Origin of the sequence: Chimaeribacter arupi (genome assembly GCF_002858805.1) — a bacterium.
Lineage (GTDB): Bacteria > Pseudomonadota > Gammaproteobacteria > Enterobacterales > Enterobacteriaceae > Chimaeribacter > Chimaeribacter arupi.
On sequence record NZ_PJZI01000020.1, the window covers coordinates 1 to 56775 of the forward strand.

The 56775-nt window shown below is 60.2% G+C and carries 54 protein-coding genes and 1 riboswitch (1 of these 55 only partly in view); of the genes, 37 read left to right on the forward strand and 17 right to left on the reverse strand.

Annotated features, from left to right (window positions below):
* Together CYR52_RS12670 and acpS are read left to right on the forward strand one after the other, a co-directional pair.
* The coding region (locus tag CYR52_RS12670) for a pyridoxine 5'-phosphate synthase (RefSeq protein ID WP_175578994.1) at nt 1-403 on the forward strand (403 nt) is incomplete at its 5' end.
* Complete coding sequence (gene acpS / locus CYR52_RS12675; RefSeq protein ID WP_072930197.1) at nt 403-783, forward strand: holo-ACP synthase; 381 nt, start codon at nt 403-405, stop codon at nt 781-783. The genes CYR52_RS12670 and acpS, both read left to right, overlap by 1 nt.
* 34 nt (nt 784-817) lie before the next feature.
* Here the strand turns inward: acpS and CYR52_RS12680 are convergent, their stop codons facing one another.
* Both CYR52_RS12680 and CYR52_RS12685 read right to left on the reverse strand, forming a co-directional pair.
* Nucleotides 818-1072, reverse strand: coding sequence for a YfhL family 4Fe-4S dicluster ferredoxin (locus tag CYR52_RS12680; RefSeq protein ID WP_072930199.1), 255 nt, complete (start codon nt 1070-1072; stop codon nt 818-820).
* Between the two features lie 84 nt (nt 1073-1156).
* Nucleotides 1157-2005, reverse strand: a complete 849-nt coding sequence (locus CYR52_RS12685) for a MurR/RpiR family transcriptional regulator (protein WP_072930200.1) — start codon at nt 2003-2005, stop codon at nt 1157-1159.
* 161 nt (nt 2006-2166) lie between these two features.
* On the opposite strand from CYR52_RS12685, the gene murQ reads away from it, so the two are divergent.
* From murQ to tadA, 4 genes are all read left to right on the forward strand, one after another.
* Nucleotides 2167-3060 carry an N-acetylmuramic acid 6-phosphate etherase gene (murQ, locus tag CYR52_RS12690; RefSeq protein WP_072930202.1) on the forward strand — a complete coding sequence of 298 codons (894 nt, stop codon included), beginning with the start codon at nt 2167-2169 and terminating at the stop codon, nt 3058-3060.
* 19 nt (nt 3061-3079) lie between these two features.
* Entirely contained in the window at nt 3080-4441 is a 1362-nt protein-coding gene (locus tag CYR52_RS12695; protein ID WP_101828700.1) for a PTS transporter subunit EIIC, read from the forward strand.
* A gap of 3 nt (nt 4442-4444) precedes the next feature.
* The gene (yfhb, locus tag CYR52_RS12700) at nt 4445-5083 is read left to right on the forward strand and encodes a phosphatidylglycerophosphatase C (RefSeq protein ID WP_072930206.1); all 639 of its coding nucleotides are present in this window, start codon (nt 4445-4447) and stop codon (nt 5081-5083) included.
* A gap of 163 nt (nt 5084-5246) precedes the next feature.
* Nucleotides 5247-5753, forward strand: a complete 507-nt coding sequence (gene tadA, locus CYR52_RS12705; protein WP_276327361.1) for a tRNA adenosine(34) deaminase TadA — start codon at nt 5247-5249, stop codon at nt 5751-5753.
* Nucleotides 5754-5765: 12 nt separating this feature from the next.
* On the opposite strand, the gene mltF is transcribed toward tadA, so the two are convergent.
* Nucleotides 5766-7226: a membrane-bound lytic murein transglycosylase MltF gene (mltF, locus tag CYR52_RS12710; protein WP_072930208.1), complete on the reverse strand. Its 1461-nt coding sequence runs from the start codon at nt 7224-7226 to the stop codon at nt 5766-5768.
* 275 nt (nt 7227-7501) lie between these two features.
* Here mltF and purL point away from each other — a divergent pair, with 275 nt between their 5' ends.
* The 5 genes from purL (at nt 7502) to glnB (ending at nt 16459) form a co-directional block, all read left to right on the forward strand.
* On the forward strand, nt 7502-11395 hold the full coding sequence (gene purL / locus CYR52_RS12715; RefSeq protein ID WP_165699089.1) for a phosphoribosylformylglycinamidine synthase: 3894 nt from the start codon (nt 7502-7504) through the stop codon (nt 11393-11395).
* 815 nt (nt 11396-12210) lie between these two features.
* Entirely contained in the window at nt 12211-13680 is a 1470-nt protein-coding gene (locus tag CYR52_RS12720; RefSeq protein WP_072930211.1) for a sensor histidine kinase, read from the forward strand.
* A 2-nt stretch (nt 13681-13682) separates the two neighbouring features.
* Nucleotides 13683-14477, forward strand: coding sequence for a two-component system QseEF-associated lipoprotein QseG (gene qseG / locus CYR52_RS12725; protein WP_072930213.1), 795 nt, complete (start codon nt 13683-13685; stop codon nt 14475-14477).
* Nucleotides 14478-14491: 14 nt separating this feature from the next.
* The gene (glrR, locus tag CYR52_RS12730; protein WP_072930215.1) at nt 14492-15832 is read left to right on the forward strand and encodes a two-component system response regulator GlrR; all 1341 of its coding nucleotides are present in this window, start codon (nt 14492-14494) and stop codon (nt 15830-15832) included.
* A gap of 288 nt (nt 15833-16120) precedes the next feature.
* A complete protein-coding gene (gene glnB / locus CYR52_RS12735; protein ID WP_072930217.1) occupies nt 16121-16459 on the forward strand; it encodes a nitrogen regulatory protein P-II in 339 nt (112 codons plus the stop codon).
* Between the two features lie 42 nt (nt 16460-16501).
* Here glnB and hmpA read toward each other — a convergent pair whose 3' ends face one another.
* Nucleotides 16502-17695 (reverse strand): NO-inducible flavohemoprotein, encoded by a 1194-nt coding sequence (gene hmpA, locus CYR52_RS12740; protein WP_101828701.1) that lies wholly within the window; start codon nt 17693-17695, stop codon nt 16502-16504.
* A 333-nt stretch (nt 17696-18028) separates the two neighbouring features.
* Here hmpA and glyA point away from each other — a divergent pair, with 333 nt between their 5' ends.
* On the forward strand, nt 18029-19282 hold the full coding sequence (gene glyA / locus CYR52_RS12745) for a serine hydroxymethyltransferase (RefSeq protein ID WP_072930222.1): 1254 nt from the start codon (nt 18029-18031) through the stop codon (nt 19280-19282).
* Nucleotides 19283-19552: 270 nt separating this feature from the next.
* The gene (locus CYR52_RS12750) at nt 19553-20698 is read left to right on the forward strand and encodes a 3-phenylpropionate MFS transporter (RefSeq protein ID WP_101828702.1); all 1146 of its coding nucleotides are present in this window, start codon (nt 19553-19555) and stop codon (nt 20696-20698) included.
* Nucleotides 20699-20704: 6 nt separating this feature from the next.
* On the opposite strand, the gene csiE is transcribed toward CYR52_RS12750, so the two are convergent.
* Together csiE and suhB are read right to left on the reverse strand one after the other, a co-directional pair.
* Nucleotides 20705-21985, reverse strand: a complete 1281-nt coding sequence (gene csiE / locus CYR52_RS12755; RefSeq protein ID WP_101828703.1) for a stationary phase inducible protein CsiE — start codon at nt 21983-21985, stop codon at nt 20705-20707.
* Between the two features lie 188 nt (nt 21986-22173).
* On the reverse strand, nt 22174-22977 hold the full coding sequence (gene suhB / locus CYR52_RS12760) for an inositol-1-monophosphatase (RefSeq protein ID WP_072930226.1): 804 nt from the start codon (nt 22975-22977) through the stop codon (nt 22174-22176).
* Between the two features lie 119 nt (nt 22978-23096).
* Between suhB and trmJ the strand changes: the two genes are divergently transcribed.
* The 15 genes from trmJ (at nt 23097) to CYR52_RS12835 (ending at nt 39092) form a co-directional block, all read left to right on the forward strand.
* Nucleotides 23097-23816, forward strand: a complete 720-nt coding sequence (trmJ, locus tag CYR52_RS12765; protein ID WP_072930228.1) for a tRNA (cytosine(32)/uridine(32)-2'-O)-methyltransferase TrmJ — start codon at nt 23097-23099, stop codon at nt 23814-23816.
* Between the two features lie 180 nt (nt 23817-23996).
* The gene (iscR, locus tag CYR52_RS12770) at nt 23997-24494 is read left to right on the forward strand and encodes a Fe-S cluster assembly transcriptional regulator IscR (RefSeq protein ID WP_072930229.1); all 498 of its coding nucleotides are present in this window, start codon (nt 23997-23999) and stop codon (nt 24492-24494) included.
* A gap of 50 nt (nt 24495-24544) precedes the next feature.
* Nucleotides 24545-25708, forward strand: a complete 1164-nt coding sequence (locus CYR52_RS12775) for an IscS subfamily cysteine desulfurase (RefSeq protein WP_072930231.1) — start codon at nt 24545-24547, stop codon at nt 25706-25708.
* Between the two features lie 208 nt (nt 25709-25916).
* Nucleotides 25917-27203 carry an aminopeptidase PepB gene (gene pepB / locus CYR52_RS12780; protein ID WP_072930408.1) on the forward strand — a complete coding sequence of 429 codons (1287 nt, stop codon included), beginning with the start codon at nt 25917-25919 and terminating at the stop codon, nt 27201-27203.
* A gap of 128 nt (nt 27204-27331) precedes the next feature.
* Complete coding sequence (gene sseB, locus CYR52_RS12785) at nt 27332-28162, forward strand: enhanced serine sensitivity protein SseB (protein WP_072930232.1); 831 nt, start codon at nt 27332-27334, stop codon at nt 28160-28162.
* Nucleotides 28163-28363: 201 nt separating this feature from the next.
* Nucleotides 28364-28795, forward strand: a complete 432-nt coding sequence (gene ndk / locus CYR52_RS12790) for a nucleoside-diphosphate kinase (RefSeq protein WP_072930234.1) — start codon at nt 28364-28366, stop codon at nt 28793-28795.
* Nucleotides 28796-29004: 209 nt separating this feature from the next.
* Nucleotides 29005-30201 (forward strand): dual-specificity RNA methyltransferase RlmN, encoded by a 1197-nt coding sequence (gene rlmN, locus CYR52_RS12795; RefSeq protein WP_072930235.1) that lies wholly within the window; start codon nt 29005-29007, stop codon nt 30199-30201.
* A gap of 119 nt (nt 30202-30320) precedes the next feature.
* Nucleotides 30321-31082, forward strand: coding sequence for a type IV pilus biogenesis/stability protein PilW (gene pilW / locus CYR52_RS12800; RefSeq protein WP_101828722.1), 762 nt, complete (start codon nt 30321-30323; stop codon nt 31080-31082).
* On the forward strand, nt 31072-32037 hold the full coding sequence (gene rodZ, locus CYR52_RS12805) for a cytoskeleton protein RodZ (protein ID WP_072930237.1): 966 nt from the start codon (nt 31072-31074) through the stop codon (nt 32035-32037). The genes pilW and rodZ overlap by 11 nt, the downstream gene beginning before the upstream one ends.
* Nucleotides 32038-32081: 44 nt before the next feature.
* On the forward strand, nt 32082-33203 hold the full coding sequence (ispG, locus tag CYR52_RS12810; RefSeq protein ID WP_072930238.1) for a flavodoxin-dependent (E)-4-hydroxy-3-methylbut-2-enyl-diphosphate synthase: 1122 nt from the start codon (nt 32082-32084) through the stop codon (nt 33201-33203).
* Nucleotides 33204-33340: 137 nt separating this feature from the next.
* Nucleotides 33341-34615 (forward strand): histidine--tRNA ligase, encoded by a 1275-nt coding sequence (hisS, locus tag CYR52_RS12815; protein ID WP_072930240.1) that lies wholly within the window; start codon nt 33341-33343, stop codon nt 34613-34615.
* Between the two features lie 13 nt (nt 34616-34628).
* On the forward strand, nt 34629-35249 hold the full coding sequence (locus CYR52_RS12820; RefSeq protein WP_072930242.1) for a YfgM family protein: 621 nt from the start codon (nt 34629-34631) through the stop codon (nt 35247-35249).
* A 10-nt stretch (nt 35250-35259) separates the two neighbouring features.
* Nucleotides 35260-36441, forward strand: a complete 1182-nt coding sequence (gene bamB, locus CYR52_RS12825) for an outer membrane protein assembly factor BamB (protein ID WP_072930243.1) — start codon at nt 35260-35262, stop codon at nt 36439-36441.
* Between the two features lie 143 nt (nt 36442-36584).
* Complete coding sequence (der, locus tag CYR52_RS12830) at nt 36585-38072, forward strand: ribosome biogenesis GTPase Der (protein ID WP_072930245.1); 1488 nt, start codon at nt 36585-36587, stop codon at nt 38070-38072.
* Between the two features lie 60 nt (nt 38073-38132).
* Nucleotides 38133-39092 carry an AEC family transporter gene (locus tag CYR52_RS12835; RefSeq protein WP_072930246.1) on the forward strand — a complete coding sequence of 320 codons (960 nt, stop codon included), beginning with the start codon at nt 38133-38135 and terminating at the stop codon, nt 39090-39092.
* Between the two features lie 4 nt (nt 39093-39096).
* On the opposite strand, the gene CYR52_RS12840 is transcribed toward CYR52_RS12835, so the two are convergent.
* Nucleotides 39097-39924, reverse strand: a complete 828-nt coding sequence (locus CYR52_RS12840; protein ID WP_072930248.1) for an MBL fold metallo-hydrolase — start codon at nt 39922-39924, stop codon at nt 39097-39099.
* A gap of 140 nt (nt 39925-40064) precedes the next feature.
* Between CYR52_RS12840 and CYR52_RS12845 the strand changes: the two genes are divergently transcribed.
* Complete coding sequence (locus tag CYR52_RS12845) at nt 40065-40286, forward strand: zinc ribbon domain-containing protein (RefSeq protein ID WP_072930249.1); 222 nt, start codon at nt 40065-40067, stop codon at nt 40284-40286.
* Nucleotides 40287-40295: 9 nt separating this feature from the next.
* Here the strand turns inward: CYR52_RS12845 and CYR52_RS12850 are convergent, their stop codons facing one another.
* The 3 genes from CYR52_RS12850 to xseA all read right to left on the reverse strand — a co-directional run bounded on the left by CYR52_RS12850 (nt 40296) and on the right by xseA (nt 43220).
* Nucleotides 40296-40658, reverse strand: coding sequence for a protealysin inhibitor emfourin (locus tag CYR52_RS12850; protein WP_101828704.1), 363 nt, complete (start codon nt 40656-40658; stop codon nt 40296-40298).
* Nucleotides 40658-41704, reverse strand: coding sequence for a M4 family metallopeptidase (locus tag CYR52_RS12855; protein WP_072930253.1), 1047 nt, complete (start codon nt 41702-41704; stop codon nt 40658-40660). Before CYR52_RS12855 ends, CYR52_RS12850 begins: the two co-directional genes overlap by 1 nt.
* Nucleotides 41705-41843: 139 nt before the next feature.
* Nucleotides 41844-43220: an exodeoxyribonuclease VII large subunit gene (gene xseA, locus CYR52_RS12860; RefSeq protein ID WP_394854002.1), complete on the reverse strand. Its 1377-nt coding sequence runs from the start codon at nt 43218-43220 to the stop codon at nt 41844-41846.
* Nucleotides 43221-43390: 170 nt separating this feature from the next.
* Here xseA and guaB point away from each other — a divergent pair, with 170 nt between their 5' ends.
* The 5 genes from guaB (at nt 43391) to iraP (ending at nt 47916) form a co-directional block, all read left to right on the forward strand.
* On the forward strand, nt 43391-44854 hold the full coding sequence (gene guaB, locus CYR52_RS12865) for an IMP dehydrogenase (RefSeq protein ID WP_146001342.1): 1464 nt from the start codon (nt 43391-43393) through the stop codon (nt 44852-44854).
* A gap of 74 nt (nt 44855-44928) precedes the next feature.
* The gene (guaA, locus tag CYR52_RS12870; protein ID WP_072930257.1) at nt 44929-46506 is read left to right on the forward strand and encodes a glutamine-hydrolyzing GMP synthase; all 1578 of its coding nucleotides are present in this window, start codon (nt 44929-44931) and stop codon (nt 46504-46506) included.
* 187 nt (nt 46507-46693) lie between these two features.
* Nucleotides 46694-46924: a type II toxin-antitoxin system VapB family antitoxin gene (gene vapB, locus CYR52_RS12875; RefSeq protein WP_072930260.1), complete on the forward strand. Its 231-nt coding sequence runs from the start codon at nt 46694-46696 to the stop codon at nt 46922-46924.
* Nucleotides 46924-47328: a type II toxin-antitoxin system tRNA(fMet)-specific endonuclease VapC gene (gene vapC / locus CYR52_RS12880; RefSeq protein ID WP_101828706.1), complete on the forward strand. Its 405-nt coding sequence runs from the start codon at nt 46924-46926 to the stop codon at nt 47326-47328. The genes vapB and vapC overlap by 1 nt, the downstream gene beginning before the upstream one ends.
* Nucleotides 47329-47634: 306 nt before the next feature.
* Nucleotides 47635-47916 (forward strand): anti-adapter protein IraP, encoded by a 282-nt coding sequence (gene iraP, locus CYR52_RS12885; protein WP_072930264.1) that lies wholly within the window; start codon nt 47635-47637, stop codon nt 47914-47916.
* Between the two features lie 643 nt (nt 47917-48559).
* Here iraP and CYR52_RS12890 read toward each other — a convergent pair.
* Nucleotides 48560-49000, reverse strand: a complete 441-nt coding sequence (locus tag CYR52_RS12890; protein ID WP_072930266.1) for a GNAT family N-acetyltransferase — start codon at nt 48998-49000, stop codon at nt 48560-48562.
* Between the two features lie 212 nt (nt 49001-49212).
* Between CYR52_RS12890 and CYR52_RS23015 the strand changes: the two genes are divergently transcribed.
* The gene (locus tag CYR52_RS23015) at nt 49213-49347 is read left to right on the forward strand and encodes a hypothetical protein (protein ID WP_276327362.1); all 135 of its coding nucleotides are present in this window, start codon (nt 49213-49215) and stop codon (nt 49345-49347) included.
* Between the two features lie 41 nt (nt 49348-49388).
* Here the strand turns inward: CYR52_RS23015 and CYR52_RS12895 are convergent, their stop codons facing one another.
* Entirely contained in the window at nt 49389-49820 is a 432-nt protein-coding gene (locus CYR52_RS12895) for a hypothetical protein (protein ID WP_101828707.1), read from the reverse strand.
* A 164-nt stretch (nt 49821-49984) separates the two neighbouring features.
* A riboswitch (TPP riboswitch) is annotated at nt 49985-50076 on the forward strand.
* Between the two features lie 37 nt (nt 50077-50113).
* Between CYR52_RS12895 and thiM the strand changes: the two genes are divergently transcribed.
* Entirely contained in the window at nt 50114-50920 is an 807-nt protein-coding gene (gene thiM / locus CYR52_RS12900) for a hydroxyethylthiazole kinase (RefSeq protein ID WP_072930269.1), read from the forward strand.
* Nucleotides 50917-51717: a bifunctional hydroxymethylpyrimidine kinase/phosphomethylpyrimidine kinase gene (gene thiD / locus CYR52_RS12905; RefSeq protein ID WP_101828708.1), complete on the forward strand. Its 801-nt coding sequence runs from the start codon at nt 50917-50919 to the stop codon at nt 51715-51717. The genes thiM and thiD overlap by 4 nt, the downstream gene beginning before the upstream one ends.
* A 25-nt stretch (nt 51718-51742) precedes the next feature.
* On the opposite strand, the gene gutQ is transcribed toward thiD, so the two are convergent.
* The 5 genes from gutQ to CYR52_RS12930 form a co-directional block, all read right to left on the reverse strand.
* Entirely contained in the window at nt 51743-52714 is a 972-nt protein-coding gene (gene gutQ, locus CYR52_RS12910; RefSeq protein WP_101828709.1) for an arabinose-5-phosphate isomerase GutQ, read from the reverse strand.
* A 65-nt stretch (nt 52715-52779) separates the two neighbouring features.
* On the reverse strand, nt 52780-53460 hold the full coding sequence (locus CYR52_RS12915; RefSeq protein WP_101828710.1) for a GntR family transcriptional regulator: 681 nt from the start codon (nt 53458-53460) through the stop codon (nt 52780-52782).
* Between the two features lie 75 nt (nt 53461-53535).
* Entirely contained in the window at nt 53536-54435 is a 900-nt protein-coding gene (gene yegS / locus CYR52_RS12920) for a lipid kinase YegS (protein ID WP_072930278.1), read from the reverse strand.
* Nucleotides 54436-54923: 488 nt separating this feature from the next.
* Complete coding sequence (gene trhP / locus CYR52_RS12925) at nt 54924-56282, reverse strand: prephenate-dependent tRNA uridine(34) hydroxylase TrhP (RefSeq protein ID WP_101828711.1); 1359 nt, start codon at nt 56280-56282, stop codon at nt 54924-54926.
* A 170-nt stretch (nt 56283-56452) separates the two neighbouring features.
* Nucleotides 56453-56775: the 3' portion of a YegP family protein gene (locus CYR52_RS12930; RefSeq protein ID WP_072930283.1), read on the reverse strand. Its footprint extends 16 nt past the window's final position; 323 of the gene's 339 nt are visible here — the last part of the coding sequence; its start codon lies off the right edge, out of view — the gene reads right to left on this strand; its stop codon occupies nt 56453-56455.

Below are 56775 nucleotides of genomic sequence, written 5' to 3' on the forward strand. Positions count from 1 at the left end.
CGGGCAAATTGACAAAATGGGCGTTGCCGTTGAGCGCCTGAATCAGGCAGGCATTCTGGTTTCGCTGTTTATTGATGCCGATCTGCGCCAGATTGACGCTGCCGTGGCCGTGGGCGCGCCGTATATCGAAATCCATACCGGGGCTTATGCCGAAGCGGCGTCACCGCAGGCGCAACTGGCCGAGCTGGAGCGCATCAAACGTGCTGCTGCTTATGCCGCGGGCAAAGGGCTTTACGTGAATGCCGGCCACGGCCTGACTTACCACAACGTACAGCCGGTTGCCGCCATTGCTGAGATGCACGAGCTGAATATCGGCCATGCCATTATTGGCCGGGCGGTAATAAGCGGTCTGGCAGACGCAGTGCGGGATATGAAAACCCTGATGCTGGATGCCCGCCGCTGATGGCTATTCTGGGGCTGGGTACCGATATCGTAGAAATATCACGCATTGAAGCCGTGGTGGAACGCAATGGTGACCGGCTGGCCAGGCGCATCCTCTGTGACAATGAGTGGGCGCTCTACCAGCAACACCAGCAACCGGTGCGGTTTCTGGCCAAACGCTTTGCAGTGAAAGAGGCGGCCGCCAAGGCGCTTGGCACCGGCATCCGTCAGGGGCTGGCGTTTGAGCAGTTTGAAGTGGTCAATAATGTGCTCGGCAAGCCGGGGCTGGTACTGCATGCACGTGCGGCCGAGATTGCTGCCGAAATGGGCGTCACGTCAATTCATGTCACCCTGGCGGATGAACGCCGCTACGCCTGTGCCACCGTGATTGTGGAAGGGTAACACCGGCCTTTGGCACAACACTGCATCGGGTGGGTCAGCTTACCAGATGCAGTTCAACATATTTGTCCCACAACTGCTCGCGGGTTTCGGTGTGCTGCGGATCGATCAGGATAGTTTTGTCGATCGGGCAGACCTGTTGGCAGGTGGGGGCGTCATAATGGCCGACGCACTCGGTGCAGCGCGCCGGGTCAATCTCGTAGATAGCCTTTCCCATTGAAATGGCCTGATTCGGGCATTCCGGCTCGCACATGTCGCAGTTGATGCATTTTTTGGTGATCAGCAGGGCCATGGTGGTCTCTTCATTAAAACGGGAGGCGGAGTATACCAGAATGCCTGAATCTTGCTGAGCTAAGCCACGCCGGCCTGATCCCGGTCAAATCAGCTTTTTCATTAGCGCTTCGCTGTGGCGGATATGGGACGACGCATGATCGGCATCGTGCTGGATCAGCGCCATAAACAGCAGATCGGTCAGCGCATATTGCGCGGTGCTGGCGGAGATGGCTGCGCCCCGGGTGGCCGGCCGTTCTGCGACGGTGTAGAGGCTATGGTCGGCGCGCTGTTGCAGCCCATTGGGGGAGAAACTGGTCAGCGCCAACACCTTCGCCCCGGCTTGCCGCGCCACCTCTGCCGCCAGATTAATTTCACGCCGCTCACCGCTGAATGAGATAGCCAGCAGCAGGTCATCTGCCGTCAATGCCTGGGCGGTCGCCAGTTGCACATGGGTGTCAGATTCTGCGCTGGCCAGCACCCCAATCTTCAGCAGTTTATAGGCCAGATCTTTCGCCGCCAGCCCCGATGCGCCGATGCCCACCAGTAACACCCGTCGCGCCGCAGCCAGCATGTTCAAGGCCTGCTGGAGCCGCTCCTCGCTGTTGATGTCCAGCGTGGCGCGCAAAGCCGCCTGCTTTTCTGCCAGTAATTTCTCGCCCACAATTTTCAGGCTGTCCGTGCTGAGGATCTGGTTATGCACCGTCACCGCCGCCTGATCCCCGGCGGAGGCCAGGCTTTCGCTCAGGGCCAGCTTCAGTGCCGGAAAACCCCGGTAACCGAGTTTCTGGGCGAATTTCACCACGCTCGACTGGCTGACCCCGGCCTGCTGCGCCAGTTGTTGGGAGCTGAGATGACGGGCGCTTTCCGTGTGTGACAATAGAAAATCAGCCAGTTTGCGGTCATTCTGCGCCAGCGAATGATAAATCTGACGAATACGTAAAAAGCTGCTCATAAATTTATTCCTGCAAAGGGGCAACAGAAGCACGGGCAAGCACGCCGCCGATCACGGTTTTGATCGCCTGACAAATAAAGTAGCAAATTCTGCTCGTGTTAAAGAATAAAATATTCAATGATAATTTATCTTTCATGAATTAAATATTCAAAGGCAACGTTATGAACCTAGGCTCACTGATTTCTGAAACCCGTAACCCCGACACCCTGCGGCTGGATGAGATGACCACGCTGGAGATGGTCACCGCCTTCAATCGTGAAGACCACAAAGTGCCGGACGCCATTGCCCAGGTGCTGCCGCAGGTGGCGGAGGCGGTTGATCTGGCCGCAGCGGCGCTGCGTGCCGGGGGGCGCATTATCTATCTCGGTGCCGGCACCAGCGGACGGCTGGGCGTGCTGGATGCGTCAGAGTGCCCGCCCACGTTTGGTGTGGATCATGGGGTGGTGGTGGGGCTTATCGCCGGGGGCCCGGGCGCATTGCTGAAAGCCGTGGAGGGCGCGGAAGACAGCCTGACGCTGGGCGCAGAGGATCTTCAGGCCATCGCGCTGGCCCCGCATGATCTGGTGGTGGGGCTGGCGGCGTCGGGCCGTACCCCGTATGTGATCGGCGCATTGCGCCATGCACGCGAAGCCGGTTGCGCCACGGTCGCGATCTCCTGTAACCCGGACTCGCCCATTGCCCATGAGGCGCAGGTGGCCATCAGCCCGGTGGTGGGCCCGGAGGCACTGACCGGGTCAACCCGGCTCAAGTCCGGCACGGCACAAAAGCTGGTGCTGAATATGATCTCCACCGGCGCCATGGTCAAAACCGGCAAGGTTTACCAGAACCTGATGGTGGACGTGAAAGCCACCAACGAAAAGCTGGTGGATCGCGCCTGCCGCATTGTGGTGGAGGCCACCGGTGCTGCACGTCACGAGGCGGAACAGGCGTTGCAGCAGACCGGTTTTGAGGTGAAGCCGGCCATCCTGATGATCCTGGCTGAGGTCAGCGCGGACGAAGCCTGCCGGCGGCTGGCACACCATAACGGCTATTTGCGCGCGGCGATCGCGGGCTGACACCAGATGAGGTGGAAAAATGGACAAAACCACAGCCTTAGCGACCGAACTCCTGGCGGGTATCGGCGGCGAAGCGAACATCAGCAAGCTGGAAAACTGCATGACGCGGGTGCGCGTTGAAGTCAAAGATGAACAGCAACTGATGCTGGCCGAGCTGCGCAACCTGGACGGGATAAAGGGTTACATCAAGCAGGGTGAACAGCATCAGTTCATCGTTGGCCCCGGCGCGGCGGCCAAAGTGGTGGATTGTATGCGCAGCCTGCTGTCAGACAGGCCGGCCACCGCGCAGGATGAGATAGCACGCAACAAGGCTGTCGCGAAAGCCAGATACGCGGCACCGATGAGTGAGGCGCTGAAAAAACTGGCGGCGGTGTTTATCCCGCTGATCCCGGCATTTATCGCCTCCGGCCTGATTACCGGCATCATCAACCTGCTGAAACGGCCGGACATTGCCGGTGAGTTTGCGGTGCATTACCCGAATGTGCTGGGGTTGCTGGGCATTTTCGGCAGTGCGGTGTTCGCCATCATGAATATCCTGGTGGGGGTGAACGCGGCGCGGGTCTTTGGCGGCTCGCTGGCGATGGGCGGGGTGATGGCCGGGATTTTAACCAGCCCGGCCCTGGCGCAAATTGTGCTGTTTGGCGAGCCGTTGCAACCAGGGCGCGGCGGGGTGATTGCCGTATTGCTGGTGGTGGCGCTGATGTGCTGGGTAGAACGCCGGTTACGCGCCTGGCTGCCGGAATCGGTGGAACTGATAGTCAATCCGCTGCTGACCACGTTGATCACCGCAAGCTTGGCTATCCTTATAGTGCAGCCGCTGGGCGGATATATCTCCGATGCCATTGTACTGGGCGTGAATGTGGCGCTGGAGCAGGGCGGGCTGCTGGTCGGTGCGCTGTTGTCCGGTTTTTTCCTGCCGCTGGTGCTCTCCGGGTTGCATCAGGGGCTGGTGCCGATCCATGTGGAGATGGTACAGGCGCACGGTAACAATCCCCTGTTGCCGATTCTGGCGATGGCCGGTGTCGGGCAGGTGGGGGCCGCCCTCGCGGTGTTGTTGAGGACACGCAACGCGCGGCTGAAGAAAGTGATTAAAGGCGCGCTGCCGGTGGGCATCCTGGGTATTGGCGAGCCGCTGATTTTTGGTGTGACCCTGCCGCTGGGCAAACCGTTTCTGGGTGCGTGCCTGGGCGGGGCAGTGGGCGGTGCCTTGATAAGTTACTGGAAAGTGGCTACGGTCATTACTTTCGGCATCTCAGGATTGCCGCTGGCCCTGACCATTATTGCCGGTAAAGTGATGTTTTATCTGATGGGTTGTTTGATCACGGTACTGGCAGGATTTATTTTCACCTGGATATTAGGATTCACCGATCCTGAGGAGTAACTTTTGAGCGCGGAACAAGCCCGGCGGGTAGTGTTTTTTGATTTGGATGGAACGCTGCATCAGCAGGACATGTTCGGCAGTTTTTTACGTTTCCTGCTGTGGCGGATGCCGCAAAATCTGGTGCTGGTGGTGCCGTTGTTACCGGTGATTGGGCTTGGCCTGCTGATCGGCGGCCGGGCGACCCGCTGGCCGATGAGCCTGCTGCTGTGGGCCATCACCTTTGGCCACAGCGAGGCGCACCTGCGCGACCTGGAATTGCGTTTTGTCACCTGGTTCCGCAGCATTGTGACCGCTTTCCCGGTGGTACAGATGCGCCTGAACGAGTATCTCGACAAGCACAATGCCGAAGTCTGGCTGATTACCGGATCGCCGCAACGGCTGGTGGAGCAGGTTTACAGCGGCTCCGAATTCCTGCCGCGTGTGCGGCTGGTCGGCAGCCGGATGGCGCGCCGTAATGGGGGCTGGGTATTGCCGTTGCGCTGCCTCGGGATGCAGAAAGTGGTGGAGCTTGAACAGCGCCTGGGCACCCCGCTGAAACTCTACAGCGGGTACAGTGACAGCAAGCAGGATAACCCGCTGCTGTTTTTCTGTGAGCACCGTTTCCGCGTCAGCAAAGAAGGGGAGCTGCAACAGCTCGAGTAACGGCAGCACACCGGCGTGGCAAACCGGCAGCAGAGACTCTCAGGGCGGAATTTCCGCCCTTTTTTATTGCGTGCGCCACAGAGCCGGGCCGGGGCCGATAGATAAGCTAGAATGCGATCGTCTGCCGTGTATAATGCGCGCGGCAAATGAATGAGAGGTCAAGGTGACGCAGGATATTAACCATGAATTTTGGATGCGGCACGCATTGACGCTGGCGCAACGCGCGCAGGATGAAGGGGAAGTGCCGGTCGGTGCCGTGCTGGTGCTGGATAACCAGCCGATTGGCGAGGGTTGGAACCGGCCGATTGGCCGCCACGATCCTACCGCCCATGCGGAGATCATGGCCCTGCGCCAGGGCGGGCAGGTGATGCAGAATTACCGCCTGCTGGAGGCCACGCTGTATGTCACCCTGGAGCCGTGTGTGATGTGCGCCGGGGCGATGGTGCACAGCCGGATCGGGCGGCTGGTGTACGGCGCAGACGATCGTAAAACCGGGGCGGCCGGCTCATTGCTGGATGTGTTGCGCCACCCCGGCATGAACCATCAGGTGGCGATTGAATCCGGCGTGCTGGCTGACGCCTGTTCAGCGATGCTGAGTGACTTCTTCCGCCTGCGCCGCGCGCAGCAGAAAGCACTGAAACAGGCCGCCAAAGCCGCAGGCGGCCACTGAGTCTCCCTGCGGTTAAGGGGCCAGCGCCACGGCGGCCGGCACGGCCGGGTACGCTGTCGCATATTCCGCATCAAGGGCCGCCTGTTGGGCGGCTTTTTTCTCGCGCTCTTCCAGGTAGCCGACCAGGCTGGCCTGATAGCGGCGGATATTCTCCACGTAGTTGTACGCTTCCTGGCCGCGCGCGTAGCCGTAGGTGGTCTGCGTGTAATAGCGGCGCTGGCTCAGCATCGGCAACCGCTGTTTTACATCCACCCAGCTGTCCGGGTTACCCTGTTGCGCTTTGGTGAGTTTGCGTGCATCCAGCATATGGCCGTAGCCCATATTGTACGCCGCCAGCGCAAACCAGATGCGCTCATCCGGCGGGATGGTGTCCGGCACTTTCGCCATCAGCCGCTCAAGGTAGAGCGCGCCTCCCTGAATGCTCTGCTCGGAGTCCAGCCGGTCATCCACGCCCAGCCCGGCGGCGGTGGCGCGGGTCAGCATCATCAGGCCGCGCACCCCGGTGGGGGAGGTGGCGGTGGGGTCCCAGTGCGACTCCTGATAGGCGATCACCGCCAGTAACCGCCAGTCAATCTGGCGCGCATACTTCTCAAACAGCGGTTTCAGGCTGGGCAGGGTGCTGTCAATGGCGGCCAGGAACGTCCGCGTATCCACATAATCAAAGCTGCCGACATGGCCGAGGTATTTCTCCTCCAGCCGCGCCAGCGAGCCGTCTTCCATCATCTGGCTGAAAAAATCGAGCATCGCCGCATAGAGGCTGTCATTGCCGCCGCGCGGGAAATACCAGGTGACCGGTTCCTCTTCGGTGATATCAAACGCCACCGCCAGCCGTGGGTGGATGCGTTGCAGCAACCCGATGGTTACCGAGTCGCCGATGCTGTATGCCAGTTTACCGTCCGCGACCTGTTCCAGCAGCTCGCGGGTGGAGAGATCGCTGGAGGATTCCCACGCCAGATCCGGGTGCTTGCCCTCTTTCAGCTGCTTCAGGGTGCTGATATAGGCCGAGCCGGAGGCCACCGCCAGCCGCCCTTTCAGCGCGTCGATATTTTTCGGCCGTACGCTGCCCTGCCGGTAAACCAGCTGCTGCGACACAGAGTAGTAAGCGGGGCCGGCGCGGAAGCGGGCGAGCCGCTCGGTGTTATAAATCAGGCCGGCGGCGATCAGGTCGGCCCGCTGGTCGTCCAGATCATCAAACAGTTCATCGATGCTGCGGCGCGGCGTCACCACCAGTTTCACCCCCAGGTAGGCAGCGAAACGCTGGGCCAGTTCGTAGTCCAGCCCACCGGCCCCGGTCTGGGAGGTGTAATAGGTCAGCGGCGAATTAAGCGTGCTGATGCGCAGTTCGCCACGCGACAGGATGCGGTCAAGCGGGTCGTTCTGGTTGCTGTGCCAGGGTATGGCGGGCCAAAGGGCCAGCGCCAGCAGCAGGGCGACCGCACCGACCAAAAGGTAATTTAATTGTATGCGCTTCAAATAGTTGTCTCGTCGCGGCGCGTGTTGATTGCGTGTGTAAAATGTTGCCAAAATAGAGCTGAAATCACTGTGCCGGGGCATTTTGCTCAACAAAAAGTCAGCGTGCAACTTTATTGGCATCCTATGCCAAAAGGCAGGGCGGTGCAGTTAATCGCAACAATCGCTACGCAAACGGTTTCGTATGCGGGTGGGATTCTCTATAATGGCCGGCGTTTTCCCCCTGTTGCGCCCAATGAAGCCCTTTTGCCTGCGGCTTCGAAGACGAGAGAACTGAAATGATGGAAATACTGCGTGGTTCGCCCGCTTTGTCGGCTTTTCGTATTAACAAACTGTTATCCCGTTGCCAGGAAGCCCGCCTGCCGGTCGATGCGGTTTACGCTGAATATGTACACTTCGCCGACGTCTCTGCGCCGCTCAGCGCTGACGAACAGACCAAGCTGCAACGCCTGCTGAAATATGGCCCCTCTCTCGCCGAACATGCGCCGCAAGGCCGCCTGCTGCTGGTGACCCCACGCCCTGGTACGATTTCCCCCTGGTCTTCCAAAGCCACCGACATCGCCCACAACTGCGGCCTTATGCAGGTCACGCGCCTGGAGCGCGGCCTGGCCTTCTATATTGAAGCGCCCACGCTGACGGACGATCAGTGGCAGGCACTGGCCGCGTTGCTGCATGACCGCATGATGGAAACCGTGTTTACCGAACTGGAGCAGGCCCAGGCACTGTTTGCGCACCATCAGCCCGCCCCGGTTCAGCATGTGGATGTGCTGGGTGAAGGGCGCGGCGCGCTGGAGCAGGCAAACCTCCGCCTTGGGCTGGCGCTGGCGCAGGATGAGATCGACTACCTGCAACAGGCCTTTACCACGCTCGGGCGCAACCCGACCGATATCGAGCTGTACATGTTTGCCCAGGCAAACTCCGAGCACTGCCGCCATAAAATTTTCAACGCCGACTGGGTGATTGATGGCGAAACGCAGCCGAAATCGCTGTTCAAAATGATCAAAAACACCTTTGAGAAAACCCCGGATCACGTGCTGTCTGCTTATAAAGACAATGCCGCGGTGATGGAAGGCTCGAAGGTAGGGCGCTTCTTTGCTGACGCAGAGGGCGGGCGCTATGACTACCATCAGGAAGAGGCGCACATCCTGATGAAAGTGGAAACCCACAACCACCCGACCGCCATCTCCCCGTGGCCGGGCGCGGCCACCGGCTCCGGCGGTGAAATCCGTGACGAGGGTGCCACCGGGCGCGGCGCGAAACCCAAAGCCGGGTTGGTGGGCTTCTCGGTCTCCAACCTGCGCATTCCCGGCTTCGAACAGCCCTGGGAAGAGGATTTCGGCAAGCCGGAGCGCATCGTCACTGCGCTGGAGATCATGACCGATGGCCCGCTGGGCGGCGCGGCATTCAATAACGAATTCGGCCGCCCGGCGCTGCTGGGCTACTTCCGTACCTATGAAGAACAGGTCAACAGCCATAACGGCGTGGAGCTGCGCGGCTACCACAAGCCGATCATGCTGGCGGGCGGCATCGGTAACATCCGTGCCGACCATGTGCAGAAGGGCGAGATCACCGTCGGTGCCAAACTGATTGTGCTCGGCGGCCCGGCCATGAATATCGGCCTTGGCGGCGGCGCAGCCTCATCAATGGCCTCCGGCCAGTCTGATGCCGATCTCGATTTCGCATCAGTACAGCGTGACAACCCGGAGATGGAGCGCCGTTGCCAGGAGGTGATTGACCGCTGCTGGCAGCTGGGCGAAGCGAACCCGATCCTGTTTATCCATGACGTCGGCGCAGGCGGCCTCTCGAATGCCATGCCGGAGCTGGTCAGTGACGGCGGCCGCGGCGGCCGTTTTGAACTGCGTGACATCCTGAATGACGAGCCGGGCATGAGCCCGCTGGAAGTCTGGTGTAATGAGTCGCAGGAGCGCTATGTACTGGCGGTTGACCCGGCCCAGCTGGCGCAGTTTGACGCCATCTGCCGCCGTGAACGTGCACCCTATGCGGTGATTGGCGAAGCGACGGAGGAGCGCCACCTGACGCTGAATGACCGCCATTTCGACAACCAGCCGATCGACATGCCGCTGGATGTGCTGCTGGGCAAAACGCCGAAGATGCTGCGTGATGTGACGCGCCAGCAGGCGGCCGGTGCGCCGTTGCAGCGTGAGGGCATCACGCTGGCGGACGCCGTGAAGCGCGTACTGCACCTGCCGGCGGTGGCGGAAAAAACCTTCCTGATCACCATTGGCGACCGCACCGTGACCGGCATGGTCGCGCGTGACCAGATGGTCGGCCCGTGGCAGATCCCGGTGGCAGACTGCGCGGTGACCACCGCCAGCCTCGACAGCTACCACGGTGAGGCGATGTCACTGGGTGAGCGCGCGCCGGTGGCGCTGCTGAACTTTGCCGCCTCGGCACGCCTGGCGGTGGGCGAGGCGTTGACCAACCTGGCGGCCACGCAGATTGGCGGCCTGAAGCGGGTGAAACTCTCCGCCAACTGGATGTCCGCGGCCGGGCACCCTGGCGAAGACGCCGGTTTGTATGACGCGGTGCGCGCCGTGGGTGAAGAACTCTGCCCGGCGCTGGGCATCACCATCCCGGTCGGCAAAGATTCCATGTCGATGAAAACCCGCTGGCAGGCCGGTACCGAACAGCGTGAGATGACGTCCCCGCTGTCGCTGGTGATCACCGCTTTTGCCCGCGTGGAAGACGTGCGCCGCACCGTGACGCCGCAACTGCGTACCGATAAAGGCGACAGCGCGCTGCTGCTGGTTGACCTCGGCAACGGCCGGAACGCGTTGGGTGCGACCGCACTGGCGCAGGTTTACCGCCAATTGGGTGACCAGACCGCTGACGTGCATGATGCCCAGCAGCTCGCCGGTTTCTTCAACGCCATGCAGGCGCTGGTGGCCGACGAAAAACTGCTGGCCTACCACGACCGCGGTGACGGCGGCCTGCTGGTGACGCTGGCAGAAATGGCCTTCGCCGGCCATTGCGGGCTGGACGCGGATATCCGGGCGCTGGGTGATGATCACCTGGCGGCGCTGTTCAACGAAGAACTCGGCGCAGTGATTCAGGTGAGCGCTGACCAGCGTGAGGCCGTAGAAGCCGTGCTGGCGCAGCATGGCCTGCAAGCGTGTACTCACTATCTGGGTCGCGTGACGGAAGGCGATCGCGTTGTCATCCGCAGCGGTGACAAAACCGTTTACAGCGAGAGCCGCCGCACTCTGCGTACCTGGTGGGCAGAAACCACCTGGCAGATGCAGCGCCTGCGGGACAACCCGGCGTGCGCCGATCAGGAGCATCAGGCCAAGCAGCAGGAGAACGATCCGGGCCTGAACGTCAACCTGACTTTTGCCATCGATGAAGATGTGGCGGCCCCCTATATTATCAAGCAGGCGCGCCCGAAAGTGGCGGTACTGCGCGAGCAGGGCGTTAACTCCCATGTGGAGATGGCGGCCGCGTTCCACCGTGCCGGGTTCGACGCAGTGGATGTGCACATGAGCGACCTGCTGGAAGGCCGCCGGAATTTGCAGGACTTCCATACGCTGGTGGCCTGTGGCGGCTTCTCCTATGGTGATGTGCTGGGCGCCGGTGAAGGCTGGGCAAAATCGGTGCTGTTCAACAACCAGGTGCGCGATGAGTTTGAGGCCTTCTTCAACCGGCCACAGACGCTGGCGCTGGGCGTGTGCAACGGCTGCCAGATGATGTCCAACCTGAAAGAGCTGATCCCGGGGGCGGAACACTGGCCGCGCTTTGTGCGCAACCAGTCAGACCGCTTCGAGGCTCGCTTCAGCCTGGTGGAAGTCACCGCCAGCCCGTCCCTGATGATGCAGGGCATGGCCGGTTCCCGGATGCCGATCGCCGTTTCCCACGGGGAAGGGCGCGTGGAAGTGCGTGATGCGGCGCATCTGGCTGAGCTGGAGCACCGCGGGCTGGTGGCGCTGCGTTACGTGGACAACAACGGCAGCGTGACGGAAACCTACCCGGCGAACCCGAACGGCTCGCCTAACGGCATTACCGCAGTAACCAACGCCAGCGGCCGCGTCACGGTGATGATGCCGCACCCGGAGCGCGTGTTCCGTACCGTCAGCAACTCCTGGCACCCGGACAACTGGGGCGAAGACAGCCCGTGGATGCGGATGTTCCGTAACGCCCGCCGTCAGTTGGGCTGATTTAACGGCTGTTTTTACTGCCCATTCTCAGGCGGCCTCCGGGCCGCCTTTTTTATGGCAGGGCCGGGTGTCGGGAAATTGCGACATACCCGGTTTTGGGTGTCTCTGAATAGCGACACGCAACCTATTGATTTTAATAATCTATAAATCAATGTGATTAAAGCGTCGGGTTTTAACGACAGGGAGAGTAGGAAGTAACCAATGTTTATCCGTATAGAAAAATAAAATAATCACCGCGCAATATAAAATTATTCTTAAATTTAATGAGTTAACGAATTTTATAAAAAGTTGGCATACATTGTGCTTATTAACGCTCAGTTGCTCATTCACCTTACTTATGACAGCCCCGCTGATGCGGACTATGCGCTCCATAAGACCCGAATGACGCCAAAGCAAGGTGCCTATCGTCCACCGCACCGATACCGCTGAAAGGCGCTATCACCCGCAGGGCGACACGTTGAGTGAGGCACCAACCTGACCACCTCCGGCGATGAAGGATTCATCCGACGAGGTAAAAAAAGGATGCGCACGTCCCGCTTCTGATGAATGCCCGGCATCATCACACCGGGGACGTCACCAGGCATCCACCTTTTCCGGTTACGGGGCCTGCGCCGCGTAATGATAGGTCGAATTACTATCAGAGTCTGAGTTTTACCCCCTTGCCTGCGGACTCCGTAAGGCCGGGCAGGACGCCCACCGATTTGAGCACCGCATGATGGCGGTGCTTTTTTTTGCCTGTTTTTCAGCGCGGCGGCGGGGTGGGGTATACTGCCGGGCCGTGATGCGCACGGATTCAGCAAGGAGCCGGTTACCCCATGCGATTCACCAAACACCTTTTTGCCCGCAAAAGGCTGTCGATAAAAAGCGGGCGGCTGTTCCCGCGTTCGCTGCGCCAGCTGGTGCTGATGGCGTTCCTGCTGGTGCTGCTGCCGCTGCTGGTGCTGGCTTACCAGGCCTATGAGAGCCTGGACAACCTCAGCGCCCAGGCGGCGGACATCAACCGCACCACGCTGAGCGATGCCCGCCGCAGTGAGGCGATGACCAGCGTGGCGCTGGAGATGGAGCGCAGTTACCGCCAGTATTGTGTGCTGGATGACGCCACACTGGCTCGGCTCTACCAGAACCAGCGCAAACAGTACGCGCAGATGCTCGGCACCCACGCCACCATTTTACCTGACCCCCGCTACTACCAGACGCTGCGCACCCTGCTGAACCAGCTGGCGGTGATGACGTGCCGCGAGAGCAGCCCGGCCCCGCAGGCGGCTGACGGGCTGGCGCAATTCTCCCGCGCCAATGCGGAAATGGTGCAGGCCACGCGCAACATCATCTTCTCCCGCGGGCAGCAGCTCCAGCACGCGATAGCCGAACGCGGCCAGTACTTTGGCTGGCAGGCGCTGCTGCTGTTCCTGCTCAGCGTCGCGCTGGTGGTGCTGTTTACCCGCATGATCATCGGCCCGGTCAAGGGCGTGGAACGGATGATCAACCGGCTGGGCGAAGGGCGGGCGCTGGGCAACAGCGTCTCTTTCCGCGGCCCGCGTGAGATCCGTTCGCTGGCGCAGCGCATTATCTGGCTGAGTGAACGGCTGGCCTGGCTGGAGTCACAGCGGCATGAATTCCTGCGCCATATCTCCCATGAGCTGAAAACGCCGCTGGCCAGTATGCGCGAAGGCACGGAGCTGCTGGCAGATGAAGTCGCCGGGCCGCTGACCCGTGACCAGCAGGAGGTGGTGGCGATCCTTGACCACAGCAGCCGGCACCTGCAAAAGCTGATTGAACAACTGCTGGATTACAACCGCAAACTGGCGGATGGCCCGGCCGGGAAAGAGGGGGTGGCACTGGCGGCGCTGATCAACCGGATCATGGCCGATCACAGCCTGCCGGCCCGTGCCAAGCAGATCACCACCCGGCTTGAGCTGGATGTGGCGGAGTGCTGGGCCGAGCCGACGCTGCTGATGCGCGCGCTGGACAATCTCTACTCCAATGCGGTGCACTACGGGGCTGAATCCGGTACCATTTGGGTCCGCAGCCAGCAGGTGGGCAACAGGGTACAGATTGAGGTGGCCAACAGCGGCACACCGATAGCCGAGGCGGAAAAAGCGATGGTCTTTGAGCCGTTTTTCCAGGGCAGCCAGCAGCGGAAAGGCGCTGTCAAAGGCAGCGGGCTGGGGCTGAGCATCGCCCATGACTGTATCCGCCGTATGCAGGGTGATCTGCAGCTGGTGAATGTCGCCTATGCTGATGTCTGCTTTCGCATTGAATTGCCTCTAACCGCCGGGAATGAATAACCATGATAACGCTTTCACTGCACACCCTGTTACGACAGGGGGCCGGACTGGCACAGGCCATCCGCCACGGCTGGCGCGCCCGGCTGGCAGCGCTGGCCGGTATGCCGTTACTGCTGGTGGGCTGTATGCAGGGCGGCGGCCAGGGGGCCGCGCTCTCCACGCCGGAAAAAATCCCGGACAAGCAGGTGATCGATTTCCGCGTCGCCTCCTGTGACACCCTCTGGGATCTGGACGGGAAAGAGTACACCGAGAACCCGCTCTATTGGTTGCGTGCGATGGATTGCGCAGACCGGCTGGGTGCCGTCCAGGCGCGCCAGCTCGGCACCTCAATGGACGTGACCGGCTGGGAGAACGCCTTCCGGCAGGGGATCCTGCTCTCCAGCGCTGCGCCATCGCCCGGTGAGCGCCGCCTGCTGCTGGAAAAAGTGAACCAGCACCGCGCACAGATGCCCGGCTCGCTGCGGCCGCTGGTGCAACTGTGGCGCGAGCGCCAGAATCTGGAGATTGTGCTGAATGATGACCGGGCCAAAGCACAGCGCGCGCAGGAACTCGCCGCCAGCCAGTTGACGGCGCTGCACCAGACGCAGGCGCTGCTGCAAAACAAACTCAATGACACCCGGCAAAAGCTGGAAAACCTCACCGATATCGAACGCCAGCTCTCCTCGCGCAAGCAGTTGCAGGGGGAGTTGCCGGAAAGCGGCGAAAACCGCGGCAGCGCCCGCCCGGTTGAGCCGGATGACACCTACACGCCGCCCGCCGCGCAAGGCAGCCGGGCGTCCACCTCCGCCAACCCTTAAGGAGCGTCAGGGAGATGACCCAACGCAAACCCGCCAATCTGTTACTGGTCGATGATGACCCCAGCCTGCTGAAACTGCTGGGGATGCGCCTCACCAGTGAGGGCTTCAGCGTCACCACCGCCGGAAGCGGCCAGGAGGCGCTGCGGCTGCTGGCGCGTGACAAGATTGATCTGGTGATAAGCGACCTGCGGATGGATGAAATGGACGGCCTGGCGCTGTTCGCGGAGATCCAGAAACACCAGCCGGGGATGCCGGTGATTATCCTCACCGCCCACGGCTCGATCCCGGATGCGGTGGCCGCCACCCAGCAAGGCGTGTTCAGCTTCCTCACCAAACCGGTGGACCGCGATGCGCTCTACAAAGCGATTGATGAGGCGCTGGCGCTGACCACCGCTTCCGCCACCGATGAGCGCTGGCGGGAGGCGATCGTGACCCGCAGCCCGCTGATGCTGCGCCTGCTGGAGCAGGCGAGAATGGTGGCGCAATCGGATGTCAGCGTGCTGATTAACGGCCAGAGCGGCACCGGCAAAGAGGTGCTGGCACAGGCGATCCACGCGGCCAGCCCGCGCGCGAAAAACGCGTTTATCGCCATTAACTGTGGGGCGCTGCCGGAGCAATTGCTGGAGTCTGAACTGTTCGGCCACGCCAAAGGCGCCTTTACCGGCGCGGTCAGCCAGCGGGAAGGGCTGTTCCAGGCCGCCGAGGGCGGCACGCTGTTTCTCGACGAGATTGGCGACATGCCGCTGTCGCTTCAGGTCAAATTGCTGCGGGTATTGCAGGAGCGCAAAGTGCGCCCGCTCGGCAGCAACCGGGATCTGGACGTGAATGTGCGGATTATCTCCGCCACCCACCGTGACCTGCCGAAAGTGATGGCCAAGGGCGAGTTCCGCGAAGATCTCTTCTACCGGCTGAATGTGGTTAACCTTAAATTGCCTGCGCTGAATGAGCGGCCGGAGGATATCCCGCTGCTGGCCAATCACCTGCTGCGCGAGGCGGCAACCCGGCATAAACCCTTTGTGCGCAGCTTCTCCGCGGATGCGATGCGGCGGCTGATGGCCGCCGGCTGGCCGGGCAACGTGCGCCAGTTGGTCAACGTGATAGAGCAGTGTGTGGCGCTGACCACCGCCCCGGTGATCAGCGATGCGCTGGTGGAGCAGGCGCTGGAAGGGGAGAACACCGTGTTGCCGACCTTCGCGGAGGCGCGCAACCAGTTCGAGCTGCACTATCTGCGCAAGTTGCTGCAAATCGCCAAGGGCAATGTCACCCAGGCCGCACGGATGGCGGGGCGCAACCGCACCGAGTTCTACAAGCTGCTGTCGCGCCACGAGCTGGATGCCAATGACTTTAAAGAGTAAATGCACGTGCGGTGCAGGGCGTTGCGGCTAAACAAACTGGCCGGAATGCTTTACACTCGCAAGCCTGTTGCCCGTCACTGGGCACATGGCGGGGCAGGATACCGGGCAGATGCCATACTTGAAGCCCGGCAGCACCCCATAAGAGATGCCGCCATCAGGACGCCGGCTTTCACAGCCACAGGTCTTTGCTCTTCGCAGCCGGACATGTCCGGCCTGTCGCAACAGGGCGCGGCGCCAGACGACAACCTCCGGCTTTAGCCGCATATTATGTAAAAGAAAGGGTTCGCCATGAAAAAAATTGACGCGATTATTAAGCCATTCAAGCTGGATGATGTCCGTGAGGCGCTGGCTGAAGTCGGGATCACCGGCATGACGGTGACGGAAGTGAAAGGGTTTGGCCGCCAGAAAGGCCACACTGAACTCTACCGTGGCGCGGAATATATGGTGGATTTCCTGCCGAAGGTGAAAATTGAGATTGTGGTGGCTGACGACATCGTGGATACCTGTGTCGAAACCATCATGAAGACCGCGCAGACCGGTAAAATCGGTGACGGGAAAATCTTTGTGTTTGATGTGCTGCGTGTGGTGCGTATCCGTACCGGCGAAGAGGACGAAGAGGCGATCTGACGCCTCCCGTCACCGGGCGGGATGGCTCCCGCCCGCGCTTTATCAAACCACTTTATGCGGGCCGAACACCTCATAGTGCAGGCGATCGGTGCTGACGCCCATCTCCAGCAGCTGGCGTGCGGCAAACTGCATAAAGGCCACCGGGCCGCACAGGTAGATGTGCAACGCCGGATTGCGCAGGGTTCCGGCCAGCGGCGCCAGATCCATCACCCCTTCTGTGTCATACCCTTCACCCTGTACATCCCCCTCAGCCGGGACGCGATACCAGATATGGCGGTGTAAACCCGGCATGTTCGCGGCGATATCCGCCACTTCCTGCGCGAACGCATGGACACGGCCATTTTCCGCGGCATGGAGCCACCAGACCGGCGCGCGGTGCTGCGTCTCATGCAGCGTGTGCAGCATGGCCAGCATCGGGGTCTGGCCCACCCCGGCGGAGATCAGCGCCACCGGCGTTTCCGGCGTCACGTCCATAAAGAAATCGCCGTGCGGTGCCGCCAGGTTAACCACGGTGCCGACCTGCGCCACATCATGCAGGTAGTTGGAGGCTTTACCGCCACCCTCACGTTTGACTGCGATCCGGTAGCTGCGGCCATTCGGGCTTTGCGTCAGCGAGTACTGGCGGATCTGCTGGTATTCGTTAAAGGCTTCATCCCGGATATAAACCGAAATGTACTGCCCCGGCTGGTAATCGGCGACCGGTTGGCCATCTACCGGTGCCAGTTCAATGCTGCTTATCACCTCGCTCTGCGGCGTTTTTGCCACAATGCGGAACGCCCGCACCCCTTCCCAGCCGCCGCGTTTGGCCGCAGTCTGCTGGTAGATCTGGCTTTCACGCTGGATAAAGACGTCGGCCAGTACCCCATAGGCTTTACCCCAGGCATCCAGCACCTCCTGGCCGGGGCTGAGCAACTCATCCAGCGTCGCCAGCAGGTTCTCACCCACAATCGCGTACTGCTCCGGGCGGATGTTCAGGCTGGTATGTTTCTGCGCAATCTTCTCCACCGCCGGCAGGATAGCCGGCAGGTTTTCAATGTTGGCCGCATAGGCACAAATGGCATTAAACAGTGCCTCACGCTGATCACCTTTCATCTGGTGGCTCATGTTGAACACATGTTTCAGCTCAGGGTGGCGGCCCAGCATACGGTCATAAAAGTGGGCGGTGAGGGCGGGGCCGGTCGCCACCAGAGCAGGAATGGTCGATTTGATGGTGGCGATGGTGGTGGTATCAAGCATGAGGTGCTCCTGAAGACGCGCGGCGTCAGAATTATAAATGATGTATTTTAAATGCATCTTATAGCGCGGCCGATCGCTTGTAAATAGCCGTTGTTTTGTTAAGGTTTTGTAATAATGAGAGATGGCTTCCAAAGGTGAAAAATTTGCCTTATTACCGAGAGAACAGCCGGTGAGATTTAGTGAGAAGATAATGGGGAAAGCCTTGCCGGGCGGGAAGCCAACCGTTTGCGTAAAAAGCTGGCCGCAACCCTATGGCCGCAGGCAAAAACAGTTTACACTGTGCCGCATATCCCGTTGGGGGTCGTTTAATTGCGTGTGAGTCAGGAGAAGCAGATGTTAAAGCGTGAAATGAACATTGCCGATTATGATGCCGAGCTGTGGCAGGCAATGGAGCAGGAAGTCGTGCGTCAGGAAGAACATATTGAACTGATTGCCTCTGAAAACTACACCAGTCCGCGTGTGATGCAGGCACAAGGTTCTCAGCTGACCAACAAATACGCTGAAGGCTATCCGGGCAAACGCTACTATGGCGGCTGCGAGTATGTCGACATCGTTGAGCAACTGGCGATCGACCGTGCCAAAGCCCTGTTCGGCGCAGACTACGCCAACGTCCAGCCGCACTCCGGCTCCCAGGCTAACTTCGCGGTTTACACGGCGTTGCTGCAACCGGGTGACACCATCCTCGGGATGAACCTGGCGCACGGCGGCCACCTGACCCACGGCTCCCCGGTTAACCTGTCCGGCAAACTCTATAACGTGGTGCCTTACGGCATCGATGAGACCGGCAAAATCGACTATGACGATCTGGCCCGTCAGGCGCAGGCGCACCAGCCGAAAATGATCATCGGCGGTTTCTCAGCCTACTCCGGCACCGTTGACTGGGCAAAAATGCGTGAGATTGCCGACAGCATCGGCGCGTACCTGTTTGTGGACATGGCGCACGTGGCAGGCCTGGTGGCCGCCGGTGTCTACCCGAACCCGGTGCCTCATGCCCATATCGTGACCACCACCACCCATAAAACCCTGGCAGGCCCGCGCGGCGGCCTGATCCTGGCGAAAGGCGGTGATGAGGATCTGTACAAGAAGCTGAACTCCGCTGTGTTCCCCGGCGGCCAGGGCGGCCCGCTGATGCATGTGATTGCCGGTAAAGCGGTGGCACTGAAAGAAGCGATGGAGCCTGAGTTCAAAACTTACCAGCAGCAGGTCGCCAAAAACGCCAAAGCGATGGTGGAAGTGGTACTGGCGCGTGGCTACAAAGTGGTGTCCGGCGGCACGGAAAACCACCTGTTCCTGATGGATCTGGTGGACAAAAACCTGACCGGTAAAGAAGCGGATGCCGCCCTGGGCCGCGCCAACATTACCGTGAACAAAAACAGCGTGCCGAACGATCCGAAAAGCCCGTTCGTGACCTCCGGCATCCGCATCGGTACCCCGGCAGTGACCCGCCGCGGCTTCAATGAAGATGACGTGCGCGAACTGGCCGGCTGGATCTGTGATGTGCTGGACAACATCAATGATGAAGCCACCATTGAACGTGTGAAACAGAAAGTGCTGGCCATCTGCGCCCGCCTGCCGGTTTACGCATAACCGCCCGCTGACCGGAGCAGGCCCTGCCTGCACGCTCATGCACTGACAGAAAAGGTACTGCCCGGCAGTACCTTTTTTTCGCCCGGACTTTTTCACCCGGACATTTTTCGGACGGCCTTTTTTGCCTATACTCCGGTGCAGCCCATGCGCGGCTGACCACCGGGCAGGCCCGGAAACCGGGCGTGGCCGCTCACCAACAGGAACGGGTGCTGATGTGCCCGGCGCAAGGCAGCGCGGCGTTGACCGGCTCTGCCTGTTATCGGAGATACCATGGTTTTGCCATCCTCGTACTGGCTGGGGCTCAGCTACTTCACCTATTTCTTCGCTTACGGCATCTTTTTGCCGTTTTTTGCTACCTGGCTGAAAGGCGAGGGGCTGGATGCCCAGGCCATCGGGCTGTTGCTCGGCATCGGGATGGTAGCCCGCTTCTCCGGCACGCTGCTGCTGGCCCCGGCAGTGAAAGAGGCGTCCCAGCTGGTGGCGGCGTTGCGCCTGATTGCCCTGCTGGCGCTGGCCTGTTGTGTGGGGTTCTGGTTTGGCAGCAGCTGGGCCTGGCTGATGCTGGTGATGGCCGGTTTCAACCTCTTTTTCGGCCCGCTGGTGCCGATGAGTGACGCGCTGGCGGCCACCTGGCAGCGGCAAATCGCCCTGGACTACGGCAAAGTGCGGGTCTGGGGATCGCTGGCGTTTGTGATTGGCTCGGCATTTATCGGCAAAATGATTGCCGTGTTCGGGCATGGTGCCATTCTGTCAGCCCTGACGGCCGGGCTGGCGGCGATGCTGCTCGGGATGCTGCTGCGCCCGGCCGTGCCGCCGAAGGCTGACGCCCAGGCCGCAGAGCGTGGGGCAATCCCGTGGCGGGAGTTGCTGCGCCAGCCGCCGGTACGCCAATTCCTGCTGTGCGTGACGCTGTTACAGGCGGCGCACGCGGGCTATTACAGCTTCAGCGCGCTGTACTGGCAGGAGGCGGGGTACCCGGCCTCGGTAGTGGGCTATCTCTGGTCACTCGGGGTAGTGGCGGAGGTGCTGGTATTCACCTTCAGCCGCCAGTTGTTCTCCCGCTGGAGCGCCCGACACCTGTTGCTGCTTTCCGCCTGTTGCGGGGTGGTGCGCTGGGCGCTGATGGGCAGCTTTATTGGCCTGCCGTGGCTGGTGGTGATGCAGCTTCTGCACTGCGGCAGTTTTACGGTGTGCCACCTGGCGGCGATGCGCTTTATCTCTGCGCGTGACCCGCGTGAAGTGATCCGCCTGCAAGCCGCTTATTCAGCACTGGCGATGGGCGGCGGGATTGCGGTAATGACGGTGCTGGCCGGTTTCCTGTTCCAGCATATTCACCAGCAGGTGTTCTGGGTGATGGCGCTGGTGGCGCTGCCGGCCATCTTCTTGCGGCCGAAGGTGCAGCCCGCAGGCCGGTAAGCCGCGTCAGGGGCTTTCCAACAGGGCGCGGATCTGCATACGCTGCGCCTTTTCCAGCGGCAGTTCCACATGCAGGATCGGCATGGTGATCGCCGGTTCATCGGCCGGGTAGGGGGTGACCACCAGCGTCACCCCCTGCGGCGGCCCCTGGCGCAGGAAATGCGAAAGCGGCAGGTACTTCACGGAGAGCGGCAACAGGGTCGCGTCGCGGATGTGCTGTTCCACCGCCGTTTCCAGCTCCGGGTTGCCGTTGGTCAGCAACAGTACCTGCTTCTCCTGCAATGCACTGCCGTGCATCAGCCAGGCCCCGAAACAGATGGTAATTAACCCCACTTCCTCCGGCGAAAGACGCAGGTCATACGCGGCTTCAAATTCCTCCAGCGCTTCCAGTGTGGTGCGCATCAGCCGGGGGTACATGCGCGTGACCTCTTCAAGCAAGGTGTGATCGATGCCGATGTCAAACCGGCAACGCTCGATAGCCGCCCCCAGATGGGTAAACAACTGGCCGGCCAGCCCCTCGCGGCTGCTGAAGCTCATGCCGGCAATCTGCTGGAAACGGCCAATCAGCCGGTGAACCTGCTCCTGCAAGTGCTGGTCTTCCGGCGAGTCGCTGCTGTCATAGCTGTGGGTTTTCAGCAGGGTAAACAGCAGTGTCAGGAAATCGCGCTCCGCCTCACACGGGGGCAGGGCAAAGCGCTCAGCCAGCGCTGCGGCCAGGTAGCCCGCCGCATCACACTCACTTTTCTGCCGCAGCCATGTCAGCTGAGGGGGGGTAAAACCGGGGTGGCAGAGCTGGTGGTGGCAGTTCAGGCAATATTTGATAAACAGGCAGAGAAAGTGCCGGTCACGGTCATTTACCGGGCGTCGCAGCCGGACTTCCGCCTGCTCAATCAGGGTATGCAACACCCGGTCGGTCTCTTCGGCCCCGGCCTGATGAAACGCCGCCATCCCCTGATGCAGGGCGAGGGCGGCCTGTTGGGTGGTGAAATCGGGGGAAATACGCAGGGCGCGCCGTAACCAGTGGAAAAAGCATAAACGCTGGTTAAGTGAGGTGCCGGTAATGCGGCAGGTTCCGGCCTCATCAAGGATGAGATCCAGATGGTGGAAGCGCTGGATCTCCGCGGCAACCGCGGCTACATCCAGCCGGGTTGTTGAAAGGTCAACCCCATTGATTTGGCTGATCTTCTCCAGGCGCACCGCAGGGGAGAGCGCATACAACATCAGGACGATATGGCAGCGCCGTTGTTGACCGGAGAGCTCAGGCGCAGAGGACGTGGCCAGGCTCATGAACACCTTCTGACGATTGCTTTAGTGTGGAGGAGTAAGCATAGCAAAGGGGCCGTAAGGCCGCGCCGGAGGCGCTGTTTTTTGCTCCGGCTTTGAAGCGCCATCACATTTATTGACGGGCCGCCAGGCACCGCAGGCAAAAAAAATGCCGCCCCTGAGGGCGGCATCACAAAATTTGTCCAGATAAATTAACGTTTCAGCGCTTCGCTCAGCTCTTCACGCATGGTGCTCAGCAGCGATTTCACCACACGCGGGTTACCGGCCACGATATTGCCGGAGTTGAAATGGTTGTGGCCGCCCATGAAGTCAGTCACGATGCCGCCCGCTTCACGCACCAGCAGCTCACCGCCGGCGAAATCCCACGGCTTCAGGCCAATCTCAAAGAAACCGTCCACGCGGCCGGCAGCCACATAGGCCAGATCCAGCGCGGCGGAACCGGTGCGGCGGAAGTCTGCGCACTGGGTAAAGAGCTTGCCGACCACGTTGATGTACGGGGTGGCGTGCTGTTTCAGTTTGTACGGGAAGCCGGTGGCCAGAATGGTGCCGTCCAGATCGCGGGCGTTGCCGCCGCGCAGGCGGTAGCCGTTCAGCTGAGCACCCTGACCGCGGGTTGCCGTGAACAGTTCATTGCGCATTGGGTCATAAACCACCGCCACTTCAGTACGGCCTTTGATGCGTACGGCAATGGAGACCGCGAAGTGCGGCAGACGTTTGATGAAGTTGGTGGTGCCATCCAGTGGGTCGATAATCCATTGTACATCCTGGTCTTCGCCGGCCAGTTCACCGCACTCTTCAGAGATGATGGTGTGCTGGGGGTAAGAACGGCGGATCACGTCGATAATCAGGTGCTCAGCGTCACGATCAACGTTAGTAACAAAGTCATTGGTGCCTTTCTGGCTCGCTTCGACAGCGTCCGGGGTTTCGTAGTTTTTGGCAATCAGGTTACCGGCCTTACGCGCAGCGCGCACGGCGATGGTGAGCATCGGATGCATGGGTATCTTCCAACTAGGATGTTAAAGAACGGGAAACGGCGCGCAGTATAGCAGGGCTTCTGAAAAATACCTACGGTTGTGTTAGCATGGGCCGATTTTCCGCAACCTTCAGAGTTCGTATGCTGCACAATATCCGCATTGTCCTGGTTGAAACTTCTCATACCGGTAACATGGGCTCTACCGCCCGTGCCATGAAAACCATGGGCCTCACCAACCTCTACCTGGTGAACCCGCTGGTGAAGCCCGACTCGCAGGCCATCTCCCTGGCCGCCGGTGCCAGTGATGTCATCGGTAACGCGACCATTGTCGACACCCTGGACGAGGCGCTGGCCGGTTGCAGTCTGGTGGTCGGCACCAGCGCCCGCTCACGCACCCTGCCGTGGCCGATGCTGGAGCCGCGTGAATGTGGCGTGAAATGCGCTCAGACTGCCGAAAGCGCCCCGGTGGCGCTGGTGTTCGGCCGTGAGCGCGTGGGCCTCACCAATGAAGAACTTCAGAAATGTCACTACCACGTCTGTATCCCGGCCAACCCGGAATACAGCTCGCTGAACCTGGCGATGGCGGTACAGCTGATTGCTTATGAAGTCCGCGTGGCCTGGCTCGACCGGCAGGAAAACGGCCAGGACGCCGCCCCGGAAGAGGCCTACCCGCTGGTGGACGATCTGGAGCGTTTTTACGGCCATCTGGAGCAGGTGCTGTTGCAGACCGGCTTTATCCGCCCGCAGCATCCGGGTCAGATAATGAGCCGTTTGCGCCGCCTGTTTACCCGCGCGCGGCCGGAAACCCAGGAGCTGAACATCCTGCGCGGTATCCTGACGTCTATCGAGAAAAAGCAGTAATCCTTCCAGCCCGTTGAAAAGTAACGCATTCAACGGGCTTGCTGTTTCTGTCCCCGCCTGAAATGCTGTTTCGCCTTTAATACCTGACTGTTTCACTCAGGTAAATAGTTGACTGAAATACTCGGGAATGGCAGACTCTTGGCCATATTTCACCCCCCTTATTTACAGGTAATATTCGCCATGAGACTGACTTCAAAGGGTCGTTACGCAGTCACCGCTATGCTGGACGTAGCATTACACTCCCAGGACGGGCCGGTTCCGTTAGCCGATATTTCTGAACGTCAGGGCATTTCGCTCTCCTACCTGGAGCAGCTGTTCTCCCGCCTGCGTAAAAATGGCCTGGTGGCCAGTGTACGCGGTCCGGGCGGTGGTTACCTGCTGGGCAAAGACGTGGCAGAAATCGCCGTGGGCGCGGTGATCACCGCCGTAGACGAATCCATTGACGCGACCCGTTGCCAGGGCAAAGAGGGCTGCCAGGGCGGCGACCGCTGCCTGACCCACACCCTGTGGCGCGACCTGAGTGAGCGTATCAGCGGCTTCCTGAACAACATCACGCTGGCTGAACTGGTGAACAACCAGGAAGTGCTGGACGTGGCTGACCGTCAGAACCATGAAACCCGCCGTCTGACGCCTGCCGGGCGTCCGCAAGAAGCGATCAATGTAAATCTGCGTTCGTAAGCCGGACGCGTTACACTGACGTTTTATGTGATGTACGGAGTTGAAGAGTCATGAAATTACCGATTTATCTGGATTATGCGGCCACCACGCCGGTTGACCCGCGTGTGGCTGAAAAGATGATGCAGTGTCTGACCCTGGACGGTACTTTCGGTAACCCTGCCTCCCGCTCGCACCGTTTTGGCTGGCAGGCGGAAGAGGCAGTGGATGTCGCCCGGAATAACGTTGCCGAACTGATTGGTGCCGATCCGCGTGAGATCGTCTTTACCTCCGGTGCCACCGAATCCAATAACCTGGCGATCAAGGGCGCAGCCCATGCGAATCAGGAAAAAGGGCGGCACATCATCACCAGCGTGACCGAGCATAAAGCGGTGCTGGATACCTGCCGGCAACTGGAGCAGGAAGGGTTCGACGTCACCTACCTGACGCCGCAACGCAACGGCCTGATTGACCTGGCTGACCTGGCTGCCGCCCTGCGTGACGACACCCTGCTGGTATCCATCATGCACGTCAACAATGAGATTGGCGTGGTGCAGGATGTCGCGGCCATCGGGGAGCTGTGCCACAGCCGGGGCATCCTTTTCCATGTGGATGCCACCCAGAGCGTCGGCAAACTGCCGGTTGACCTGAATGAACTCAGGATTGACCTGATGTCGTTCTCTGGCCATAAAATTTACGGCCCGAAAGGCATCGGCGGCCTCTACGTGCGCCGCAAACCGCGCGTCCGTATTGAAGCCCAGATCCACGGCGGCGGCCATGAGCGCGGTATGCGTTCCGGCACCCTGCCGGTGCACCAGATTGTCGGCATGGGCGAAGCCTACCGCATCGCCAACATGGAGATGGCGGCTGAAAGTGAGCGCCTGCACCGCCTGCGCGACCGCCTGTGGCAGGGGTTGAGCGAGATTGACGGCGTCAGCCTGAACGGCTCGCTGGCGCATGGGGTGCCGAACATCCTGAACGTCAGTTTCAGCCATGTGGACGGGGAATCCCTGATCATGGCGCTGAAGGATCTGGCGCTCTCCTCCGGTTCCGCCTGTACCTCTGCCAGCCTGGAGCCCTCTTATGTACTGCGGGCGCTGGGGCTGAATGATGAACTGGCGCACAGCTCGCTGCGTTTCTCCGCCGGGCGTTTCACCACCGAGGATGAGATTGATTACGCCGTCGCGCTGGTGCGTAAATCGGTTGAACGCCTGCGCCGTCTCTCCGGCGCGGCCTGACACGGCACAGGTTGCCTGTCCTATCAGGTAAAAACTGCTGGCAGCGGCCCACCGGGTCTGGTTAGATAAAGCAGAATGAAGAGCATACGGGCTGCCATAAGGTGGCCCGATTTGTTTATGGCTCGCCGCTTCACGGCACAGGCCCCGGTTCGGGCCTACCCTGACAAAGAAAAAAACAATCGGGAGTTTCGTTATGACCGCAGACACGATGACAACAGACGCGATGCATATCTTCCTTTCATCCCAGCCCGCCGACGCCCGCTGGGGTGACAATGCCCTGCTGAGCACCCGCAACGAGGGCATGACGATTCATGCCGGTACGCTGGTCTCGATTCAACGCGCTGCACGCCGGATTGACGGGCAGGGGATCAAGAAGGTGAAACTGGCCGGTGAAGGCTGGGATCTGGAGAATAGCTGGGCCTTCTGGCAAGGTTTCCGTGGCCCGAAAGGCCAGCGCAGTGTCGAGTGGGCTGAGCTTGAGCAGGCCGATCGCGAGGAGCTGGAGAGCCGCCTGACCATCATTGACTGGGTACGCGACACCATCAATATGCCGGCAGAAGATCTGGGGCCGGAAACGCTGGCCCACCGCGCGGTTGACCTGCTGTGCCAGTACGGCGGCGAGCACGTGACCTACCGCATCACCAAAGGGGAAGACCTGCGCGAACAGAACTATGCCGGCCTGCATATTGTCGGCCGCGGCTCTGAGCGCCCGCCGGTGCTGCTGGTGCTCGACTACAACCCGACCGGGGATGAGAACGCGCCGGTCTACGCCTGCCTGGTGGGGAAAGGCATCACCTTTGACACCGGCGGCTACAGCCTGAAACAGAGTGCCTTTATGGACTCAATGAAATCTGACATGGGCGGCGCGGCCACCGTAACCGGCGCACTGGCCCTGGCAGCGGCGCGCGGCCTGGCACAGCGCGTGAAGCTTTATCTCTGCTGCGCAGACAACATGGTCAGCGGCAACGCCTTTAAACTCGGTGACATTATCCACTACCGTAACGGCAAGACGGTGGAAGTGATGAACACCGATGCGGAAGGGCGGCTGGTGCTGGCTGATGGCCTGATCGACGCCTCGGAGCAGCAGCCGCAACTGCTGATTGACTGCGCGACCCTGACCGGCGCGGCCAAAACCGCGCTGGGCAATGATTACCATGCGCTGTTCAGCTTTGATGATGCGTTGGCCGCTGACCTGCTGGCGAGTGCCGGGCAGGAGCAGGAGCCGTTCTGGCGCCTGCCGCTGGCAGAGTTCCACCGCAGCCAGTTGCCGTCCAACTTTGCTGACCTGAACAACGTGGCCGGCCCAAGCTACACTGCCGGGGCCAGCACCGCCGCCGCGTTCCTGTCGCACTTCGTGCAGAACTACCGCCAGGGCTGGCTGCATATCGACTGTTCTGCCACCTACCGCAAAGGCGCGGTGGATCAGTGGTCGGCCGGGGCGACCGGGCTGGGCGTCCGTACCCTGGCCAATTTGCTGCTGAGCAAGGCGCAGTAACCGGCAATACGTCAGCAGCATGACGTGACCGGGTATCACGGGGCGGCCTGGCTGCCCCGTTTTTTTATCCATCTTTTTGTGGTGTTATCTTGTGGCAAAGCCGTTCCGGCTTGTTGAGGGAGTAACGTATGAGCACATCGTCTTTTGACCCTGCGGACACGTCGCAGGGACGTGAACTGGAGCAGTTGCTGATGCAGGCCGTCAGTGACCCGGCACAACGCCCGGCGTTCTACCGCGCGCTGATGGAAGCCACCGTGCTGGTGCTGACCGACAACCAGGCCCCGGAGGGTGACGTGGTGCTGGAAGCCGGCAGCCCGCTGAGCCTGCAGGTCTGGGAAAAACAGGACGGCACGAACGTATTGCCGTTCTTCAGTTCACTCTCAGCCCTGCAACGGGCGGTGGAGCGCGAGCAGCCGTTTATGGCGTTGCCGGTGCGGGTGCTGTTTGAGATGACCGAAGGCGCGGAGCTGTTCCTGAACCCGAAAAATGAGTACGGCAAAGAGTTCACCCCGCACGAGGTGAGCCAGCTGTTACAGGAAGGCACGGCAGGCAAACCGCTGGAGCGGGTGCTGGAAGCCGGTACCGAGTTCCTGATCGGCCAGCCGGAACACTATCCGGCGGCGATGGTGGACGCGCTCACCACACTGTTCAGCCAGCGTAAACCGGTGCGCCGCGCCTTCCTGGCGCTCATCCATGATAAAAACAGCGATGAGCGGCCCAACCTGCTGGTGGGGCTGGAGATTGACGGCGCGTCGGAGCAGGAGATTGAACAGCTGATTCAGGAAGCCGGCAGCGTCGCCAGTGAAGCGCTGGCAGAGGATGAGCCAGTGGATTTCTGCCTGGTCAATGAAAAAGAGCGCGGCATCAGCCATTATCTGATTCAGCATACCCAGGCCTTTTACCAGCGCCGCTGGGGCAGTTGGTTACGCAATATCATTCCTTCTTCCGGCATCGCCTGAGGGCAGGCGCGCAGTCACGGCCGGCACATAGGGCAATAATTGCTAAATATGTGCATAAAGAGTAGGGAATTAGCTAAAGTTATTTTAATCAAATGTTGTGTTTCGGGTAGGCAAGCGCCGACTTGCCCCCTATAATCGGCGCCATTTCACGGCGGGCCCATTTATGCCTGCCTCCCAGGACGACGTCAGACAGAGGTTTACATGACTATCGAACGTACTTTTTCCATGATCAAACCGAACGCAGTGGCTAAAAACGCCATTGGTTCTATCTATGCCCGTTTCGAAGCCGCTGGTTTCAAAATCGTTGCCGCTAAAATGGTTCACCTGACCCGTGAGCAGGCTGAAGGCTTCTACGCTGAGCACAAAGGCCGCCCGTTCTTCGACGGCCTGGTTGAGTTCATGACCTCTGGCCCGATCATGATGCAGGTTCTGGAAGGCGAAAACGCCGTTCAGCGCAACCGTGACATCATGGGCGCAACCAACCCGGACAACGCCCTGGCCGGTACCCTGCGTGCTGACTACGCAGACAGCTTCACTGAGAACGCCGTTCACGGTTCCGATGCGGTTGAATCTGCACAGCGCGAAATCGCGTACTTCTTCACCGAAAACGAGCTGTGCCCGCGCACCCGTTAATTGGTGAATGATAGCGAGCTGAAAGATTCATTTGCTGAAACAATAAAACCGTGACAGCAGGCTTTCCGCGATAGCATCGCTATCCTAAAATTTGTACAATACTGCGCCCCGAAGGAGCCTGCTCTCTCGGGGCGCATGTTTTCGCATCACGCCACCGGGCGGGTGCACTTCCTTTGAGCCAAAAGTGTAACAACGAGGCCGCGACATCCATGTTAGAAACAACTCCTTCTGGGCAAACCGTGTCTGAAATTTCTCACTCCTCTGCGCCCGCCGTACAAACGGCAAAACCGGCTGTGGAAAAAATTAACCTCCTCGATCTGAACCGCCAGCAAATGCGCGAATTTTTCGCCAGGATGGGGGAGAAACCCTTCCGCGCCGACCAGGTCATGAAGTGGATGTACCACTACTGCTGCGATGATTTCGAGCAGATGACCGACATCAACAAAGTGCTGCGCGGCAAATTGCAGGCGATTGCAGAGATCCGTGCACCGGAAGTGGTGGATGAGCAACGCTCCGCCGACGGCACCATCAAATGGGCGATTCTGGTGGGCGACCAACGCGTTGAGACGGTCTATATCCCGGAAGAGGATCGCGCGACCCTCTGCGTCTCCTCTCAGGTAGGCTGCGCGCTCGAGTGCAAATTCTGCTCTACGGCACAGCAGGGCTTCAACCGTAACCTGCGCGTGTCAGAAATCATCGGCCAGGTCTGGCGAGCCGCCAAAATCATCGGCGCGGCGAAAGTCACCGGCCAGCGCCCGATCACCAACGTGGTCATGATGGGCATGGGCGAGCCGCTGCTCAACCTGACCAACGTCGTCCCGGCGATGGAAATCATGCTGGATGACTTCGGTTTCGGCCTCTCCAAACGCCGCGTGACGCTCTCCACGTCCGGTGTGGTACCGGCACTGGACAAACTGGGCGACATGATCGACGTGGCGCTGGCCATCTCCCTGCATGCGCCGAACGACACCATCCGTGACGAGATCGTGCCGATCAATAAAAAGTACAACATTGAGACCTTCCTGAGCGCGGTACGCCGCTACCTGGCGAAGTCCAATGCCAACCAGGGCCGCGTCACCATTGAGTACGTGATGCTGGACCACGTCAATGACGGCACCGAACATGCCCACGAGCTGGCCGCTGTGCTGAAAGACACGCCGTGCAAGATCAACCTGATCCCGTGGAACCCCTTCCCGGGCGCACCTTATGGACGCAGCTCGAATAGTCGCGTTGATCGCTTTGCCAAAGTGTTGATGGAATATGGATTTACGACTATTGTGCGTAAGACCCGCGGTGACGATATTGACGCCGCCTGCGGCCAGTTGGCGGGTGAGGTGATCGACCGGACCAAGCGTACCCTGAAGAAGAAAATGGCAGGGGAGCCGATTTCGGTAAAAGCACTCTGAACCTGACCTGAGGGCGTGACGCTGCGCTGTGCCGTTACGCCTCCCTCTCTCAGATCGGAACGGCACGGGCAGGGCAGCCTGCCGCCGCGTTCCAGGGAATGAAACGCATGATGCTGAAAATGTTGCGGAGCACGCCGCACTGGCTCTCTGCGGTTATCGCGGCGGCCGTGCTGGCAGGCTGCTCGGGTTCAGGGCCGGACGAGGCCGCACCGGCCACGTCGGCGTCGGTGGATACACGCCTGCAACTGGGGATGGGCTACCTGTCTCAGGGGAATTTGCCGGCCGCCCGGCAAAATCTTGAAAAAGCGGAGCAAACCGCGCCGCAGGACTACCGTACCCAACTGGGGATGGCGCTGTATGCGCAACGTGTCGGGGAAAATGAGGCTGCGCAGCAACGCTATCAGCGCGCCCTGCAACTTGCCCCGCAAAATGGCACGGTGTTGAATAATTACGGTGCGTTCTTGTGTAGTTTAGGGCAGTATGTACCGGCACAACAGCAGTTTAGCGCGGCCGCGCAGGTGCCCGATTATGGGCAGGTTGCAGACAGCCTGGAGAATGCCGGCTATTGTTTCCTTAAGGCAAATCAGGACGATGAGGCACGGGTATTGCTGGGCCGGGCACTGAAATATGACCCGGACAAGGGCGCGCCTCTGCTGGCAGAGGCCCAGCGGCAGTTCAGTGAAGGAAAACGCGCCCAGGCGCAGCTTTTACTGGATGTCTACCAGCATATTTTACCGGCCAGTGCCGACAGTTTATGGTTACAGATTCGTTTCGCCGCGCTGGATGACCGCCAGGACAAGATAGACCGTTATGGCAGGCAGCTGGCGCGAAGTTTTCCACACTCTAAACAGTACCAGCAGTTTCTCGCTAATGAATACTGAAGCCTCTCAAGAAAACATCTCCAAAACGACAGGCGAACGCCTGCGTCAAGCCCGTGAACAGCTGGGGCTGAGCCAGCAGGCCGTTGCAGAACGCCTGTGCCTGAAAGTCTCCACGGTACGTGATATCGAAGAAGATACCGCGCCGCCGGGGCTGGCCTCGACCTTCCTGCGCGGCTATATCCGTTCTTATGCCAAGCTGGTGCACATTCCTGAAGAAGAGTTGCTGCCGCTGATGGCCAAACAGGCCCCGATCCGCGCCGCGAAAGTGGCGCCGATGCAGAGCTTCTCGCTGGGGAAATCCCGTAAAAAACGCGATGGCTGGCTGATGGGGTTCACCTGGCTGGTGGTCTTTGTGGTCATCGGCCTGACCGGTGCCTGGTGGTGGCAGAACCATCAGGCCCAGCAGCAGGAGATCGCCACGATGGCGGATCAATCCTCTGCCCAGCTTTCTCAGGGCGATGCCCAATCCATCCCGCTGGGAAACAGTGACGATGCCGCCCCGGCTGATAACAGCAATGACGGCACCACCGGTACGCCGCCTGACAGCCAGGCGACGAACACCGCGGCACAACCGGCCCCGGTGACCCCGGCGGCCCCTGCTGCGCCGGTTGCCCAGGCTCCGGCCCCGACGGTGGTGTCACCGTCCCAGGCACCGGTTGCGGCACCCGTCACGACGCCGGCCGACGCACCGGCCGCTGCCCCGGCAGACGCAGGGGCTATCGTGATGAATTTTAATGCGGATTGCTGGCTGCAAGTGAATGACGCGACCGGGAAAACCCTGTTCAGCGGCATTCAGAAAAGCGGCGGTACGCTGAACCTGAACGGGACTGCGCCGTTCAAACTGAAAATTGGCGCACCGCGTGCCGTCCAGATTCAGTATCAGGGCAAGCCGGTTGATCTCAGCCAGTTCATTAAGTCAAACCGTGTTGCGCGTCTTACGCTGGCTGCTGAATAATAGGGCATCCGGCGCACTGCGCCCGCAGCAATGGAGAGCAAGACATGCATAACCAAGCACCCATAAACCGTCGCAAATCAACGCGGATTTACGTCGGAAAGGTGCCTATTGGTGATGGCGCGCCGATTGCCGTGCAATCGATGACCAACACCCGTACCACCGATGTAGAGGCTACGGTCAATCAGATTAAGTCGCTGGAACGTGTGGGCGCGGACATCGTCCGTGTTTCCGTGCCGACGATGGATGCTGCCGAAGCCTTTAAAGTGATCAAGCAACAAGTCAACGTGCCGCTGGTGGCGGACATTCACTTTGACTACCGCATTGCGCTGAAAGTGGCGGAATACGGCGTGGATTGCCTGCGCATTAACCCCGGCAACATCGGCAATGAATCCCGCATCCGCTCGGTGGTGGATTGCGCGCGTGACAAAAATATCCCTATCCGCATCGGCGTCAACGGCGGTTCGCTGGAACGGGATCTCCAGGAAAAATATGGTGAGCCGACCCCGGAAGCGTTGCTGGAGTCTGCGATGCGCCATGTGGACATCCTGGACCGCCTCAATTTCGACCAGTTCAAAGTCAGCGTAAAAGCCTCTGACGTCTTCCTGGCGGTGGAAGCCTACCGCCTGCTGGCGAAACAGATCGTGCAGCCGCTGCACCTCGGCATCACGGAAGCGGGCGGCGCCCGTGCCGGTGCGGTAAAATCCGCCATCGGCCTCGGCCTGCTGCTCTCTGAGGGCATCGGCGACACGCTGCGCATCTCGCTGGCGGCCGATCCGGTAGAAGAGATCAAAGTGGGCTTCGATATCCTGAAGTCCCTGCGCATCCGTTCCCGCGGCATCAACTTCATCGCCTGCCCGACCTGCTCACGCCAGGAGTTCGACGTGATCGGCACGGTCAACGCGCTGGAGCAGCGCCTGGAAGATATCATCACGCCAATGGATGTCTCGATCATCGGCTGTGTGGTGAACGGACCGGGCGAGGCGCTGGTGTCGACGCTGGGCGTGACCGGCGGCCACAACAAGAGCGGCTTCTATGAAGACGGCGTGCGCCAGCGTGACCGGTTTGATAACGACCTGATGATCGATCAGCTGGAAGCCAAAATCCGCGCGAAAGCCGCGATGATGGACGAAAGCAAACGTATCGTGATCAACACGCAGACAGAGTGACATCGGTAGCGGGCTGCAATAGCGGCCCGTTTTCTATTGAACCCGTTGAGGGCTGGCCCGGCATCCTCGTTGAACCGCCGGAGGCAACGCCCCTATAATCGGGTTCATTTTTTGTATTAAGACTATAGAGAACTGACGTGGCAAAGAACATTCAAGCCATTCGCGGCATGAACGACTACCTGCCGGAAGAAACGGCATTGTGGCAGCGGATTGAAGGCACCCTGAAGCAGGTGCTCAGCGGCTATGGGTACAGTGAAATCCGTCTACCGATTGTAGAGCAGACCCCGTTATTTAAACGCGCCATCGGTGAAGTCACTGATGTGGTCGAAAAAGAGATGTATACCTTTGATGACCGCAACGGCGAAAGCCTGACCCTGCGCCCGGAAGGCACCGCAGGCTGCGTGCGTGCCGGCATTGAGCATGGTCTGCTGTACAATCAGGAACAGCGCCTGTGGTATATCGGCCCGATGTTCCGCTATGAGCGTCCGCAGAAAGGGCGCTACCGCCAGTTCCACCAGCTGGGGGCGGAAGTGTTTGGCCTGCAGGGGCCGGACATCGATGCAGAGCTGATCCTGCTGACGGCGCGCTGGTGGAAAGCGCTCGGCATCGCTGACCATGTGGCGCTGGAGCTGAACTCCATCGGTTCGCAGGAGGCTCGTGCCAACTACCGCGAGGCGCTGGTCGCGTTCCTGGAGCAGCACAAAGATGCGCTGGACGAGGATTGCAAACGCCGCATGTACAGCAACCCGCTGCGCGTGCTCGACTCGAAAAACCCGGACGTGCAGCGCCTGCTGAATGATGCACCGGCCCTGGCTGACTATCTGGATGACGAGTCAAAACAACACTTTTCCGGTCTGTGTGAACTTTTGGACCAGGCCGGCATCCCATATACGGTTAATCAGCGGCTGGTTCGCGGCCTCGATTACTACAACCGCACCGTGTTTGAGTGGGTCACCACCAGCCTGGGCGCGCAGGGTACCGTGTGTGCCGGCGGCCGTTATGACGGCCTGGTGGAACAACTCGGCGGCCGTGCCACCCCGGCGGTAGGGTTCGCGATGGGGCTGGAGCGTCTGGTGCTGCTGGTGCAGGCCGTCAACCCTGACTTTAAGGCCCCGGCCACGGTAGACGTTTACGTCATTTCGTCCGGTGCCGGTACGCAGGGCGCGGCAATGGCGCTGGCGGAGCAGGTGCGTGATGCGGCACCGCAATTACGGCTGATGACCAACTACGGCGGCGGCAACTTCAAAAAACAATTTGCCCGTGCAGACAAGTGGGGCGCCCGCGTGGCCCTGGTGCTGGGTGAGAATGAAGTGGCGGCCCGGCAGGTAGTGGTGAAAAACCTGCAAAGTGGTGAACAAGAAACGCTGGCGCAAAGCGACGTTGCCGCGCGCCTGGCAACGATGTTGGGTTAAGGAGAGGGACACCGTGGAAGTCTATACCACTGAAAACGAACAGGTGAATGCTGTACGCCACTTCTTCTCGGAGAACGGCAAGGCATTGGCTGTTGGCGTGGTGCTGGGCATTGGTGCCCTGGTGGGGTGGCGTTACTGGCAGGGGCATCAGACAGAAGCCCTGACCGAAGCGTCAGTCTCCTACCAGAAAGCGACCGACGCGCTGATGGCGAAAAAACCGGAAGGCGTGGCGGCAACGGAACAGTTCATTCAGGCCAATGACAATAATTATGGGGCCTTTGCCGCGTTGCAACTGGCGCAGCATTTTGTTGATCTGAAAGAGTACGCCAACGCCGAGAAACAGCTGGCGAAGGCCGCCGGCCTCACCAAAGATGACAACCTGCTGCCGCTGATTTCGCTGCGGCAGGCCCGCCTCCAGCTTCAGCAAAACAAACTTGATGATGCGCTGAAAACCCTGGAGGGCGTCAAGGGTGAAAGCTGGGCGGCCATGTCACTGGATATCCGTGGCGATGTGCTGGTGCGCAAGGGAGACCTGAAAGGCGCACGTGACGCATACAGTAAAGGCATCGACGCTAAAGCCTCTCAGGCACAGCAGGCGCTGCTGCGCATGAAGTTAAATAATTTGGCCAGCTAAGGGGATGCCAATGCATTTGCGTAAAACACTCTTGGTAGGATGGGTTTCTGTTGCCCTGCTGAGTGGTTGTTCATTGTTCAACGGCGAAGAGGATGTGGTCACCATGTCCCCGCTGCCGAAAGTCGAAAACCAGTTCACCCCGACCGAAGTCTGGAACAGCTCAGTCGGTGATGGCGTGGGCGAGTTTTACTCCAACCTGCGCCCGGCCTGGCAAGGCACCACGGTGTTTGCCGCCGATCGCCACGGGGTGGTGAAAGCCCTGGATGCCGACAGCGGCAAAGAGATCTGGAAAGCGGACCTCTCTGAGAAAACCGGCTTCTTCTCCAGCAACCGCCCGGCGCTGCTCTCCGGCGGCGTGACGGCCTCCGGCAATCACGTCTATGTGGGCAGTGAGCGCGCGGTGGTGTATGCCCTGAACAGTGATGACGGTAAAATTGCCTGGCAGACCAATGTCGCCGGTGAAGCGGTATCACGCCCGGTGGTCAGTGACGGCCTGGTGCTGGTGCACACCAGCAACGGCATGTTGCAGGGCCTGAGCGAAAGCGACGGCACCGTGCAGTGGACGGTTAACCTGGATATGCCGTCCCTATCCCTGCGCGGTGAATCCGCCCCGGCGACCGCCTTTGGTGCCGCGATTGTCGGCGGTGACAATGGCCGCGTCAGCGCCGTGCTGATGAAAGAAGGGCAGATGATCTGGCAACAGCGCATCTCCCAGCCAAGCGGCGCAACCGAAATCGATCGCCTGAACGACGTGGACACCTCGCCGGTCGTGGTCGAAGGCGTGGTATACGCGCTGGGTTACAACGGCAACCTGACGGCGTTGGATCTGCGCTCCGGCCAGATCATCTGGAAACGCGAAGTCGGCTCAGTGAGCGATTTCATCGTCGATGCCGGCCGCATCTTTGTGGTCGACCAGAATGACCGTGTGATGGCCCTGAACACCCAGGGCGGCGTAAGCCTGTGGCGCCAGAGCGAGCTGCTGCACCGTAACCTGACGGCCCCGGTGTTGTATAATGGTTATCTGGTGGTAGGGGACAGCGAAGGCTACCTGCACTGGCTCAATACCGATGATGGCCGCTTCGTGGCTCAGCAGAAAGTGGACAGCTCCGGCTTCCTGAGCGCGCCGGTTGTGGCGAGCGATAAATTGCTGATCCAGGCGAAAAGCGGTGACGTTTACGCGTTCACCCGCTAACATCCGGTAACATATCCTGAGCCACCCCGGTGGCTCTTTAACGGCTCCTGATATTCAGGGGCCGTTTCGTCTTTTGAAACGCGGCACCTGATGGTATGGGCTGTCACGTAACATTTTGTTTTTTAAGTAATGAGGCTGCAACAATGATACCTGTCGTCGCGCTGGTCGGGCGCCCGAATGTGGGTAAATCCACCTTATTTAACCGTTTGACCAAAACGCGTGATGCGTTAGTGGCGGATTTCCCCGGGCTGACGCGTGACCGCAAGTATGGTCGTGCTGAAGTTGAGGGCCATGAGTTCATCATCGTCGATACCGGCGGGATTGACGGCACCGAAGACGGCGTTGAGACGCACATGGCCGGTCAGTCGCTGCGCGCCATTGAAGAAGCGGACATCGTGCTGTTTATGGTGGATGCGCGTGCCGGCCTGATGCCGGCGGATGAGGGCATTGCCAAACATCTGCGCAGCCGTGACAAAGCCACCTTCCTGGTCGCCAACAAAGTTGACGGGCTGGATGCGGATTCTGCCGCCGCCGATTTCTACTCGCTCGGCATGGGCGAAGTCCACGCGATCGCAGCATCCCACGGCCGCGGGATTACCCAGCTTATTGAGCACGTGCTGCTGCCGTTTGTCGATCATGAAGAACCCACTGAGCTGACCGAAGAGGAGGCGAACGCCGCCTACTGGGCTGAGCAACTGGGTGAGGAAGAAGCTGCGGTGGCCGCCGCCGAAGCCGAAGATGATTTCGACCCGGAATCGCTGCCGATCAAACTGGCTATTGTTGGCCGCCCTAACGTCGGTAAATCGACCCTGACCAACCGCATTCTGGGTGAAGAGCGCGTGGTGGTGTATGACATGCCGGGCACCACCCGTGACAGCATCTACATCCCGATGCAGCGTGATGAGCGCGAGTATGTGCTGATCGACACCGCCGGGGTGCGCAAGCGCGGGAAAGTCACCGACACGGTTGAGAAATTCTCAGTCATCAAAACCCTGCAGGCGATTGAAGACGCCAACGTGGTGATGCTGGTGATCGACGCGCGTGAAGGCATCTCCGATCAGGATCTGTCGCTGCTGGGCTTCATCCTCAACAGCGGCCGCTCGCTGGTGATTGTGGTCAACAAGTGGGATGGGTTGTCACAGGAAATCAAAGATGAAGTGAAAGATGCGCTGGATCTGCGCCTCGGTTTCATCGACTTTGCGCGTATCCACTTTATCTCCGCGCTGCACGGCAGCGGCGTCGGCAACCTGTTTGAGTCGGTCAACGAAGCGTACCGCTGCGCCACCCGCCGCGTCAGCACTTCCCTGCTGACCCGCATCATGCAGATGGCCGCCGACGACCACCAGCCGCCGCTGGTGCGCGGCCGCCGCGTGAAGCTGAAATATGCCCACGCCGGGGGCTATAACCCGCCGATTGTGGTGATCCACGGCAACCAGGTGCAGGACCTGCCGGACTCCTACAAACGCTACCTGATGAACTATTACCGTCGTTCGCTGGAAGTGATGGGCACGCCGATCCGCATCCAGTTCAAAGAGGGTGAGAACCCGTTCGCCGGGAAGCGCAACACCCTGACGCCAAACCAGATGCGTAAGCGTAAGCGCCTGATGAGCCACCTGAAGAAAAGCAAATAACCCCCGTGGGATGCACAATGAGTGCATCCCTTTTTTTTGGTATGACCGTAAGGAAGGGAGATGTTCTGGCAGACCTGGAGTTTTGCGTTGGGCGTTACCGTGCCCAATCTGTTGTTGCTGGTATTAGGTATCGTATTAAAGCGCGTCGGTATTATGGACGACCATTTCTGTGACAAAGCCAGCCGGGTGGTGTTTAACGTTGCGCTGCCCTGCTTGCTGTTCTTCAGCGTCTCCACCCACACCGGCAGTGAAGAGGGCATGAACCTGCCGCTGGCGACCTATGGCGGCGCGGCCACGCTGGTCACGTTCCTGTTACTGGAGCTGGCGGCGATAAAGCTGGTCAAAGACCCGCGTGAACGCGGCATCTTTGTGCAGGGCGGGTTCCGCGCCAATACCGGCATCGCCGGGCTGGCTTATGCCTCCCTGGCCTTCGGCAAAGAGGGCGTCGCCCTCGGCTCCATGTATATCGCGATTACCGTGATCCTGTTTAATGTGCTTTCAGTGATTACCCTGAGCCGCAGCCTGCAACGTGGGGCAGGGAAGGGGCTGGACGTCACGGCGATCCTGCGCGGCATTGTCACCAACCCGCTGATTATCGGGCTGGTGCTGGGGCTGCTGTTCAAGGAAACCCACTGGGCGATGCCGGATACGCTGTATAAGACCGGTGAATTTATCTCCGGCATGGCGCTGCCGCTGGCAATGCTGTGCGCCGGAGCCAGCCTGGACTGGCGCGCCATGTTCCGCAGCTCCAACGTGGCTGGTTACGCCACGCTGGCGCGGGTGCTGGTGGTGCCGGGGCTGATGACGCTGGGCGGCGCACTGCTGGGGTTCAACGGCGCAGCGCTGGGGGTGATTTTCCTGTTTTCCTGTACCCCGACGGCGGCGGGCAGCTATGTCATGACGCGGGCGATGGGCGGCAACGCCACGCTGGCCGCCAACATCATCGCCCTTACCACCCTCGGCTCATTCTTTACCACGGCGCTGGGGCTGGCGCTGCTGCGCGGCCTGCATCTGGTCTGATGCCTCAGGGCGCGGCCAGGCGCTCAAACTCTTTGGCGTCATGGCTGCAAAACATCGTGACCCCGGCAGCGGGGTCGCAGGAGAGCGCCCGCAGCCGTTGCTGGTTATGGCGGCGCGCCTGGCGATCGACCTCCATCATCCATTGGTAGAACCGCAGCCCCGGCGTACAGTGCCGGTTGGGCTGGCCCACTTCATCGCGGTAGAAGTAGGCATCCCCTGCGTGCAGCAACCAGCCGTCACCAGTCTGGAGCGCCACCCCGGCGTGGCCGTGGGTATGCCCCGCCAGCGGGATCATCAGCACCTCCGGCGGCAGCCCGGTCAGCCCGCGCACCGCATCAAACCCGTGCCAGCCTTCACCGCCCGGCTGGTAAAAGTGCCATTGCCGCACCTGCGCCCACTGCACGTCCCGGTAGCGCCCCCGGTTCAGCCAGTGGCGGCGGTTACGGGCGGCGTCCGCCTCCTGTTGCAACACATGCACCTGCGCCTGCGGGAAATCACTCAACCCACCGGCATGGTCAAAATCGAGATGGGTCAGCACAATGTGCTGCACATCCGAAGGCGAGAACCCCAGCCGGCGGATCTGGCTCAGCGCGGTGTCCTGCTGGCGGTAACGGATATTATTCAGCACGCGGAAAAAGGGGGCCAGCCGCTGTTGCGGTTGCGCCATATCTTCGCTGCCGAAGCCGGTATCCACCAGCACCAGCCCGTGCCGGGGTGTTTCCAGCAGCAGGCAGTGGCAGGTAAGGTGGGCGGTCAGACCTTTGCTGAAGCCATCATAAAAGGCGCCGCCAAACGGGCACATACAGCCGCAGTTCAGATGATGGATATGCATGGTGCTCCTTATCTGAGAGGGAAAAGGTTAAGTGTAAGCCAGTCACAGGAAGTTGCCCGCCGCCGCCGGGGCGCTACACTGGAATAAGGGGCGGCACCTGATCGTCAGGGCGCTGCGGCCCGCCAAAAAAGGAGAAAATAATGGACGCAGTGTGTCCTGTCTGTAAGCAGACAATGAGCCAACACGGGGATCACTACCATTGTGCCCAGGGGCACGGGGATTTCCGGCAGGAAGTGGTGTGCCCGCAGTGCCATCAGCCGCTGGAAGTGCTGAAAGCCTGTGGCGCGGTGGACTATTTTTGCCCACACGGCCACGGCCTGATTTCCAAACTCCGGGTTGAAGTCTGTTACGTTCACTGTTGACGGCGTGCGTCAGTGGCCGGGGGGAACATCCGGTTTGCCGTCACCGTCCAGATCGCCATATTTCCACAGCTTGATAAGCTCCTCCGGCGTGCGGGTTTCAGGGATGACCAGCACCCAATCCTGATAATCCGCGGAGGTGAAATGGATCTCCAGCCGGAAGTAACGCTGGTCGCCGCGCCCGGCCTGGCCGGGCTGCTGCTGGGCATAGGGCAGGATCTGGTTAATCAGGTGGCAGATGCGTTCGCGCGTTTCCGGGCTGACGTCATGCAGCGCGATGCGGCGCGGCCCGTTCAGCTTGGGGATAAAGGCGAACCCGCCTTCCCGCACCAGAATGATCACGGCATCCGGTTCCAGTTCCGAAAGCGGCTGCATTACTCCACTCCCACCTGCTGCCAGGCCGTTTGCACCGCCTGGGCGGTGGCGCTGTCAAAACGCGTTTGCGCATGACGCACGGTGAATTTGGCAAAGGTTGCGAAATCCGCATCCTGCGGCAGGGTTTTGTCACACAGCGTGTCATACCAGATATACCCGGCGCGCTCCCAGGCATAACCGCCCAGCGCGGTCGCCGCCAGGTAGAACGCGCGGTTGGGAATGCCGGAATTCAGGTGGACGCCGCCATTGTCATCACGTGTCTGGATATACTCGTTCATGTGCGCCGGTTGCGGGTCTTTGCCGAGCAGCGGGTCATCGTAGGCGGTGCCGGGGGCCGACATCGACCGCAGCCCGGTGCCGTTAATCCCTTCTGCCAGCAAGCCTTCGCCGATAATCCAGTCAGCCTGGTCGGCGGTCTGTTTGCGCTGGAACTGCTTGACCAGTGAGCCGAACACGTCCGACAGGGACTCATTCAGCGCCCCGGCCTGCTGGAAATAGATAAGCCCCGCTTCGCTCTCCGTGACGCCGTGCGCCAGCTCATGGCCGACCACATCGATGGCAATGGTGAAGCGGTTGAAGATTTCGCCGTCACCGTCGCCAAACACCATCTGCTCACCGTTCCAGAAGGCGTTCTGGTAATTCTTGTCGTAGTGCACGGTACCACTCAGCGCCAGCCCTTTGCCGTCAAGCGAGTTGCGCTTAAACGCCTGCCAGAAAAAGTCGTAAGTCACGCCAAGGTAGTCATAGGCCTCGGTGACCGCCACGTCATCGGTGGCCGGCTGGCCCTCACTGCGCGCAAGCTGGCCCGGCAGCGCGGTCTCATTCTGCGCATCATAGATCTTGCGCTGCACCTGGCCGGGCGCGGAGACATCCGGTGCCTGGGATTTGGCAAACGGCTCGGCCATCAGCGTGCGGACGTGGGTCAGCGTCTGTTGGGCGCGGGTGCGTTGCGGGTCGGAACCATGTTCGATAATGCGGCGCAGGATATAAGGGGGGATAACGCTGTACGGAACCTGGGAATGACGCGGGGTCTTGCCGTCGCTCATGCCGAATCTCCTTATCAGAAATGCCCGGAAGGCGGAGTACTGTCAGGACGGCAGAAGATAACCGTCTGATTAACAGTATAGTCCGATTGGGCAGGCTGGGGGATTTTTACCCAATTCTGACAAACAGCGGCAGAGGCGGTCAGCCTTTCGGCGTGCGTTTACGCGGCGTTTTCACCGGCGTAATCTGGGTTACTTCGCTCTCCACCCAGCCGTCGGCCAGCCGGGTGGTCAGGCGGTCGCCCGGCTGCGCCTGTGCGGTTTTTTTCAGCACGCCGCCCGCGGCGGTAGTGGTCACGCTGTAGCCGCGCGCCAGCGTCGCCAGCGGGCTGACGGCTTCAAGCTGGGTGCAGGCGGTGCCGAAGCGCTGTTTCTGTTGGGAAAGCTGGAGGGCCAGCGCCTGGTTCAGCCGGTAGCGCAACTGCTGCACCCGCTGCTGGGTGCGGTGGATGCGGTTCTGCGGCGGATGCTGCAACAGCCGCTGTTGCAGGCGATCGGCGCGGCGGAGCAACTGGCGCAACCGCTGCTGCATCGCCTCATCCAGCCGGCGGCGCAGGCGGAACAGCGCCGTCTGCTGGCGCGACAGGCGCAACTGCGGGTGCTGCTGTTGCAGGCGGTGATGCAGCCGGGTGAACTGCCGCGCCCGCTGGGCGAGGAAGTAATCCATCGCCATTTCCAGCCGCTGCTGTTGGGATTGCATCCGGCGCAGCAACTCCAGCTGGTTGCGGCTGACAAGCTCAGCGGCAGCCGACGGCGTCGGCGCACGCAGGTCCGCCACGAAGTCTGCAATTGTCACATCCGTCTCGTGGCCGACGGCGCTGACCACCGGGATGCGGCTGGCGAAAATCGCCCGCGCTACCCGCTCGTCATTGAAGCTCCACAAATCTTCCAGCGAGCCGCCGCCGCGCCCGACAATCAGCACGTCACACTCATTGCGCCGGTTGGCCGCCTCAATGGCGCGCACAATCATCATCGGCGCGTCAGCCCCCTGCACCAGCGTGGGGTAAATCACCACCGGCAGCGACGGGTCACGGCGTTTCAGCACCTGCAACACATCGTGCAGCGCTGCACCGCTGGCAGAGGTGATCACACCTACCTGTCTGGCGGGGGAGGGAAGCGGTTGTTTGAATTGGGCATCGAACAGCCCTTCGTCTGCCAGCGCCTGCTTGAGCAGCTCATATTTCTGCTGCAACAGCCCTTCACCGGCCGGTTGCATACTTTCCGCAATCAGCTGGTAGTCGCCGCGCGGCTCATACAGGGTGATGGTGGCGCGCATCAGAACCTGCTGGCCGTTTTGCGGGCGGAAAGTGCTGCGGCGGTTGGCATTCCGGAACATGGCGCAACGCACCTGTGCCCGGTCATCCTTCAGGGTGAAATACCAGTGGCCGGAGGCGGGTTGCGACAGGTTGGAGATTTCGCCGGAGAGCCAGATCTGGCCCATTTCACCTTCCAGCAGCTGTCGCACCGTCTGATTCAGGCGGCTGACGGTAAAAATTCCTGGGGAAGATAAATTCGGCATTGTGATCGTGATCAAATTTTAAAACAGGGACTTAATTAATCGATACTACATGGCTGCAACAGGTAATCAAGGGTTTTAGCAAAATAGTGCTGGAGGCAATCGATTACGCTCTGTATAATGCCGCGGCAATATTTTATCTTTTTCGCATCCACCCTGGTGAGATATTGCCCATGCTACGTATCATTAAAGAAGCCCTGACGTTCGATGACGTTCTGCTCGTTCCCGCCCACTCCACTGTCCTGCCGAACACGGCCGATCTCGGCACGCAACTCACGGCAAAAATCCGCCTGAACATCCCGATGCTTTCTGCCGCCATGGATACCGTGACGGAATCCGGCCTGGCCATTGCGCTGGCACAGGAAGGCGGCCTGGGGTTCATCCACAAAAACATGTCCATTGAGCGCCAGGCCGAAGAGGTCAGCCGCGTGAAGAAACATGAGAGCGGCGTGGTGACTGACCCACAAACCGTGACGCCTGCCACTACCCTGCGCCAGGTGAAAGAGCTGACTGCCCGCAACGGTTTCGCCGGTTACCCGGTCGTGACGGAAGAGAATGAACTGGTCGGCATCATCACCGGCCGTGACGTGCGTTTCGTGACCGACCTCGACCAGCCGGTCACCGCGGTGATGACGCCGAAAGCGCGTCTGGTCACGGTGAAAGAGGGTGAAGCGCGTGACGTCGTGCTGCAAAAAATGCATGAAAAGCGTGTGGAAAAAGCGCTGGTGGTGGATGATCAGTTCCACCTGCTCGGCATGATCACCGTAAAAGATTTCCAGAAAGCGGAACGTAAACCTAACGCCTGTAAAGACGAGCGCGGCCGCCTGCGTGTCGGTGCTGCGGTAGGCGCAGGCGCAGGCAACGAAGCGCGTGTTGATGCACTGGTTGCCGCCGGGGTAGACGTGCTGCTGATCGACTCCTCGCACGGCCATTCAGAAGGCGTGTTGCAGCGCATCCGTGAAACCCGCGCCAAATACCCGGACCTGCAAATCGTCGGCGGCAACGTCGCCACCGCCGCAGGGGCGAAAGCGCTGGTTGAGGCGGGCGTCAGTGCCGTGAAAGTCGGCATTGGCCCAGGTTCCATCTGTACCACCCGTATTGTGACCGGTGTGGGCGTGCCGCAGATCACCGCGATTGCTGATGCAGTCGAAGCGCTGGAAGGCACCGGTATCCCGGTGATCGCCGACGGCGGTATCCGTTTCTCCGGCGACATCGCCAAAGCCCTGGCGGCAGGCGCGTCCTGCGTGATGGTCGGCTCCATGCTGGCCGGGACGGACGAATCCCCAGGTGAAATCGAGCTGTACCAGGGCCGTTCGTTCAAATCCTACCGCGGCATGGGCTCACTGGGCGCGATGTCCAAAGGCTCTTCTGACCGTTACTTCCAGACTGACAACGCCGCCGATAAACTGGTGCCGGAAGGGATCGAAGGCCGCGTGGCCTACAAAGGGATGCTGAAGGCGATTGTGCACCAGCAGATGGGCGGCCTGCGCTCCTGCATGGGCCTCACCGGCTGCCAGACCATCGATGACCTGCGCACCAAGGCGGAGTTCGTCCGCATCAGTGGTGCCGGCATCCAGGAAAGCCACGTGCACGACGTGACCATCACCAAAGAGTCACCGAACTACCGCATGGGCTGATAAGCGTGGCGGCGGCCCCGGCTGCCGCCCGTTCATTTTTCTCTTTTTTTCTCTGTTTCTGGAATTCGCCTCACATGTCAAAAAATATCCATAAGCATCGTATCCTGATCCTGGATTTCGGTTCTCAGTACACCCAATTGGTTGCGCGCCGCGTTCGTGAAATCGGCGTTTATTGTGAACTGTGGGCATGGGACGTTACCGAAGCGCAGATCCGCGACTTCAACCCGAGCGGCATCATTCTCTCCGGCGGCCCGGAGAGCACCACCGAGCTGAACAGCCCGCGCGCGCCGGAATACGTCTTCAATGCCGGGGTACCGGTATTCGGCGTCTGCTACGGGATGCAGACGATGGCGATGCAACTGGGCGGCCATGTGGAAGGCTCCAACGAGCGTGAATTCGGCTATGCACAGGTAGAAATTCAGGCTGAAAGCGCGCTGATCCGTGACATCCAGGACGCCCTCAGTCCGACCGGCCAGCCGCTGCTGGACGTCTGGATGAGCCACGGTGACAAAGTCACCGCGATCCCGTCCGATTTCGTGACCGTTGCCAGCACCGACAACTGCCCGTTTGCCATCATGGCGAACGAAGAAAAACGCTTCTACGGCGTGCAGTTCCACCCGGAAGTGACCCATACCCGTCAGGGCCAGCGGATGCTGGAGCGGTTTGTGCTGGACATCTGCGGCTGTGAAGCGCTCTGGACCCCGGCCACCATCATTGAAGATGCGGTTGAGCGCATCAGAGAGCAGGTGGGTAATGATCAGGTTATCCTCGGCCTCTCCGGTGGGGTGGACTCGTCCGTGACCGCCATGCTGTTGCACCGCGCCATCGGCAAACGCCTGACCTGCGTCTTTGTGGATAACGGCCTGCTGCGCCTGAACGAAGCGGATCAGGTGCTGGAGATGTTTGGTGACCACTTCGGCCTGAACATTGTGCATGTCCCGGCGGAAGACCGTTTCCTGTCTGCGCTGGCCGGCATTGATGATCCGGAAGCCAAACGCAAGACCATCGGCCGCGTGTTTGTCGAGGTATTCGACGAAGAGGCCAGCAAACATGAAGAGTTCAAATGGCTGGCGCAAGGCACCATCTACCCGGATGTGATTGAGTCTGCCGCCTCTGCCACCGGCAAAGCGCACGTGATCAAGTCCCACCACAACGTCGGCGGCCTGCCGAAAGAGATGAAGCTGGGGCTGGTGGAGCCGCTGAAAGAGCTGTTCAAAGACGAAGTGCGCAAAATCGGCCTGGAGCTTGGCCTGCCGTACGACATGCTCTACCGTCACCCGTTCCCGGGGCCGGGCCTGGGTGTGCGCGTGCTGGGCGAAGTGAAGAAAGAGTTCTGCGACCTGCTGCGCCGCGCGGACGCGATCTTCATTGAAGAACTGCACAAAGCCGATCTCTACCACAAAGTCAGCCAGGCCTTTACGGTGTTCCTGCCGGTGCGCTCCGTGGGTGTAATGGGCGACGGCCGTAAATATGACTGGGTTGTCTCGCTGCGTGCGGTAGAAACCATCGATTTCATGACCGCGCACTGGGCGCACCTGCCGTACGAGTTCCTCGGCCGCGTTTCCAACCGTATCATCAACGAAATCAACGGCATCTCCCGCGTGGTGTACGACATCTCCGGCAAACCGCCGGCGACGATTGAGTGGGAATAAGCCGGTCATCGCCGAGACTTCTTCCTGAACAGCAAGAAATGAAAGCAACCCTCTGTTTTTTACAGAGGGTTTTTTTATGTCTATTGCAAACCACTACAGTCTGTTTGCTTTTTGTATATCCCATTGACATATCCCACCATGGCCTTATGCTGACAGGAAGAACAAAACATCACCACAGGAGGCAATGATGGAAAAGACAACTGTCTTTAAAAGCAACCGGAGCCAGGCGGTGCGCCTGCCGAAAGCAGTCGCTTTACCGGAAGATGTCAAACATGTGGATATTATTGCGGTAGGGCGCACGCGCATTATTACCCCGGCGGGTGAAAGCTGGGACAGCTGGTTTAATGGCGAGAGCGTAACCTCTGATTTTATGGGCTCACGTGATCAGCCCGATGACCAGGACAGGGAAGGGTTCTGATGCTCAAATATATGCTGGATACCAATATCTGTATCTACACGATCAAAAATAAGCCTCAGTCAGTACGCGAAGTGTTTAACCAGCATTATGAACAGATGTGCATCAGTTCTGTCACCTTAATGGAGTTAATTTATGGCGCAGAAAAATCCGCCAGCCCGGAAAAAAATCTGCGCGTAGTGGAAGGATTCATTGCCCGGCTGGAAGTACTAAATTATGACATCAATGCCGCGATACAGACCGGGCAAATCCGGGCCGAACTGGCGAAGGCGGGCGCGCCTATCGGCCCCTATGACAGTATGATTGCAGCCCATGCCCGCGCACTTGGCTTGGTTCTGGTGACAAATAACACCCGTGAATTTTTACGGGTCAAAGGTTTACGTCTGGAAGACTGGAGCGTCAGCTAACTCTGTTCGTCAAACACCTGAAAAATCTGGATGCCAGCCTGAAACAGCCTGCCTATGCGGGCTTTTTTCGCCCGATATCCAGGATAAGGGGGGGGTATTGTGTGCCATAACATTCTGAACACGCGCATCCCGGTGGCCTGTCAGGCCTGGCGGGTTATCGGCCTGCTGCGATCTGGGTCTCCCATCCCCGTAACACCTCACAATTACGCATAAAAAATTACGCTTTATCTTAAAGCCGTGAGATGGCGCTATGCCTCGTGAAAAGGGAATGCTAGGGTCTACAGACGCGGATGAGAGAGGTGGCTTATGCAAAACTTGGTAGCAGACGTACTGATTAAAATGTCAAAAATCGAGGTGGAAGCCAAAGAATTGACCGCGCAGGTGGAGGCACAATCCCTGTTGCTGGCAGCCATCATCCTGACGCTGGATAAAACGCTGACCGAAAATGTCACCCAAACGATTAACCAGGCGATAGTGACCGCCGCAAAAGAATCCGACGAAATCATGACCTCTGATGTCGATCTTTTGCTGTCTCATGTGGGCCGGTTATTGGCATTACCGGAATTCGTCAAAGTAAAATCCGAATAATCTGAAGCATACTGGTTAACCGGCTGAATCGGCTAAAATTCAGGCATACTGCGGCCCTCAGCCCGGTTAACACGTTTCACAATGTGTTAAATCGCTGCTAGGCTTGTTAGTATTTGCTAACAAAATGCGGAGGGAATGTGAACGAAGATTTAAATGATGAAGACAGCACTAAAGTCTGTCCTGAGTGTCTGGCAAGTGGCGATGATTACATGACCCAGGTAAAAAGCATTAAGGATAGTCAAAGCGGACACACCATAATCAACGTCCGGTACTGTGTGCACTGCGGCAATATTATCAGTATGTCCAGTGAAGATACCCACGCAGAGCAACCCACCCCTGAGCCAATACGGCGCAAGGTGTCAGGATGAAACCCGGCCCGTGTTGAGACACCCATGTTGAGAAACATAAAAACCAAGGAAACAGCAGCACTTGTTTTACTTAAGATGCCCGGCGCTTGCCCCGCATCTGCTCATACACCGCAAGGGATACTGCTTTGGGGGAACCCCAGGCCATGAGGCGCAGTCTGCCCGCCACCCCCCGGCTTCTCATATCTGTCGCGGCAGCACAGCAGGTTAGCCCCGCCGGCTAAGTCCGGAAAACCTGTCTGTGTCTGCCCGTTTTACCTCTCTGTTTACCCACTGTGTCATTCGTTATTGTCCTGCGGCAGCCGGTAATGCAGCAGGTAGTAATCACCTTTTGGCGCAGTGCCGCGGCTGATCGTTTCCCAGCCATGCCGCTGGTAGAAGCGCAGGGCACGCTCATTTTTCACCAGGCACTTTAGCGCACCGGTGTGGGTAAAGGTCGCCTGTGCGGCTTCAAGCAGCGCCAGCCCGATGCCGCGCCCCTGCGCCTCCGGCGCGACAAACAGGTTATGCAGAAAATTTTCCGCTTCAAACAGAGAGGCAAAGCCTACCGGGCGACCCTCCTCTTCGGCGACCAGCACGGTTTCCCCCAGCACGGCACGGTCAAAATCTTCCAGTTGCCAGCCGCTGCTCTCAAGCCAGGGCCAGGCCTGCTTGCGGGCAGCGAGGTACAGGGTGCGCAGGAAGGGGCGATCGGCTTCCTGATAGGGGCGTACAATCATCGGCGTTCCTTTTATGGGGGCAGGGCACCGCCTGGCGGATATGCGTTAGCCTGGTGAGCGGGTCACTGAGACGGCACCGTGCGCCCTGGTGCATGATTTATCTAATTGATTGAAATTATAGCCCTCAATAACCAGATGTGATCATTGCGGCCTTGAGCCACCGTTCCGCCGTCACTAGGCTAAAGGCTCCAGCCCAGCGCGATGAGGTGATTATGGGAACCCGAAAAGTGGTGCGAGACACCGAAACCGGCCAGTTTGTGGAACCCGGCGAAGCCAAAAAACGGCCGAAATCGACCGTAACCGAAACCATCAACACGCCGTCGAAAAAGAAGAAAAAAGCGCCGTAGCGCGCCCCTGTACAAGCGCCCGCCGGGCGCTTTTTTCGTGCTTAACGCACCCCGTTGGCGGTGAGCGAAATCACCGGCATGATGGCTACACCTTCTGCATAAAACAGGTCTGAATTTGTGAACGTATAAACGCGCCCGGTCAGGGTGACGTTAATGTGATTGCCATAGCCTGATATGCCGGCATTTCCCACATCCGTGACCAGAAACGGTGTGCGTTCTTTCAGGTGCGGCATCGGGTCGCCCGGCAGCATGCCATCCAGATAATAGCGGTAGACCTCCGAAACGGTGGCCCCACCGCCCTGGTATTTAGTCACATAAAGAAACGTGCTCTCCGTGATGCGCCGCTGGGCGTAGAGGGCGTCCTCCGGCGCGCGGTTAACATAAAACCGGCAGAAGGCATAACCGGCGACCAGTAACAGCAGGGTGACGGTGAGGGTTGCATGTAAGCGGCGAAAAATTTTGTTGTTTTGCATACTTCCTCAGGGGGCGCTGCTTGCGAGGGGAGTAACGTAACCGGCAACAGGGGTATTTTCATTAACCCTTGTCATCTCTTAGGGTTGTCGCCTATGAAAAAGGCCACGATCCGATTTGCAACCTGCCCGCCCGGTGCTTATGCTGGTGCCGCGTTTGAACATCAAACCATGACTCGGGGTGCCCGTAAGGGCTGAGACTTTACCCGTATTACCTGACCTGGATAATGCCAGCGTAGGGAAGTCACGTTGCCTTACCGGCATCGCCTTCTTTCACGCCGGTAAGGAGAATCACCATGTTATTCCCTGCCGATCCCGCCGTTCCGGCGACCTTTCCTGTTGAGCGTGCTGTTGAGTCCTGGGCGCAGTTCCGCCGCCGAGCGCCGCTGGTGCACTGCCTGACCAATGAAGTAGTACAGTCTGTGACGGCCAACCTGCTGCTGGCCGCCGGGGCCTCGCCCGCGATGGTGGTGGAGCCGCAGGAAGCCGCCCAGTTCAGCGCGCTGGCCGATGCGTTGCTGATAAACCTCGGCACCCTGAACCAGGCCCGCGCAGAGAGTATGCTGGCCGCGATTGAGAGTGCCAATGCCGCCGGTACGCCCTGGACGCTCGACCCGGTGGGCGTTGGTGCGCTGACTTACCGCACAACGTTTGCCCACCAATTACTGGCCCTGCGCCCGGCGGCGATCCGCGCCAATGCCTCGGAAATTCTGGCGCTCTGCGGCCAACCGGCGCTGGGGCGCGGCGTTGACAGCGGGGATGACTCCTTACAGGCGCTGCCCGCCGCCCGTGAACTGGCGCAACAGACCGGCGCGGTGGTGGCGGTCACCGGCCGGGTGGACTACGTCACGGACGGGCAGGAAACCTGGGCGATCCCCGGCGGCCATCCGCTGATGACGCGGGTGGTCGGCACCGGCTGTGCGCTGTCGGCGCTGGTGGCCGGTTTTTGTGCGCTGGAGGGGCCGCGGCGGGATCGGGTGGCTGCCGCCTGCGCCCTGATGGCGCGCGCCGGGGAGCGGGCGACCGCGCAGGCCAACGGGCCGGGCAGTGTGTTGCCGCGGCTGCTGGATGAGGTGTATCAGCAGATGGAGGGCGGGGTATGACGCGCATTAACGCCCTGACCATCGCCGGTACTGACCCGAGCGGCGGCGCGGGCATCCAGGCGGACCTCAAAGCGTTCTCCGCCCTGGCTGCCTACGGCACCAGCGTGATTACTGCGCTGGTGGCGCAAAATACCCGGGGGGTGCAGTCGGTCTACCACATCGACCCCGGTTTCGTGGCCGCGCAACTCGACTCGGTGCTGAGTGATGTGCGCATCGACAGCGCCAAAATCGGCATGTTAGCCAACAGTGAAGTGGTGGCGGCGGTGGCGGAACGGCTGGCGCATTATCCGGTGCCGTATGTGGTGCTGGACACGGTGATGCTGGCGAAAAGCGGTGACCCGCTGCTGACCCCGGACGCGGTAGAGGCGATCCGCCGCCGGTTGTTGCCGCAGGTGTCGCTGATTACCCCGAACCTGCCGGAAGCCGCGGCGTTGCTGGCATGTACCCCGGCACGCAATGAAACCGAGATGCGCCAACAGGGGCGGGAACTGCTGGGCATGGGGTGTCAGGCGGTGCTGATGAAGGGCGGGCACCTCAGCGAAAGCGAAAGCCCGGACTGGCTGTTTACCCGCGACCACGAGCAGCGTTTTACCGCGCCGCGTGTGGCAACCCGCCACACCCACGGCACCGGCTGCACGCTCTCCGCCGCGCTGGCGGCGCTGCGGCCGCGCCATGAGAACTGGGCCGCAACGGTGCAGGCGGCGAAAGCCTATCTGCAACGGGCGCTGGAGCAGGCCGACACCCTGGAAGTGGGGCAGGGTATCGGCCCGGTGCACCATTTCCACGCCTGGTGGTAAGGCGCACCGTCAGCAAAAAAGGCGGTCAGCCAATCCCGGCCTGATGCAGGTCGTGCAGGTTGAGCGCGCCCACCAGCGTGCCGTTCACATCCACCACCGGGGCGGCACCGATATGGTTGGCGTGCAACGCTTCCAGCGCTTCCCCGGCGCGCCATTGGGCCGGCAGCAGGAAACCGGGGCGGGTCACGGCGGGCAGCAGCGGCTGTTGCAGCGTGTGGCCGCCCACCAGCCAGCGCCGCAGGTCGCCGTCGGTGAACACGCCGAGCACCCGTTGTTGTTCATCACATACTGCCACCAGCCCCAGGCCGGTGCGGCTCAGCTCCAGCATCGCCTCCATCACGGTGGCATCACTGCGTACCTGCGGAATACGTTCGCCGGTGCGCATCAGGTGGTGCACGCGGTTCAGCAGGCGGGCGCCCAGGCTGCCGCCGGGGTGGGAACGGGCGAAATCCTCCGCGCCGAACCCGCGCTGGCGCATCAACGCCATCGCCAGCGCATCGCCCATCATCAGGGTATTGACGGCGCTGGAGGTCGGTGCCAGCCCCATCGGGCAGGCTTCGCGCTCAACGCTGATGTCCAGCACGCAGGCCGCCTGCTGCGCCAGCGGCGAGGCCAGCCCGCCGGTGATGGCAATTACCGGTGTGCCGTTCTCCGCCAGCAGCGGCAGGATCAGGTCCAGCTCTTTGGCACGCCCGGAATAGGAGATAAAGATCATCACATCGCCTGCGCCGATCATGCCGAGATCGCCGTGCAGGGCTTCCGCCGGATGGACGAAAAAGGCCGGGGTGCCGGTACTGGCCAGCGACGCGGCGATCTTCTTGCCGATGTGGCCGGACTTGCCGATGCCGGAAACCACCGCCTTGCCGGTGCAGTCCAGCAGCAGCTCGCAGGCGCGCACAAACTGCCCGTCCAGCCGGGCCAGCAGGCGCTGCGCCTCGGTGAGTTCAATCTCCAGGGTTTCGCGGGCAAAGGCCAGCAGCGGGTGAGGTTCTTGCATTGCAGGGTTCCTGTGAACGTGGGGGGCATCACGTACACCATGACGCCCAGGGCAGTCCGGCCGCGTTACAGCGCGCCGAACCAGTCGCTGTTTTGTTCCGCAATCGGCGTTATCGAGTAGATCAACTCCTGAAGGTGCCGGCGGATCGCTGCTTCGGCGGTGTCGGCATCGCGCGCTTTAAGGGCGGAGACGATCTCCTGATGCTGGGCGATCAGGCTCTCCGGCGGCGACACCTTGCTGAGGCTGAGAAAACGCACCCGATCCATCGTCGCTTTGATCGACTCAATGGTTTCCCAGGCCAGCGCGCAGTCGGCGATCCGCGTCAGCAACTGGTGGAACTGGTCGTCGAGCGCCAGGAATTCGCGCGTCTGCCCACCGGCCGCGGCCAGCGCCTGACGGTTCAGGTTGTGTTCCAGTTGCTGGATCTGTGCGTCGGTGATCATCTCTGCGGCCCGGCGCACAATGGCGCACTCCAGCGCCTGCCGGATAAAGCGCGCATCGGCCACCTGTTTGGCCGAGATCTTACGTACAAAGGTGCCGCGCTGCGGCAAAATCTGCACCAGTCCGGCCTCTGCCAGCTTGATAAACGCCTCGCGCACCGGCTGGCGGGACACGCTGAAACGCAGCGAGATCTCCTTCTCCGACAGCAGGGTGCCGGGTGCGATGCTACAGTCGATAATATCCTGACGCAGCAGGCGATAAATCTGCTGGTTAACGGGAACGCTATTCAGAAGTTCAGACGGCATAAGGCAGAGCGGCTCAGCTAGGGACGATGCCCCGCAGTGTAACACGGGGCGATAGCAGGGATCATTGCGGGGGCATTACCCCAGCAGCGGGCAGTTGGGCGGCAGGCGGCAGGCGATCGCCTCCGGCAGCACGTCAATGCGGAAATGGGTGTCGCTCAGCGGCTCGCCGTCGAGGTTGAACGTCATTTCATGCGGCGCGTCGATCTCCAGCCACGGCAGCGCCGCGGAGACAACATTCTGGTTCTCTTCGCCGTTCAGCATACTGCGCAGGAAGGCCGGCACCAGCTCTTCCGAGGTAAACAGCCGCAGTTGCAGCAGGCGGTCATTGATCAGCGCTTCCGGGCAGAGCGCCTGGCCGCCGCCCGCCTGCTTGCCGTTGCCGATGCCGATCACCAGCGCGTCACCTTCCCAGCGAAAATCCGGCCCGGTTATCACACAGTGGTCCGCTTTCAGGGTATCCATGCGCATCAGGCCATGCAGCAGGTAGGAAACGCCGCCGAGCGCGGACTTCAGCCTCTCCGGGGTTTCCGTGGTGATGCGGGTGCCGAAGCCGCCGGTGGCCATGTTGATGAAGAAGCGATCCTGGTTCACCTTCACCAGGTCGATGGCGTAAGCGTGGCCTTTCACGGCCAGTTGCAGCGCGTTTTCCATCGTGTCCGGGATGGCGCAGGCGGTGGCGAAGTCATTGGCGGTGCCGAGCGGCACGATGCCGAGCGCCGGGCGCTGCGCCGGGGAGACCTGGTAGAGCGCGGTAGCGATTTCATTGATGGTGCCGTCACCGCCACCGGCAATCACCGTGTCTGCGCCGAGGGCTGCGGCCTCTGCCACAAACCGCCCGGCGTCGCCCTGTTCCCAGGTCACGCGGACATGCAGGGTCACGCCATCCTGACGCAGGGCATTGACCGCCTGGCGGAGATCGTCGTTCCCCGCCCCTTTTCCATTGAGGATCAGTACATTGACTGATGATTCTGACATCGCAAACTCCCGGCTGTAAAGCGGACCACGGGCACCATGCCCCAGACTGAGTATAAGATAAACCAGAACGGCCGCAGGCCGGTACTGGCGATCCGGCGGCCAAAATAAAGCAGATAAATCTTAGGGCTAAAGCAATAGCGGAAAAAAGCGGCGAATAAAAGAGAAAAAAAGAAGATAAATCATCCTTTTTTATTTCCCGATGTTTTTTATAACAGCAAAAAAGAGAAAACGGCCCGCCCATAATGAAAGAAATAGTCAATGAAAGGCAGAAATGAAATACGCCGCCCTTTTTACTGCGTTAATTTTAACCTGATGATAAAAAAGAAAAAGCCGGGCCAAGGGAGATTGGTCCGGCGAAGGAGGTGGTTCCTGAATATCAGTAAAGCTGTTTTTGATTCTTAATTAGCGCCCCAGATAGTACGCATCAATACAGCCTATTGATGTGATCGGATTCTAAAAACCATTAAAAAGCCGGATGCCTGTTACGGCTATTTGGCCGCGCTGTGCGGCAGGTTACGCAACAGCAGGGCAAACCGGGTATCGAGGCTGTCCGGCACCGGCACCCAGACGATATGCCCGTCACCCGGCGCGACGTCCACGTCCTCCCCTTTCTGGTTGCGGATCGTCTCCAGGGTAAACACCAGATTCCCGGCCGGGGTCATCAGCTCCACGCTGTCACCGCGCAGGAAACGGTTTTTGACCGCCACTTCGGCCCAGCCTTCCCGGCGCTCGCCGGTAAACTCACCGACAAACTGCTGGCGATCGGACATCGAATGCCCATAGGCGTAGTTCTGCTTCTCATCATGGGTATGGCGGCGCAGGAACCCTTCGGTGTAGCCGCGGTGCGCCAGCCCTTCCAGTGTGGTGAGCAGCGTTGGGTCGAACGGCTTGCCGGCCACGGCGTCATCAATCGCCCGGCGGTAAACCTGCGCGGTGCGGGCGCAGTAGTAGAAGGATTTGGTGCGCCCCTCAATTTTCAGCGAGTGCACGCCCAGTTTCGTCAGCTGGTCAACATGCTGGATGGCGCGCAGATCTTTGGAGTTCATGATGTAGGTGCCGTGCTCATCCTCAAACGCGGACATCGCCTCGTCCGGGCGCTGGCGCTCCGCCAGCATAAACACCCGGTCAGTCGGCGCGCCGATGCCGAGCGTCGGCTCCACCTGCTGCACGGCAATCGGTTCATGCTGGTGGACGATGTTGCCCACGTCATCCTCTTTGCCTTCCTGCACGTTATATTCCCAGCGGCAGGCGTTGGTGCAGGTGCCCTGGTTCGGGTCACGTTTGTTGATATAGCCCGACAGCAGGCAGCGCCCGGAATAGGCCATGCAGAGCGCGCCGTGCACGAAGACTTCCAGCTCCATCTCCGGCACCTGGCGGCGGATCTCCGCGATCTCTTCCAGCGCCAGCTCGCGTGACAGGATCACCCTGGTCAGCCCCATCTGCTGCCAGAATTTTACCGTGGCCCAGTTCACGGCGTTCGCCTGCACCGACAGGTGCACCGGCATCTGCGGGAACGCCTCGCGCACCAGCATGATCAACCCCGGATCGGACATGATCAACGCATCCGGCCCCATTTCCACCACCGGTTGCAGGTCTTGCAGGAAGGTTTTCAGCTTGGCGTTATGCGGGGCGATGTTCACCACCACATAAAACTTTTTGCCCAGCGCGTGCGCCTCGCGGATGCCGAGTGCCAGGTTCTCGTGGTTAAACTCATTGTTGCGCACCCGCAGGCTGTAGCGCGGCTGCCCGGCATACACCGCGTCGGCACCGTAGGCGAAGGCATAACGCATATTTTTCAGCGTGCCGGCAGGCGACAGCAGCTCGGGGGTAAAGGATGTTGATGACATGATACGGCTCTTCTGATGACAGGTCAGGCTGCGCCGCAGGGCGCAGGGAACATAAAACAGGAAACCACGGGGGAAATACCCGCAAAAAGACTAAGGCCGGAATTGTAGGCGGATGCGCGCGCCGGTGCAATGCCGGCAGCCGGCGCGCAGGGGGGCATAAGAGGGAAGGATCAGTGGGTCAGGTCCCGGATGTCGGTGCTGGTGCCGTGCCGCGTGGCGGATTTGATGCCGTTGCGCGCCGCGCTTTCGGAACTGTACAGCTCGCTTATGCCAATCACCTGATAGTTTTTGGCTTTAAGCACGAAATAGGGCTGATTGTTGTTGCTGTGTTTCACTTCATATTGCGCCTCATCCTGCGCATTGGTCTGCACGGAACTGATGCCGTTCTCTGCCGATGCTTTGCTGGCGTACATCTCGCTGTTAAGAATGATCTCGCCGTTGCCGGCTTTCAGTTCAAAATGGTAGCGTCCGTTTTTGGCTTTTTTAATCTCAT

Bases quoted from the DNA above. Each gene is read 5' to 3' on its own strand.
- vapB (WP_072930260.1), top strand. From the start codon at position 46,694: ATGGAAAAGACAACTGTCTTTAAAAGCAACCGGAGCCAGGCGGTGCGC.
- yegS (WP_072930278.1), bottom strand. From the start codon at position 54,435: ATGTCAGAATCATCAGTCAATGTACTGATCCTCAATGGAAAAGGGGCG.
- der (WP_072930245.1), top strand. From the start codon at position 36,585: ATGATACCTGTCGTCGCGCTGGTCGGGCGCCCGAATGTGGGTAAATCC.
- bamB (WP_072930243.1), top strand. From the start codon at position 35,260: ATGCATTTGCGTAAAACACTCTTGGTAGGATGGGTTTCTGTTGCCCTG.
- thiD (WP_101828708.1), top strand. From the start codon at position 50,917: ATGACGCGCATTAACGCCCTGACCATCGCCGGTACTGACCCGAGCGGC.
- murQ (WP_072930202.1), top strand. From the start codon at position 2,167: ATGAACCTAGGCTCACTGATTTCTGAAACCCGTAACCCCGACACCCTG.
- CYR52_RS12850 (WP_101828704.1), bottom strand. From the start codon at position 40,658: ATGCAGCCGCTTTCGGAACTGGAACCGGATGCCGTGATCATTCTGGTG.
- CYR52_RS12750 (WP_101828702.1), top strand. From the start codon at position 19,553: ATGGTTTTGCCATCCTCGTACTGGCTGGGGCTCAGCTACTTCACCTAT.
- CYR52_RS12855 (WP_072930253.1), bottom strand. From the start codon at position 41,704: ATGAGCGACGGCAAGACCCCGCGTCATTCCCAGGTTCCGTACAGCGTT.
- hmpA (WP_101828701.1), bottom strand. From the start codon at position 17,695: ATGCTTGATACCACCACCATCGCCACCATCAAATCGACCATTCCTGCT.
- CYR52_RS12775 (WP_072930231.1), top strand. From the start codon at position 24,545: ATGAAATTACCGATTTATCTGGATTATGCGGCCACCACGCCGGTTGAC.
- CYR52_RS12845 (WP_072930249.1), top strand. From the start codon at position 40,065: ATGGACGCAGTGTGTCCTGTCTGTAAGCAGACAATGAGCCAACACGGG.
- CYR52_RS12895 (WP_101828707.1), bottom strand. From the start codon at position 49,820: ATGCAAAACAACAAAATTTTTCGCCGCTTACATGCAACCCTCACCGTC.
- suhB (WP_072930226.1), bottom strand. From the start codon at position 22,977: ATGCATCCGATGCTCACCATCGCCGTGCGCGCTGCGCGTAAGGCCGGT.
- CYR52_RS12915 (WP_101828710.1), bottom strand. From the start codon at position 53,460: ATGCCGTCTGAACTTCTGAATAGCGTTCCCGTTAACCAGCAGATTTAT.
- vapC (WP_101828706.1), top strand. From the start codon at position 46,924: ATGCTCAAATATATGCTGGATACCAATATCTGTATCTACACGATCAAA.
- glrR (WP_072930215.1), top strand. From the start codon at position 14,492: ATGACCCAACGCAAACCCGCCAATCTGTTACTGGTCGATGATGACCCC.
- CYR52_RS12835 (WP_072930246.1), top strand. From the start codon at position 38,133: ATGTTCTGGCAGACCTGGAGTTTTGCGTTGGGCGTTACCGTGCCCAAT.
- pilW (WP_101828722.1), top strand. From the start codon at position 30,321: ATGTTGCGGAGCACGCCGCACTGGCTCTCTGCGGTTATCGCGGCGGCC.
- CYR52_RS12720 (WP_072930211.1), top strand. From the start codon at position 12,211: ATGCGATTCACCAAACACCTTTTTGCCCGCAAAAGGCTGTCGATAAAA.
- xseA (WP_394854002.1), bottom strand. From the start codon at position 43,220: ATGCCGAATTTATCTTCCCCAGGAATTTTTACCGTCAGCCGCCTGAAT.
- glyA (WP_072930222.1), top strand. From the start codon at position 18,029: ATGTTAAAGCGTGAAATGAACATTGCCGATTATGATGCCGAGCTGTGG.
- csiE (WP_101828703.1), bottom strand. From the start codon at position 21,985: ATGAGCCTGGCCACGTCCTCTGCGCCTGAGCTCTCCGGTCAACAACGG.
- trhP (WP_101828711.1), bottom strand. From the start codon at position 56,282: ATGTCATCAACATCCTTTACCCCCGAGCTGCTGTCGCCTGCCGGCACG.
- qseG (WP_072930213.1), top strand. From the start codon at position 13,683: ATGATAACGCTTTCACTGCACACCCTGTTACGACAGGGGGCCGGACTG.
- iscR (WP_072930229.1), top strand. From the start codon at position 23,997: ATGAGACTGACTTCAAAGGGTCGTTACGCAGTCACCGCTATGCTGGAC.
- gutQ (WP_101828709.1), bottom strand. From the start codon at position 52,714: ATGCAAGAACCTCACCCGCTGCTGGCCTTTGCCCGCGAAACCCTGGAG.
- CYR52_RS12680 (WP_072930199.1), bottom strand. From the start codon at position 1,072: ATGGCCCTGCTGATCACCAAAAAATGCATCAACTGCGACATGTGCGAG.
- guaB (WP_146001342.1), top strand. From the start codon at position 43,391: ATGCTACGTATCATTAAAGAAGCCCTGACGTTCGATGACGTTCTGCTC.
- rodZ (WP_072930237.1), top strand. From the start codon at position 31,072: ATGAATACTGAAGCCTCTCAAGAAAACATCTCCAAAACGACAGGCGAA.
- glnB (WP_072930217.1), top strand. From the start codon at position 16,121: ATGAAAAAAATTGACGCGATTATTAAGCCATTCAAGCTGGATGATGTC.
- sseB (WP_072930232.1), top strand. From the start codon at position 27,332: ATGAGCACATCGTCTTTTGACCCTGCGGACACGTCGCAGGGACGTGAA.
- CYR52_RS12840 (WP_072930248.1), bottom strand. From the start codon at position 39,924: ATGCATATCCATCATCTGAACTGCGGCTGTATGTGCCCGTTTGGCGGC.
- guaA (WP_072930257.1), top strand. From the start codon at position 44,929: ATGTCAAAAAATATCCATAAGCATCGTATCCTGATCCTGGATTTCGGT.
- ndk (WP_072930234.1), top strand. From the start codon at position 28,364: ATGACTATCGAACGTACTTTTTCCATGATCAAACCGAACGCAGTGGCT.
- acpS (WP_072930197.1), top strand. From the start codon at position 403: ATGGCTATTCTGGGGCTGGGTACCGATATCGTAGAAATATCACGCATT.
- CYR52_RS12695 (WP_101828700.1), top strand. From the start codon at position 3,080: ATGGACAAAACCACAGCCTTAGCGACCGAACTCCTGGCGGGTATCGGC.
- CYR52_RS12685 (WP_072930200.1), bottom strand. From the start codon at position 2,005: ATGAGCAGCTTTTTACGTATTCGTCAGATTTATCATTCGCTGGCGCAG.
- pepB (WP_072930408.1), top strand. From the start codon at position 25,917: ATGACAACAGACGCGATGCATATCTTCCTTTCATCCCAGCCCGCCGAC.
- CYR52_RS23015 (WP_276327362.1), top strand. From the start codon at position 49,213: ATGGGAACCCGAAAAGTGGTGCGAGACACCGAAACCGGCCAGTTTGTG.
- ispG (WP_072930238.1), top strand. From the start codon at position 32,082: ATGCATAACCAAGCACCCATAAACCGTCGCAAATCAACGCGGATTTAC.
- thiM (WP_072930269.1), top strand. From the start codon at position 50,114: ATGTTATTCCCTGCCGATCCCGCCGTTCCGGCGACCTTTCCTGTTGAG.
- purL (WP_165699089.1), top strand. From the start codon at position 7,502: ATGATGGAAATACTGCGTGGTTCGCCCGCTTTGTCGGCTTTTCGTATT.
- rlmN (WP_072930235.1), top strand. From the start codon at position 29,005: ATGTTAGAAACAACTCCTTCTGGGCAAACCGTGTCTGAAATTTCTCAC.
- iraP (WP_072930264.1), top strand. From the start codon at position 47,635: ATGCAAAACTTGGTAGCAGACGTACTGATTAAAATGTCAAAAATCGAG.
- CYR52_RS12890 (WP_072930266.1), bottom strand. From the start codon at position 49,000: ATGATTGTACGCCCCTATCAGGAAGCCGATCGCCCCTTCCTGCGCACC.
- trmJ (WP_072930228.1), top strand. From the start codon at position 23,097: ATGCTGCACAATATCCGCATTGTCCTGGTTGAAACTTCTCATACCGGT.